Source organism: Streptomyces sp. APSN-46.1, assembly GCF_022815725.1.
Lineage (GTDB): Bacteria > Actinomycetota > Actinomycetes > Streptomycetales > Streptomycetaceae > Streptomyces.
In genome coordinates this window covers 1,307,335-1,365,005 of record NZ_JALGRF010000001.1, presented here as the reverse complement: position 1 = coordinate 1,365,005, position 57,671 = coordinate 1,307,335, and the positions used below count along the sequence as shown (strand labels likewise).

Here is a 57,671-nt window from a genome sequence, read left to right as displayed (position 1 = left end):
GTCAACACCGTCTTCCAGAAGATCGGGATCGTCTCCGGGCCGATCCCGTTCCTGACCGACAGCACGATGCTGCTGATCTCCGCGATGATGGTGACCGTGTGGAAGGGCCTCGGCTACTACATGGTCTTCTACCTCGCGGCCCTCGGAAACGTGCCCGCCTCCCTCTACGAAGCTGCCGCCCTGGACGGCGCCGGCCCCGTCCGCCGCTTCTTCAGCATCACCGTCCCGCAGGTGAAACCGATGATGCTGCTGGTCGGCACCCTCTCCGCCATCTCCGCGCTCCGCGTCTTCACCGAGATCTACATCCTCGGCGGCGAGAGCGGCGGCCCCGGCGGCGGCGCCCGCACGCTGCCCTTCCTCATCCGGCAGGTCGGCCTCGGCTTCTCCGGCGAGACCGGATACGCCTCCGCGATCTCCATCCTGCTGTTCCTGCTGACCCTGGTGTTCAGCCTGCTGGGCCACCGCCTGTCGAAGGGAGACGAGAGTTGAGCACCGTGTCCCGCCGCACCGTGTCCCAGCGCGCTGTGTCCCACCGCGCTGGGGATGGCGGCGCCCGGGCCGACCTCAGGCGCCGTCGGCTCGGCCTGGTCGGCCGGTACGCCACGCTGACCCTGATGCTCGTGGTCATGCTCGGCCCGATCGTCTGGCAGTTCCTGACCTCGATCCGCGGCCGGACGGAGAACGTGTACGACGGGGTGCTGCCCTCGCGGCCCACCCTCGACAACTACGTCCGGGTCGCCGACTCGTTCCCGCTGCTCCAGTACGTCGGCAATACCCTGACGGTGGCGGTCCTCGCCATCGCCTCGAACCTGCTGTTCGCGGCGATGGGCGGATACGCGCTCTCCCGGGCCGCCTGGAAGGGCCGCAAGACCGTCTTCACCGTGCTGGTCGCGACGCTGATGTTCCCCTTCGAGTCCGTGATGATCTCGATGTTCCTGACCGTCCGCGAGATGGGCCTGGTCGACACGCTCATCGGTGTCTGGCTGCCCGGCGCGGTCTCCGTCCTCAACATCATGATCATGAGGGCGGCCTTCCTGGCCGTGCCCGGGGAGATCGAGGAGGCGGCGGTCCTGGACGGGGCCAACGAGTGGACCCGTTTCACCCGGGTGTTCCTCCCGGCCGCCAAGGGCGCCCTGGCCGTCGTCTGCATCACCAGCTTCATGGGCGCCTGGGACGACTTCCTCTGGCCCCTGCTGGTCCTCACCAACAGCGACCACTACACCCTGCAGCTCGGCCTGAAGACGCTGGCCGGCGCCACGACCGTCAACGACCAGCGGCTGATCGCCGCCGGGGCGATGGCCGCGCTCTTCCCGATGATGCTGCTCTTCTTCGCCCTCCAGCGATATTTCTTCAAGGGCGTGGGGGAGGGAGCGGTCAAGACCTGAGCCCCTCCCGAACCGCACGCCTGGCCCGTCATACGACAACCCCTCCCCTGGAGCAGCCGTCATGCATGACGACCGCAGCATCACCGAACACCGCCTCCGCCGCGTCCTGGGCGAACGGATCAAGCCCGCCGTCCACTCCCGCCCGGTCCCCCTGGCCATCGAGCGGTGGGACGCCCCGGGCGAACCCGTCCCGGTCACCGAAGGCCTGGCCGCCCCGTACGGGCCCTGCGCGATCGGCGACATGTGGGGCCCGGCGTGGGGCACCACCTGGTTCAAGGTCACCGGCGCCGTCCCGTCCGACTGGGCCGGCCGCACCGTCGAAGCCGTCCTCGACCTCGGCTTCGACCGGATGATGCCCGGCTTCCAGTGCGAGGGCCTGGTCCATCGCGCCGACGGCGGCGAGATCAAGGCACTCAACCCGTACAACGACTGGGTGCGCGTCGCCGACTCCGCGCGGGGCGGCGAGCGGATCGAGTGGTACGTGGAGGGCGCGGCCAACCCGATCCTGGTGGACCACTCGGCCACGTACGAGGGGGACCGGCGGACCAGCGGCGACCAGCCCCTCTACCGGCTCGCCCGGATGGACCTCACCGTCTTCGAGACCGAGGTCTGGGAACTCGTCCAGGACCTCGAAGTGCTCTACGACCTGATGACGCAGCTCTCGCGGGACGACGCCCGGCGCCACGAGATCCTGCGCGCCATCGACGCGTCGCTCGACGAGGTGGACCTGGACGACGTCGCCGGCACGGCGGCCGTCGCCCGCGCGCGGCTCGCCGGGGTGCTCGCGGCCCCCGCCAACGCCTCCGCGCACCGGATCAGCGCGGTCGGCCACGCCCACATCGACTCCGCCTGGCTGTGGCCGCTGCGGGAGACCGTGCGCAAGGTCTCCCGTACCGCGTCCAACATGGTCGCCCTGATGGACGAGCATCCCGAGTTCCTCTTCGCCATGTCGCAGGCGCAGCAGCTCGACTGGATCAAGACGTACCGGCCCGAGCTCTTCGAGCGGGTCAAGAAGAAGGTCGCGGACGGCCAGTTCGTGCCGGTCGGCGGCATGTGGGTGGAGTCCGACACCAACATGGTCGGCGGCGAGGCCATGGCCCGCCAGTTCCTGTACGGCAAGAAGTTCCTCATGGACGAATTCGGCATCGAACCACGCAACGTGTGGCTGCCCGACTCCTTCGGGTACACCGCGGCGATGCCGCAGATCGTGAAGCTGTCCGGCGCCAAGTGGTTCCTGACCCAGAAGATCTGCTGGTCCCAGGTCAACAAGTTCCCGCACCACACTTTCTGGTGGGAGGGCATCGACGGCACGCGTGTCTTCACCCACTTCCCGCCCGTGGACACCTACAACTCCGACCTCGGAGGCGCCCAGTTGGCGCACGCCGCCCGCAACTACCAGGAGAAGGGCCGGGGATCGCGCTCGCTCGTCCCCTTCGGCTGGGGGGACGGCGGTGGCGGCCCCACGCGCGAGATGCTCGCCCGGGCCAGGCGCCAGCGGGACCTCGAAGGCTCCCCGCGCGTCGAGATCGAGCGGCCCGACGCCTTCTTCGAGAAGGCCCACGCCGAGTACGAGGACGCGCCCGTGTGGGCCGGCGAGCTCTACCTGGAGCTGCACCGCGGCACGTACACCTCCCAGGCCAAGACCAAGCAGGGCAACCGGCGGAGCGAGTCGCTGCTGCGCGAGGCCGAGCTGTGGGCGGCCACGGCCGCGGTGCGGGTACCGGGGTACGGATACCCGTACGAGGACCTGGAGCGGATCTGGAAGACGGTGCTGCTGCACCAGTTCCACGACATCCTGCCCGGCTCCTCCATCGCCTGGGTGCACCGCGAGGCCCGCGCGACGTACGCGAAGGTACGGGAGGAGCTGCGCGGGATCACCCTCGCCGCGCAGCTGGCGCTCGCCGGGGAGGGCAGGGAGGAGCTGGTCTTCAACTGCGCCCCGCACGCCCGGCGCGGCATCCCGGCCGGCGGCGCGGGCCGTCCGGTGGCCGCCGGACAGCCGGTCACCCTGGAGGAGCGGCACGGAGGCGGGCAGACCCTCGCCAACGGGCGGCTGCTGGTGGAGATCGACGGCCGGGGGCTGATCGTCTCGGCGTACGACCTGGAGGCGGGCCGCGAGTCGGTGGCCCCGGGCGGGGCCGCGAACCTGCTGCAGATCCACCCGGACTTCCCGAACATGTGGGACGCCTGGGACATCGACGCGTTCTACCGCAACAAGGTCACCGACCTGGTCGGTCTGGACGCGCTGGAGGTCGTGGAACTCGGCCCGGAGGAGGCGACGGTACGCGTGAGCCGCTCCTTCGGCTCCTCCAGCGTGGTGCAGTCGATCACCCTGCGGGCCGGGGCCAAGACGGTCGACATCGTCACCGAGGTGGACTGGCACGAGACGGAGAAACTGCTCAAGGCGGCCTTCCCGCTGGACGTGAAGGCCGAACGGTCGGCCTCCGAGACCCAGTTCGGGCACGTCTACCGGGCCACGCACACCAACACCTCCTGGGAGGCGGCCAAGTTCGAGATCTGCGCCCACCGGTGGATCCACGCGGAGGAGCCGGGGTGGGGGGTCGCGGTGCTCAACGACTCCACGTACGGCCATGACGTGACGCGGGACGTGCGGGCCGACGGCGGCCAGACCACCACGGTGCGGCTCTCGCTCCTGCGGGCCCCGCGCTACCCGGACCCGGAGACCGACCAGGGCAGCCACACCCTGCGCTACTCGCTCGCGCCGGGCGCGACGATCGCGGACGCGGTGCGCGAGGGCCACGCGCTGAACCTGCCCGAGCGCGTGGTGCCGGGCGCGGGCCCGGTCGCCCCCCTGGTGGCGGTGGACGACGACGCGGTGGTGGTCGAAGCGGTCAAGCTGGCCGAGGACGGCGGCGGCGACGTGATCGTGCGCCTCTACGAATCGCGCGGCGGGCGGGCCGGGGCCACCCTGGCGGCGGGCTTCCCGGTCGCGGAGGCGGTCGAGAGCGACCTGCTGGAACGCCCGCTGGAGGGCTCGGCCGTCGGGGCCCTCACACGGAACGGTGCGATTCCCCTGACCCTGCGCCCCTTCCAGATCGTCACGATCCGCCTCCGCCGGGGCTGACGCCGGCAGCCGCCGGTTCGGTCTCCGGGCACAGCGGGAGACCGAACCGGCGGCGGCATTACGGCACTACGGCACTACGCCCCGCGCCCGCCGCGGGGCGTGAAGTGCGCCACAGCCGCCCGCCGCGCCGCACCGGCCCGGGACCCTGAGTCCGGGGTTCCGGCCCGGGGTTCCAGGTCCGAAGCGCCCCCGATCGCGCCCGGACCGCCCCGCGCCGGGTTATGCACTTAGTTGCAAAACCTCCCGCGCCTCGCTAGAACAGGGGCATCACCCCCGCGCGAGGAGGCGCCCCCCATGTCCCAGAGCCGGTACCCGCACCTGCTGAGCCCCCTGGACCTCGGCTTCACGACCCTGCCGAACCGCGTGATCATGGGCTCGATGCACACCGGCCTGGAAGAGCACGAGGGCGGCTTCGAGCGCCTCGCCGCCTTCTACGCCGAGCGCGCCCGCGGCGGCGCCGGCCTGATCGTCACCGGCGGCATCGCCCCCAACGACGCCGGCCGCCCCTTCGAGGGAGGCTCCCGCCTCACCACCGAGGACGAGGCCGCCGAGCACCGGGTGATCACCGAGGCCGTGCACGCCGAGGGCGGGAGGATCGCGATGCAGATCCTCCACTTCGGCCGCTACGCCTACCACAAGGACCTGGTCGCCCCCAGCGCCCTCCAGGCCCCCATCAGCCCCTTCGTCCCCAACGAGCTCACCGACATCGAGGTCGAGCGCACCGTCGAGGACTTCGTCCGCGCCGCCCGCCTCGCCAAGCTCGCGGGCTACGACGGCGTCGAGATCATGGGCTCCGAGGGCTACCTGATCAACGAGTTCATCGCCGCCGCCACCAACCGGCGCACCGACCGCTGGGGCGGCGCGTACGAGAACCGCGTGCGCTTCCCGCTGGAGATCGTCCGCCGGACCCGCGCGGCCGTCGGCGAGGACTTCATCCTCATCTACCGCCTCTCGATGCTCGACCTGATCCCCGGCGGCTCCACCCTCGACGAGGTCGTCCACCTCGCCAAGGAGATCGAGGCCGCCGGCGCCACCATCATCAACACCGGCATCGGCTGGCACGAGGCCCGCATCCCCACCATCGCCACCTCGGTCCCGCGCGGCGCCTACACCTGGGTCACCAAGCGGCTGATGGGCGCGGTCTCCGTCCCCCTCGTCACCAGCAACCGCATCAACACCCCCGAGATCGCCGAGGAGCTGCTCGCCGACGGCCGCGCCGACCTGGTCTCGCTCGCCCGGCCCTTCCTCGCCGACGCCGACTTCGTCGCCAAGGCCGCCGCCGGCCGCTCCGAGACCATCAACACCTGCATCGGCTGCAACCAGGCCTGCCTCGATCACACCTTCAGCGGCAAGATCACCAGCTGCCTGGTCAACCCGCGCGCCTGCCACGAGACCGAACTCGTGCTCTCGCCCACGCAGTTGAAGAAGCGCGTCGCCGTCGTCGGCGCCGGCCCGGCTGGACTCGCCTGCGCCGTCTCCGCCGCCGAACGCGGCCACGCCGTCACCCTCTTCGAGGCCTCCGGGCACATCGGCGGCCAGCTCGACATCGCCCGCCGCATCCCGGGCAAGGAGGAGTTCGAGGAGACCATCCGCTACTTCGGCACCCAGCTCGCCGCCCACGCCATCGACGTCCGGCTGAACACCCGCGCCGACGTGGAGACCCTCCAGGGCTACGACGAGGTGGTCGTCGCCACCGGCGTCACCCCCCGCACCCCCGACATCGAGGGCGTGGACCACGCCAACGTGGTCACCTACCTCGACGTACTGCGCGACGGCGCCCCCGTCGGCGAGCGCGTGGCCGTCCTCGGCGCCGGCGGCATCGGCTTCGACGTCGCCGAGTTCCTCACCGACAGCGGCGAAGGCGCCTCCCAGGACCCCGAGGTCTACTTCCGCCACTGGGGCGTCGACACCTCGTACACCGGCCCCGGCGGGCTCGCCGCCCCCGAGCGCCCCGTGCCGCCGCGCCAGGTCCACCTGCTCCAGCGCAAGGCCACCAAGGTCGGCGCCGGCCTCGGCACCACCACCGGCTGGATCCACCGCGCGGAGCTCAAGCACCGCGGGGTCGTCTCCGTCGCGGGCGCGGCATACGACCGCATCGACGACGAGGGCCTGTACATCACCGTCGGCGGCGAGCAGCGGCTCGTCCCCGCCGACACCGTCGTCCTCTGCACCGGGCAGGAGCCGCGCCGCGACCTGTACGAGGCACTGCGCGCGGCCGGCGTGGACGCCCACCTGATCGGCGGCGCGGACGTCGCCGCGGAGCTGGATGCCAAGCGCGCCATCCGCCAGGGCACGGAACTGGCCGCAACCCTCTGACCGGTCCGGGGAGTTGTGGCGGCCGGGGCGGGCCGCCACACTTTCCGGGTGACCCTGACACCGGTAGACGCGGACAAGATCCTCAGCGACAACTTCGCCCCTTGGGTACTCGCCCTCGGCCTCACCGTCCAGGAGACGGGCGAGCGGCACGCCGTACTGCGGCTGCCCTGGTCCGACGCGCTGGCCCGGGACGGCGGCGGCCTGTCCGGACAGGCCCTGATGGCCGCCGCGGACACCGCGACCGTCATCGCGATCTCCGCCGCGCGCGGCGCGTACGGCCCGATGACCACCGTTCAGCAGTCCACCAGCTTCCAGCGGCCGGTGATCGCCGCCGACGTGCTGATCGACGTACGGATCACCAAGCTCGGCAAGCGGATGGCCTTCGCCGACATCACGATGACCCCCGACGGCGCGGGGGAGCCGGCGGCCAAGGCCTCCACGGTCTACGCCCTGCTCGGCTGAACGTGACGTCGGCGCACCACATGTAGGGTCCAGAATCCTCTGACCAATGCCGCAGCTGTGACCTCGGATTCTGCGGCGTGTCCATCGTGATTCCTCATTTTGGTGTCCAGGTCGGCTGACCAATCCGGACGGGAAACAGATCCGGAGTGACCTACGCCAGTACTGCGGTCACTGTCATCGAACTTGCATGCCTGCGCGCTATGGCTGGAACTTTCGTCAGAGGTGTCGGCGCATCGCCTGGATACAGGCAGCTCGGGCCGCAATCGAGCGGTCGCGAGGGTAGGCGCTGCCGAGGTTCATGCCGCTGTCTGTGTCGATCGGTGGCTGTTGCCATGCCTCGCTCATGTGAACGCCAGCCTCGGAGCGCGCGGCGGCGACGAGGGCGGCGTACGGTTCGGCGACCGCCGAGGCTTCGATCTGGAGCCAGGCGTGGTGGAAAGCCATGCGGGCGAGAAGGGAGCTGGCATCGTCGGTCAGCTCCCGTCGGGCGTCTGGTGAGGCCGGCCGGCGACGGATGCGGTACGGCATCTCCAGATATTCCTCGACCGCCGTCAGCGCTTCTGCGAACGTCTTGGAGCGGCGTTCACGCCGTGCTGCACGCTGGTTGAGGGCGAAGGTGATGTAGACGCCGACCAGTGCGATGGCGGGGACGATCAGAGCGGTGGTCTGGGCCCACGTCCAGCTGCCCGCCTGCGGCGCGGCCGAGATGATGACGACGGTGCCCACGTGTTACTCCCCGGCAGGCCGTGTGGTGCGTCCTCGATGAGCCATTCGCCCCCGTCGTCTCCGCCGGTGAGGCGCCACCAGTGCTCCATGAACAAGTGGGTCCGGACGATCTCGAACAGGTCGAGGAGGCCCTTCGAGCTGGTCCACCGCCGTTCCTCAGGATCGTACGGCTGCCAGAGGCACAGAGCGTCGTCGGTGTCGTGTCGGTGCTTTGATGCAGCGCCGGGCTTCGCGTAGACCCGCGGGAAGTCCTGAGGGCGCTGCCCGAACGTGGGGTAGCACGGCTCGTCGAAGAAGCGGACGGTCACTGACACAGGAGTCGGTTCGCCGATCACGTCGAGTCCGCTCAACCGATAGGTGAGCCGACCGCTGCCGTACGCATGCCGGAGGACGTCGCCGAAACGATGCCGAGCGTCCCGTTCCAGTGGGGCCCACCAGGCAGGCTGAACCCCGTACCAGATCCCCATCTCTACGGCGCCCAGGCCCGGGTGGGGGTGACTCGCGGGACCACCAGCCCGAGTCCGGATGCTGCACTCCCGGTGAGGATCACGTCCCGACGGAGCCGGGTGGCCTCCTCCTGAGTGGGGTCCGCATCCGGGACGATCTCGGGGAAGACCCGGCTCAGGACGTGCTGGGCGCTCAGCGGTCGGTTCTCGGCCTCGTGCTCTATGGCGAGGTCGACGTATTCCCGGGCTGTGTCGAGTCGTTTGCGGACTTCGCCGATCGGCAGGTTGAGCGGGATGAGGCCGGCGACACCGGCCGGGTCGTCAGTCGGCCCGGATTTGAGCTCTTGGGTCGCGTGGGCGAAGAAGGCTTGGAGTGCCTCGGCCAGCGGCATCGGCGTCGTGATGCACTCCAGCGCGAGCGCTTTGATGTTCCAGGAGCAGAGCGGCTTGCTGTGGGTGCAGTTCCAGTGCTTCAGCAGTCGCACCGTCCGGGCGAACGTGTTCTCTGTTCTGTCGATGGCTTCCAGTACCATCCCGGTATGCGTGATCGGGTCGGCCCGGTCCCACCTGTCGGCGATCTCCATGTTGGGGATGAAGAGGCCCTTGCCGGAAGGGTGCGGGATCGCGGTCATCACGTCGGCTGTGAAGTCCGGTTGGCTGGCGCTCACCGGGTCGCCGAAGCGTACGAGCACGGCTCGTCGTCGACCCGCGACTTCTACGGTGAGCTTGGGGAATTCGTCGGCCAGATCCTCCCGTACCGCGTCCCGCGCGCGCTCCATCAGGGGGAGCGCATCGTCGCCATCGGGTCCGAATCCCTGCGCGTCTTCCGGGCTCAGCTTGGCGCCGAGGTCGACATCGGTCAGGGGGGTGTTGGCGTCCCCGTGGGCGACGCTGCCGTTGAAGTAGATGGTTGATCCGGGGAAGGCGCGTCCAAGTGCGCTGGCGAGAAGCTGTCTTCGGCGTTTTGCCTCGGCGAGCTCGTCGTCGGTGACCTCGATCTGGTGGCGGGCCTCTTCGAGGAGTTGTTTCAGGGACTTCTCTTTCATCAGTACTCCCTTCGTCTCGCCCTGGTTATCCCCAGTTACGCGCTGTCTGCACCTTCATCGGGCATATGACCGTAAGAATCGTCGAGATGATCTGTGACGGATCGCCGTAGGCGGCCCGTACGGCCATCTATGGCGATCACAGGAGTGCCTCTGTTTCAGATGGGTGCGGATGGTTCGCACGCAATCAGTCAGCGACGGTCAGCCTGTGCCACCAGTGACCGCATCCGCCGGAGTGGAAGCGCTCGCTGCGCCGTTCGTCTGCGATCGCGAGTACCGCGATGACCAGACGGAACGCCTTGCGGTGTTCTCCGAGCGGCGTGAGCGAGGATGTCTTCCCCAGTTGCTGGCCGATCCGGCTGCGCGTGATTAGTACTGCGGGTGTATGCGTCGGGCGCAGCCAGGAGCGGCGGATACTCTCCGATCCATCTTCGGCGACGGCGCACGCAGAAACAGCAGAGTCTCGGACTGTTCCTCGGGACCCAGTGTGTCGAACCATTCGATGCCCTGTGCCATCGGGCGCAGCCCTTGGACAACTTCGTTGAGTATGACGTCGCGTTCGGTCATGACTGCCTCCCGTTGCACAGGCGGCGCTCCGCCGTGGTGAGCAGGATTCCGAGCAGTGAGCTTCTTCGATGTGGCCACCGATCGGGTGACGGTCCGTGAAGCGAAACGAGCGAGGCCCCCGGGCTGTTGATCGAGATGTCTGACGTCTCAATTACGTTGATTCAGCGTCTTACGGACTCCCCAACCGGAACGGGCCACTTCCCCCGTTCCGGTTGGGGAGTTCTCGTGTATCAGGCGGCTGATTTCGCCCCGATGGCGCTAACGTCGTGCGCGGCTCCGGTGTCTTTGAGCGGTGACACCGCTCGGCCGGCCCGGGCCTGCTCCTACGTACGTGTTCCGCACCCAGAACCGACGACGCAAGGGGAATCGATTCCATGAGGGTCACAGCAGCACGCCGCACCATGTCACCGCGTCGCTCCGCCGCCCGCACGGCGGCCGTGGCGGCCCTGTCCGCCGCCGCGCTCCTCGGCGGCGGTCTCACGGCCCAGGCCGCCGCACCCGCCCGGACGACGGGCGCGGCCGTGGAGCTCGCGCCGGCCGGTGCGCTCGCCACCCAGTGCTACTACAAGGTCAACGCCAGCGGCGGTCTGCTGATCCGCAGCGGTCCCGGCACCGGCTACTCGGTCGTCGGGTCCTACGCCAACGGCTCCACGATCCTCGCATCGGCGTCCACCACCAACGGTTTCCGCAAGGTGGGCACCAACCGCTGGGTCTCCTCGGCGTACACCGTCCGCATCGTCAACCTTCCCTGCGAGTCCTGACAGGGACCCGCGCCGAGGACACCGTTCCCCAGCCCTTCAACGGGCCGCCGGCCGCCGGAAATCCCTCCGGCGGCCGGCGGCCTGTCCGCTGCTTCCGACCGGCCTCCGAATTCATCACTGAGCTTCTTCAGCGTTGCAGCTCCAGTGTGAGGACGGCCTTGGCGATTGACGTCATGCGGTTGGGACTGCATCGGGACCTGCGGAAGATCCGCCAGGACTTCAGGCGGGCGACGCCGCGTTCGACGGGTGCCCGTGTGGCGGCCAGGGCACGGTTGCGGGTCTTCTCAGTGGGGGTCAGTTCCTGCAGGGGCCTGCGTTTGATGCCCGTGGTCAGCCACGGACCGGCGCCCTGGTAGGCGAGATCGGCCAGGATGGGAACGCCCTGGCGCTCGCAGATGCGGATGATCCGGTGGGTGCGGGCGGCGGTCAGGTCGTGAGTGCGGCCCGGCAGGGCGGGCGAGAGCCACAGCAGCCGGCCGCCGGGATCGGTGACGACCTGCACGTTCACGCCGTGGCGCCGGTGCTTGTGGGAGTAGTCGGCCCGGCCGTCGCCGACCCGGTCGCACTCGGCGAGGGTTCCGTCGAGCAGGACGAAGTCGGGATCATGCTCGCGCAGCGTCCTCAGCAGACCCGGCGCACGCGCGGCGAGCAGGTCGACGACCGCGCTGATGTAGGCATGGGCGGTGGACTCGCTGATCCCGAACCCGGCGGCGATCTTCGCCAAAGTGGTGTGCTCGCGCAGGTACACCAGTGCCACCATCGCGCGCTGGGACGGACGGAGCTTGCAGCGCCGGTCGCCCTCACGGGTGACGATCAGCATGGTGACCCACTCCACGAGTGCGTGCGGCAGGTCGATTGCGGCAGGATGGACGACCAACGAGTCCCCCGAGCAACGTAATTGAGACATCAGACATCTCGATCAACAGCCCGGGGGCCTCGCTCGTTTCGCTTCACGGACCGTCACCCGATCGGTGGCCACATCGAAGAAGCTCAGTGTTGCCATGTAGGCCGGCAAGATGACGAGCCGACGCCTTGGCTGGCGCGCCCGAACGCGATCACGCTTAGGCGCGCACCCGGTCACTTGATCAGATTCTGGAAGATCGCCTCGACGAACGCTGATCGCTCGACTGGATCGACTACTTCCTTGGACCACACCGAGGCGATGTCTTCCCAAACCCGTCCAATGCGAACTCGCGGGCCAAGTCGTTCTGCTACCTTGCGAGCCCACGCATGGTGGTTGACGATCTGGCGTGCGTCGTCGACGGCTTCTAGTAGATCAGCAAATCTGACATCGAGGCGATTGGCAACCTTCTCCCACGCCGGTTCATCAAGGGCGCTGAAGACCTCTTTCTCGGGCGCCTGGGTGCCTGGGAGTAGAATGCAGCCTGCGCTCTTCTCCTGATCTCCATCGAGAATTCCGAGCGACCGATTGGGGAGCTTATCTTTCGATGCCAGCTCCCCGAGTGTTTTCACTGTGGAAGCAGCACCCACCGGTATCACTGCCACTCGGTTCCTGATTTCAGGCATCTCCTGGGAGATCAATGCGTCAGTGAGAGTCTGTGCCTGCTCGTCCTCGCAATATAGCGTGAGCTCTGGATGGTCAACATCATCCATGAGTGACATAGCGAACTCTGGAGTCACTCCATAGATGATGTTTCGCGGCCCCTTGCGCTGAGCCTGAATGTAGACGCGAGCCTCAGTCGGCAGTTGTTCAAGAATGGTGGCCGAGTGGGTGGACAGAATGAATTGAATCTTCCTCTCTTTCGAGATGGCGAACAGTTCTGCCATCAGGCGACGCTGAGCCCTTGACTCCGACCTGCTTGTTTTCGTACTTCGCCATACCGCTCGCAGTGTACGACTTGTTCATGATCCGAGATAGCAGCGCCCGGTCAGACTCGCTAAATGGAGTGATATCCCCAGGGAAATTCAGCTCCTTAGCGATCTTTCCATAGCCGACTAGAGTGTTGATGGGTTGTGTGCGGCTGATGTCGAGAAAGAATACGGGGCGCCGAAATCTGTCAGGCATTCCACGCCATCGCTTGGTGGGCTTCCTCAAGGCTAGGTTGGTGACGGAATTTCCGCGCCTGATCTGGTAGCCCAAGGCAACGCCTTCGACGCTTTCCCATGGCGTATTAGGAAAGAAGTCGTCCGGGTAGAAAGTCAATCCGTCCTCTTGGTTTGCCACATAAGCGGCAGCTGCAACTTTGAGGACAGTGCTCTTTCCAGCCCCGTTTTCGCCAGCAACTGCAACGACTGGGAATCTGAATTCTACGGTCTCACCGTTCCATCCCCGCAGTCCGTCAACATGCACGGCTTCCAGGAATTGCGGCCACCCCTTTGCCGTGTTCCGTGCCGTGTTCCACTCGTGTGTAAGTGGCGAAAGTGTGGGGGTGTTTTGCGTGGAGTGCTCACTCGGTATTCTCCCTCTGCTTCGACTCGCGCAGCGGCCGGAAAGTGCGATGGTTCCCTTGTTCCAGACATCATCTTGCCTGCCGTGGTTCTCGGCGCGGATGATTTTCCGCAGACTGCCGTGGGCCGCGGCGAGGTCGTCAGACCGCGTTTGAGATCTGCGGTGTCCCTTGGCTGGTGGGGTCGCTGGGGCTTGTGTGAGTGGTTCTGGGGGCGGGTATCCGTCGGACTTGACGGATGGTCAGTGGGTGCTGGTGGAGCCGTTGCTACCGCCGGCGCGGGTGGGTCCGAAGGGTGGGCGGCGGGAGAAGCACCCACGTCGGAGGGTCGTGGACGCGATCTTCTACGTGGTGCGGACCGGCTGTGCCTGGCGGCAGTTGCCGAAGGACTTCCCGCCGTGGCCGACGGTGTACTGGTACTTCACGTGGTGGCACGACGACGGCACTGTCGAGCGGATCCACGACGCCCTGCGCGGCCTGGTCCGCGAGGCCGACGGCAGGAATGCCGAGCCGAGCGCCGGGCTGATCGACTCGCAGTCCGTGCGTACGGCCGACACCGTCCCGGTCACTACCAGAGGCTTCGACGCGGGAAAGAAGGTCAAGGGCCGTAAGCGGTTCATCGTCACCGACACCCTCGGTCTGCTCCTGGCCGTGCACGTGGTCGCCGCGAACATCCAGGACCGCGACGGCGCCAAGCACCCGCTGCTGTGGACTCGCCTCGACCATCCGGGAGTTCAGAAGATCTGGGCGGATCAGGGCTTCGCCGGCCGCCTGGTGGAGTGGACCCGCACGATCCTCGGCCGTGAGCTGGAGATCGTGCGCAAGGCCCCGGACCAGCGCGGGTTCCAGGTCCAGCCCAAGCGGTGGGCAGTCGAGCGCGCCTTCTCGTGGATCACCGCCCACCGCCGCCTCGCCCGCGACTACGAGCAGCAGCCCGCCCGCTCCGAGACCATGATCCGCTGGGCAATGATCGGCATCATGGTCCGCCGACTCACCCGAGGCAAACCAGCCAGGCGACCAGGCCCACTACCCCTCTCACGCACCAACCCGTGAGATCTCAGACGCGGTCTCAGAAAAGGTTGCCGTCCGGTCCAAGATTTTTCGGACCTCGCTGTCGGCCGTGCGACCTAGGGGGCGCGCAGACCGAAACTCCCCTTGCCCAGCGGGCAGGGGGAGTTTCGGTGGGCTTGAACCGGATACTGGTGTCAGCAGGAGCCCGTGAAGCCGACGCGGACGAGCTTCCACTGCTGGTTCACGCCGCCCCAGTCCGAGTACTGGACGATGCCGGTCCCGTCGGCGGAGGAGAAGCCCGGTACCTCGACGGCCTTCCCGCTGTTGCGGTTGATCAACCGGACGTATCCGTCCGGTGAGTCCGCCAACCGGAACTGCTGGTTCACGCCACCGTGGTCGCTCCACTGGTTGATGGCGGCGTTGTCGGCCGTCGACCAGCCGGAGACGTCCAGCAGCTTGCCGGAGTGCCTCGCCTTCAACCGGTAGTAGCCGCCTCCGGAGTCCACGAACTGGAACTGCTGGTTGGTCCCGTCGTACCGGGCCCACTGCGTGAGCGCGGCGCCGTCCGCGGAGCTCGCGCCCGCCACGTCCAGTGCCTTGCCGCTGTTGCGGTTGACCATGACGTACCAGGCGTTCGTGTCCACAGGGCCCGGTTGCGCCGCCGGCGCGCACGCGCTCAACTCGAAGCGTTCCACCCGCACTTTGCCGCCGAGGGCCTTGGTGGCGTGGTTGAAGACGGCGAAGCGGTAGCCCATGAAGAACTCCCACGCGCGGCTCATGGTGAAGGCCGGGCCGAGCGGGGTGAAGGTGGTGCCGTCGGTGCTGTAGGAGAACGTCGCCTGGCGGCCCGGCCCCGGGCTGATGTCGGCGGTGGCGCGCAGCCAGACGCGGCTGCCGGAGGCGGGGAGGTCGGCGCGGGCCTGCTCGGTGCCGGTGCTGCTGGTGTTCCAGCTGGCGTCCATGGTCAGGCCGTCGAACATCACCAGCCTGCTGACGCCGTTCTGCCGCGTGACGCCGATCCAGGCGGAGGAGTCGCGCAGCATCGCCAGCCCGGCCCGGTCGCCGTCCGCCATCCCGGAGCAGTCGAGCACGACGGTCGCGGTGGAGGCGGGGCCCTGGATACGGCGGGTGAGGGTGTTACGGGCGTTGTAGAGGTCGTTGGTGACGGTGGCGGTCCTGAGGGTGAGCCCGTTGTCGACGGTGAACGCGGCGGTGTCGGGGTTGTGGTTCCACTCCCAGTACGGCGCCAGCGCCGTCCCCTCGAAGGTGTCGGCGCCGGTCATCGGCGGGAGCGGGTGCGGGGTGACCGGGTAGGGGTATGTCTTGCCCCACGCGCCGTCGACGGTCTGGAGCTCGGGCCAGCCCTCGGCGTTCCAGGTGACCGGGGCCAGGGCGGGGACGCGGCCGCCGGGATAGGCGTCGATGAAGCCCATGTAGTACCAGTCGCCGTTCGGGGTGTCGACCAGCGCACCCTGGTGCGGCACGCCGCCGCCGGGGATCGGGCGGGACAGGTCCCACAGCACCTCCCGCATCTCGTACGGGCCGAAGGGGCCTGAGGTGGACTTCCAGATGTACTGCCCGGCGGTGCCGTCGGCCGGGCGGGTGACGAAGATGTAGTAGTTCCCGTTGATCTTGTAGAAGCGGGAGCCCTCCATCAGGCCGAACTCGGCGGGCTTGGTGAGCACGTGCTCGGACCTGACCTCGGTGCGCATGTCCGGGGAGAGCTGCGCGACGCGGATCTCGTTGGCGCCGTACGCCACGTACGGGGTGCCGTCGTCGTCGAAGAGCAGCCCCGCGTCGTAGTAGATGCTGCCGATCTCGGCGTGCCGGGTCCAGGGGCCCGCCGCATCGGTGGCGCTGTATACGTACGACCGCTGCCAGCCGATCTGGCCCAGCCAGTAGAAGGTCTTGTCGCTGGGGCGGTAGCGCATCGAGGACGCCCAGATGCCCCCGACGTACGCCCGTCCGCCGTTGAGGTCGTACGCGTCGCCGAAGTCGAGGACCGGCACCGAGTGGCCGATGAACTCCCAGTTGACCAGGTCGTAGGAGCGCAGGACGGGCGCGCCCGGCGAGTAGTGCATGGTCGAGCCGGTGTAGTAGTACGCGTCGCCGACGCGGATGACCTCGAGGTCGGCGAAGTCCTGCCAGATCACCGGGTTGGTGAACTGCTCCTGCTGGGCCGTCGTGGCCGCCGCCGCGCGCATCGCGCCTATCGCCGGCAACGTGGCGCCCGCGACCAGGCCGACGGTGGCCGCCATGACCTTCCGGCGGCTGTGGGGGTGTTGGAGCCAGGACATGCGAGATCAGCTTCCTCACGCGTGGGGGACAGAGAGCCGAAGTGTTAGCGTTAACATTTCCGAGGACAGCCGTGCAGGGGGTGATCTGAGTGCCCCTCAGCATGTGCAGGAGCAGCCAGAGTGTTTGTCATTTCTGTCTGCAAGAGGCCACCAAGGGGAAGCGAATGCTCCGCATCGGAACGAGCAAGGGGACCGAGGGCTGACCCAGGCCGGGCGGCGAGATGAAGCCGTCGCGCAAAGGCCCTGGACAGGGTCGGGCACCGGGTTGCCGGCCCGGGCCCGACCCTGTGTTGGTTCAGCTCTTGCCGGTCAGGCGCCAGACCTGGTTCTTCTTGGTGGCCAGGGCACTGGCGGAGTCACAGGTCCACTGGTGGACCAATGCTCCGACGGCGGTGGAGATCCCGCTGACGTCCACGCACTTGCCGCTGTGCACCGCGACGAGCTGGTAGTCGTTGGTGGCGACATGCCGCAGCGTGAACTGCTGGTTCGTGCCGCCGTGGCAGGTCCACTGGTGGACCGCCTCACCGTCGGCGGTGGAGACACCGCGGATGTCGAGGCACTTGCCGCTGTGGCGGTTCACCAGGGAGTAGGTGTCCGCCACCCCTTGCACCGGACGGAAGTCGAACCGCTGTTCCTCACCGGCGCCGCAGGTGTACTGCCGGTACTGAGTGCTGTCGGTTGTGCTCTGGTTGGGGTCGTCCAGGCAGTGCCCGCTGTGCTGGGCGACGGCGGTTGACGAGAAGGTGGACTGGCCGGTGGTGAACTGCCACCAGCTCATATTGAACAGGTACCCGCTGCCACCGGCGAAGCGCAGGTACAGATCGTGGGTCCCGGTCGCACCGGTAACAGGGCACGAGACCGTGCTCCAGGTCTGCCAGCCTCCGGTGCCCGACACCGTGCATGTCCCGACCGTCGGCCCAGTAGCACTGTCCAGGTGCAGCTCAACTCGGCCGCCGCTGGTGTTTGAGGCCACCCTGGCGGTGAACGAGCTGGCACCGGTGCCGAATGCTACGCCCTTGACCTTGATGTAATCGCCGTTTTCGATCCAGCTGGTGTTCATCCCGCCCTCGCTGGAGGGTTCGGTTTCGATGCCGCTGCCCCACGCGATGGTCTCGGCTTCCTGGCGGACATAAGGATCGAGCGTGCCGGCCTGTGGCGCCCCGGCCGTCGTCATATTGATCGTTGGAATGGTGCCGTCGGCGTTGTAGCTGAATTTCTCCACCGCGACCGAGCGGGTGAAGCCGCCGCCGCCCGGGAGGGCGCCGTTGTGATAGAAGAAATACGAGTTGCCCTGAAAGTCCACGATGCCCGCGTGGTTGGTGAAGCTGTTGCCCTGGGCGGGCATGACTGTTCCGCGGTAGGTCCACGGTCCGGTCGGGCTGGGTGCCGTGGAGTAGGCGATGAACTCCGCGCAGCACTTGGCCGCATACACCATGTAGTACAGGCCGTTCCGCTTGTAGACCCATGGTGCTTCTTCGTACAGCGTGGGACGGTCGGGGTTGTCGGTGCGGGACCCGAAGCCCTCGGTGGTGAGCGGAATTCTGACGGGGCTGCCTGCGTAGGACGTCATGTCCGCGTTCAGCTTGACGTACCAAAGGTTCGGGTTGCCCCAGTACAGGTAGGCCTGGCCGTCGTCGTCGATGAAGACGGTCGGGTCGATCTCACTGTTCTCCACCAGCGGGTGGCCGAGGGCGTCCCGGAACGGGCCGGTGGGGCTGTCCGACACCGCCACGCCGATGGCGAATTGGCCGGTCGCCCGGACCGACACCGGCACGTACCAGTAGAACTTGCCGTCCCGTTCGACGGCCTGGCCCGCCCACGCGTTGGCGGCCGCCCAGCTGAAGGTGTTCAGGCTGAGCGGTGAGCCGTGGTCGGTCCAGTTGACCATGTCGGCGGAGGACCACACCCGCCAGTCCTTCATCACGAAGGAGGAGGTGGAGCCGTCCTCGTCGTGCCCGGTGTAGAGGTAGACCCGCCCGTTGTGGACCAGTGGGGCAGGGTCGGCGGTGTAGACGTGCTGCACGATCGGGTTGTCGGCCCTGGCCGCTGTGGGATGCACCGCGGTGGGAAGGACGGCGAACGCCAATGTGAGGATCAGCACCCAGGTTGCCCGGGCGAGGCTCGTACCGGTGGCGGGTGATCTCACTGCGGTCGGGTGAGCCGTTGGCCTGTGGACGGCGGTACTGGCCATGGTGCGGTCCTTCCTGGTGTTGCGGGTCGGGGACTGAGCAGCTGGTCAGATGCGGGGGAGGGACGTTGCTGTGCTCGGGGTGTGGTCAGTGCGAACCGTGCGATGCGGACGGAGCCGCCGAGCGCTGGCGCTCCGTCAGACCGTCTTCGCCTACTCGGATGCCGGGCGGGCGGCCGCCGCCTGCACGGGAGTTGGTGGTGTCGGCCATTGTGCTGCCTTTCGGTCGTCCGGGCCGGTGACCGTGTCCCGCATCGGGGCGGTTGGTCATCTGGATTGGTGCGCTGACCTGCGCGAACGGACTGTTTGTCCGGGGCGGCGGCAAGACGTGACCCCTGCGGGGTGGGGATGCCGGGTCTCCGGCGGGTTGTTAGCGCTAACAACATGAAGTCGAACATCCGGCGTGTTGCAGGAGAAGACCACGGCACATGAGAGGTCGTCAAGTACCGTGCCGCAACCTGCCCGTTACTGAGGCGTCATCAAAATCTCGCCCTGTCAGAGTCGTTGACGGGAACTGACGTGAGCGCTCACACTCCTCGGCGCGGGCCGACAGTTGGCTTGACTCTGTCGGTGATCTTGATAGTCGCAGTCGGGTTGCCGAGGGTTCGCCAGGACCGCGACCGGGGGATCGCCTGCTGGTCCAGGAAGGTCTGGAAGGCGGTCGGTTGTCTCGATGTGGAGGTTTCCTCGGCCACTGTTCGACAGCTGAGTCGTTCGATGTTGACGGCGATAGCCGTGAGTACGTGTTGCAGGTGGGCTTTGGGCTGTCCTCGGTAGCGGGAGCGACGCATGCCGTGTCCGTGAGCGAACTCATTGATGGCGCCCTCCACTCCGGAGCGGATCGCGTAGCGGGCCTTCCCGCGAGCGCGGCGGGTACTCGTCCGGTGCGCACCGGGCGGCCCGAGACGGTGATGGTCCCCGGCCTGCGGGCGGTGCAGGCCGGCGAGTGTCTCGCCGAGCTGGACGTTGCCGCTGACGGCCGCTATGGGGCTAGGCGGGGGCGAGGGGCGTCGGTCGGTATGCCATGCCGTTCGTCAGATGGCTCTGATGGAACGTCGGATCAGGGCGACGGCCTGCTGCGGGGTGAGCCTGGCGTCATGGTGTCCGATGACCAGGGAGTAGGAGATGAGCCGGCGCATGATGGCCGTGCGGCGCAGTTCGGGACTCGGGACGTTAGACGACAAGGTAAGAACCTGTTCCTGAACCGGCAGAGCGACGCCACGCTGCGCCCGATCAGCTGGAAGCAGCTGCGCCACCGCGCGGCCGGGCTGCTCCGGAGTACGGCGTGGATGTCGCCCCGATCGCATGCGCCGGTGAACCGAGCGTCGAACAGCGCCAGTTCGTCGAGATCGCCCGGGCGCTGTCCTCGGCGCCCGGTTCATCATCCTCGACGAGCCGACCGCCAAGCTCGACGCGCGGGGCATCGAGCGGCTCTTCGACAAGCTGCGCGCACTCCAGCGCCAGGGCGTCGCATTCCTGTTCATCTCGCACCACCTGCAGGAGGTATACGACCTCTGCACCACCGTCATCGTCTACCGGGACGCCCGGCACATCGTCACCGCCCCGGTCGCCGAACTCGACCAGCAGGCCCTGGTGGAGGCGATGACCGGCAAGAGCGCCCGGGGTTCCGAACCCGGCCCCTGTGATTGACAGGTCGTCAGAATGCGGACAGAGCCGCCCTGTTGGAGGTCTCCGGGCTCAGCCTGGCTGGTGCCTGTCTGGACTTCGCACTGACCGCCCGGCCCGGCGAGGTCGTCGGCCTGGCGGGAGCGGCCGTCAGCGGCAACGTCCAGCTCGGCGAGACACTCGCCGGCCTGCACCGCCCGCAGGCCGGGGACCATCACCGTCTCGGGCCGCCCGGTGCGCACCGGACGAGTACCCGCCGCGCTCGCGGGAAGGCCCGCTACGCGATCCGCTCCAGAGTGGAGGGCGCCATCAATGAGTTCGCTCACGGACACGGCATGCGTCGCTCCCGCTACCGAGGACAGCCCAAAAGCCCACCTGCAACACGTACTCACGGCTATCGCCGTCAACATCGAACGACTCAGCTGTCGAACAGTGGCCGAGGAAACCTCCACATCGAGACAACCGACCGCCTTCCAGACCTTCCTGGACCAGCAGGCGATCCCCCGGTCGCGGTCCTGGCGAACCCTCGGCAACCCGACTGCGACTATCAAGATCACCGACAGAGTCAAGCCAACTGTCGGCCCGCGCCGAGGAGTGTGAGCGCTCACGTCAGTTCCCGTCAACGACTCTGACAGGGCGAGATTTTGATGACGCCTCAGTAACGGGCAGGTTGCGACGCGGGTACTTGACGGCCTCTCATGTCCCATGGTCTTCTCCTGCAACACGCCGGATGTTCGACTTTCAAGTTGTTAGCGCTAACAACACGCCGGAGACCCGGTGCTCCCCATCCCGCAGGGGTCACGTCTTGCCGCCGCCTCGGACGTGCCGTGCCCGGTCCGCACGCACCGAGAAGGACCGACCCCTGCTCAAGTCGCCCCCAGGAGGGTGCAGATGAATGCTCTCGGTACAGCTCCACGAACCTCGACACGGCGAGGATGGCGGTCACGGATGGCCGCCCTACTCTCGATGGTCTTCGTGGCCGGCTTCCTCGCCATGGTGAACCCGTCGTCGGCCTCGGCGGCTTCGGTCGACACCGGCAAGTGGTACGTCCTGGTCAACCGCAACAGCGGCAAGGTGCTGGACGACTACAACTTCGCCACCGCCAACGGTTCGCCCGTCGTCCAGTGGACCCGGACCGGCAACGAAGCCCAGCAGTGGCGCTTCCTGGACTCCGGCAGCGGCTACTACCGCCTGCAGAACCGTAACTCCGGCAAGGTCCTGGACAACTACAACTGGTCCTCGGCCGACGGCACCGACGTCCTCCAGTGGAGCGACCTCAACGCGACCAACCAGCAGTTCCGCCTCGCGGACTCCGCCGACGGCTACGTCCGCCTCCTGAACCGCCACAGCAACAAGGCCCTCGAGGTCCAGAGCGCCTCCACCGCCGACGGCGGCAAGATCGTCCAGTACGCCGACTGGGGCGGCGCCAACCAGCAGTGGCAGCTCGTCCCCGTCGCCGACACGGGCGCGGGCACCGGCACGTGCGCTCTTCCGTCGACCTACCGGTGGACCTCGTCGGCTCCGCTGGCGCAGCCGGCGAACGGGCAGGTCGCGCTGAAGGACTTCACCACCGTGAAGTACAACGGCAAGCACCTGGTCTACGGGACCACCTCCAACGGAACGTCGTGGGGCTCGACGGGGTTCAGTCCCTTCACGAACTGGTCGGACATGGCGACGGCCACCCAGACCCAGATGAACGACACCGCGGTGGCGCCCGAACTGTTCTACTTCGCGCCCAAGAACATCTGGGTGATGGTGGACCAGTGGGGTCAGTGGCCGTTCTACTACCGCACGTCCAGCGACCCCACCAACCCCAACGGCTGGTCCGCCCGGCAGCCGCTGTTCACCGGCAGCCTCCCCGCCAGCGAAGAAGGCGGCCCGATCGACCCGACCATGATCGCCGACGACCAGAACATGTACCTGTTCTTCGCCGGTGACAACGGCAAGATCTACCGGGCGAGCATGCCGATCGGGAACTTCCCCAGCAGCTTCGGCTCGTCGTACACGACGGTCATGAGCGACACAACGAACCTTCTGTTCGAGGCGCCGGAGGTCTACAAGGTCAAGGGCCAGAACCAGTACCTCATGATCGTTGAGGCGCAGGGTTCGAACCGCTACTTCCGCTCGTTCACCGCCTCCAGCCTGAACGGTCCGTGGACCGTCCAGGCCGGCAGCGAGAGCAGCCCCTTCGCGGGCCAGGCCAACAGTGGTTCCGACTGGGCCCAGGGCGTCAGCCACGGTGATCTGGTCCGCGACAACCCCGACCAGACCATGACCATCGATCCCTGCAACCTGCAGTTCCTCTACCAGGGCCTCCTCAAAGACATACCGCCGAACACCTCGTACGCGAACCTGCCGTACCGGCCGGGCCTGCTCACTCTGCAGCGCTGACCCGCCTGATCCACGGTGATCGCGATGTGGTGCGGTCCGCCGACGCGTAGACGAGCGGTTCACGGCGTGGGCGACTCCACCTGCTGACCGATGGTCCGAGAACGACACCCGTGACGAGAACTACCAGGTCGCCTACGCGACCGGCACGTCGCCGCTCGGACCGTGGACCAAACGCGGTGTCGTGCTCCAGAAGCAACTGGAGCTCGGCATCAAGGGCCCCGGTCACCACTCGGTGGTGCGGGCGCCGGCACCGACACCTGGTACATCGCCTACCACCGGTTCGCCGTGCCAGGTGGCAACGGCACCAACCGTGAGGTCACCGTCGACCGCATGACGTTCAACGTCGACGGCACCATCACCCCGATCGTCCCCACCCTCTGATTCGAGGAGAAGAACCCGTGAAACGAACACTGTCGCGGATCGGCGCGATGCTGGGTGCGATGGTCCTGGTGATCAGCGCCCAGGTCCTGTTCGCCGTGGACCGCGCGTCCGCAGCGGACCCGTTCACCGGCTACCTGATGGTGCACTTCACCGGTGAGAGCACGACCGGTGAGCAGATCTACCTCGCCCACAGCCGCGACGGCCTGCACTGGAACGACCTGAACAACGACGCTCCGGTCCTGCTATCCACCGTGGGCACCGGCGGGGTGCGCGACCCGGCGATCGTCCGCTCGCCCAACAGCGACAAGTTCTGGATCATCGCCACCGACCTGCGCATGGCGAGCGGCACGTCGTGGAGCGACGCGGCCAACCGGGGCAGCACCCAGCTCGTCGTCTGGGAGTCCACGGACCTGGTGAACTGGTCGGCGCCGCGCCTGCTCGACGTGGCCGGCGCGATCTCCGGCGCGGGTGACGCGTGGGCACCGGAGGCGATCTTCGACCCGGCGACCGGTGACTACGTCATCTACTGGGCGACGAACGCTACCCTCGACGGCGTCAAGAAGCACCGCATCTACTACACCCGGACCACCGACTTCCGGACGGTCACCGCGCCGACGCTCTACATCGACCGGGGCGCGGGCCAGGGCATCATCGACACCCAGATCGTGGAGTCGCCCACCAGCGTCGGCGGCTTCCGCTACTACCGCGCCTCCGCCGACGGGCAGATCACCATCGAGGGCAGCAATTCGATCCTCGGCTCGTGGACGCGGATCGGCGACCTGTCCCACATGGGCATCTCCAACGATTGGGCGGACGACGGCAACGTGGTCGAGGGCCCGATGTGGATGCCTATCAACGGCCGCAACGAATGGGGCCTGTGGCTGGACCAGTTCAAAACCGGCCGCGGCTACATGCCGCTGACGTCGACCAACCTCGGCAGCACGAACAACTTCCGCACGGTGTCGGACTACGCGCTGGGCAGCACCCTCAAGCGCCACGGCGGCATCATGAGCCTGACCGCCGCCGAGGAGAGCCGCGTGCTGGCCAAGTGGGGCGTGAGGCCGGTCAACCGCCTGCAGTCGTTCAACTTCCAGGACCGCTACGTGCGCCACGCCAACTTCGACGTGGGCATCGACCCGAACGTCAGCCCGCTGCAGGACTCCCAGTTCCGGATCATGCCCGGCCTGGCCGACTCCTCGGCGGTGTCGTTCGAGTCGGTCAACTACCCCGGCTACTACCTGCGGCACGTCAACTACGACTTCGTGCTCGCCTCCTACGACGGCACCACGCAGTTCCAGGCCGACGCCACGTTCCGCCAAGTCGCCGGGTTGGCGTCCTCGACGTGGAGCTCCTTCCAGTCCTACAACTACCCCGACCGCTACATCCGCCACAACGACTACCAGCTCAAGCTCGACCCGATCACCACCGCGATCGCGCGCAACGACGCCACGTTCCGCCTGACCAGCTGACCAAGCCGAACAGCATTAAAGGGGTGGACGCACAAGCGTCCACCCCTTTAATGCCGTGCAGAGTTCTGGTACCCCACAAGGTCGACAGTGTCGGATTTCCCATTGCGCGGACGGTCCTACCCGTGATGAACGGCGGGGAACTAGCATCCGCGCGTGAACATCTCTTTCTCTGTCGCGTACAACGAGCGGCGTCTGAGACCGAGTCTGAGATCTCACGGGTTGGTGCGTGAGAGGGGTAGTGGGCCTGGTCGCCTGGCTGGTTTGCCTCGGGTGAGTCGGCGGACCATGATGCCGATCATTGCCCAGCGGATCATGGTCTCGGAGCGGGCGGGCTGCTGCTCGTAGTCGCGGGCGAGGCGGCGGTGGGCGGTGATCCACGAGAAGGTGCGCTCGACTGCCCACCGCTTGGGCTGGACCTGGAACCCGCGCTGGTCCGGGGCCTTGCGCACGATCTCCAGCTCACGGCCGAGGATCGTGCGGGTCCACTCCACCAGGCGGCCGGCGAAGCCCTGATCCGCCCAGATCTTCTGAACTCCCGGATGGTCGAGGCGAGTCCACAGCAGCGGGTGCTTGGCGCCGTCGCGGTCCTGGATGTTCGGCTCGCGCTGCCGCTGCTGGTCCTCCACACCACCGGATCCATCGTCCAGATGGGTGTCGTCACGGTGATCTCGGGAGTCACCGCCATCGGCACCGGGCTGTTCGCCGGATACGTGGTGGACCGCGCCGACCGCCGCCGGCTCATGGTCGGGTGCGATCTGGTGCGCGGGGTGCTGCTGGTCGCGGTGCCGTTCGTGTGGCAGGCCGGGCCGCGGATGTGGCTGTTGTACGTACTGACCGCGCTGGTCACCGCTCTCAAGACGGTGTTCGACGTGGCGTACGTGAGCGCGGTGCCGCAGCTGGTCCGCTCCGAGGACCTCACCGCCGCCAACGGGCGGCTGATGAGCACGTTCGCCTTCGGCACCCTGCTGGGGCCGGTGGCGGCCGGGTTCCTCACCACCGGGGTGGGAGCGGACTGGGCGCTGGCCGTGGACGGGGCGACCTTCCTGGTGTCGGCGGCCAGCCTGCGGTGGGTGGACTTCACCCGGCACGCCGCCGAGCGGGTGAAGCCGGCCCCCGGGACGCCGGCGGAAGCGGCCCCGGCCGGGGCCGCCCGGCGTCCGGCCGTGGCCGGAAGGCTGCGGGAGATGTTCGTCGTGGGCTTCCGGTTCCTGTGGTCCCACCCCGTGCTGCGGCCCCTGACCGTGCTGCTCACGCTGCTGACCTTCGTCACCATGGGCGCCACCGACCTGCTGATCTTCCGCGTCCAGAACGACCTGGACCGGGACGCCGCCACCCTCGGCTACGTGATCGCCGTGAGCGGGCTCGGCGCCGTCGTGGCGGCCTTCGCCGCCGGGCCGCTGCGCCGGACCTTCGGCTTCGGGGCGTGCTGGCTGGGCTCGGTCGCGATGATCGGGGTGGCGGTGGCGGGGACCGGCGTCAGCCGCAGCGTGCCGGTGATCGCCGTGCTGGCCGCCGTGTTCATGTTCGGGATGACCCTGGGCGGCGTGTGCTCCATGACCCTGCGCCAGGAGGTGACCCCGGAACCTCTGCTCGGGCGGGTCACCTCCGCCTTCTGGACCGTGCACAACGCCTCGGGGCCGGCGGGCGCGGCCGTCCTCACGGTGCTCGCCGCCCGGTACGGGGTCCCCGCGGCCAGCCTCGCGGGCGGGGCGCTGTGCCTGCTGATCGCGATCGCCGGGCTGCTGACCCCACTTCGCCGGGCCGGTGCCGGGGCCGGGGGTGGCGCCGGGCCGGTACGGGAGACCGTCGCCGGATCCCCGGTCAGCGGCCCGCGGCGACGACTGCGGCCGGGCGGCCGCCGGCGCGCGGGGAGTGAGCCGGTCTGCGATCGTGGGGCCGTGGGGGAGTACACCGAGGAGCCGTGATGTCCGGAGGGTTCGAGGCGGTCGTCGAGATCGACCGCCCCGTCGAGCAGGTCTTCGCGTACCTCGCCGACGGGCGCAACGACCCCGAGTTCAGCCCCCGTGTCCAGGAGATCCGCAAGACCCCGGACGGCCCGACGGCGATCGGCACCGTCTTCCGCAGCACCGTCAAGGACGCCGGGATGAAGACCGGCCGGGAGTTCCGCATCGTCGGATTCGATCCGCCCCACCTGATCCGCTGGACCGAGCAGAGCAAGAACCTCGTCACCGCCGAGGGCGGCTACGATCTCGCCGCCCTGCCGGGGGGCCGCACCCGCGTCCGTCTCTTCAACACCCTCCAAGGGCACGGCCTCGGCAAACTCCTGGTCGGGCTGGCGCTGTCCGCCGCCCGCAAGGACGCCCCCGACTTCGGCCGCCGGATCAAGGCGGCGGTGGAGGCGTCCAGCTGATCAGGCCGTCAGCTGATCAGGCGGGCAGGCGCGGTCAGGCGGTCAGACGGTCAGACGGCGGTCAGATTGCGGGCAGACGCTCAGAACCGTCCGGGAACGGTCGGGAGCGGCAGCGGCTTCGGAGAGGTCGCCGACTCGCGCCGCTCGGCGCCACCCGGCCGCGTCCGGCAGGTCACGTCCTCGGCCGGCAGCTTGCCCGTGGTCAGGTACGCGTTGACCGGGGCGTTCGCGCAGGAGGTGGGGTCGGCGAGGTACACGCCGTGGCCCTCACCGCCCGCCGCCAGCACCATCCGCGAGCCCTTGAGCGCGCGGTGCAGGCCCTGGCCGCTGATCAGCGGGGTCTGCGAGTCCCACTCGTTCTGCACGGTCAGTACGTTCGCCCGCGTCTTCATCGGTGTGGCCGCCTCGACCGGCCGCTGCCAGAAGGCGCACGGCTTGATGTTCGAGGCGAAGTCCCCGTACAGCGGGTACGCGGCCCTGTCCTTGACCGCGTCGCGCCGGTACTGCTCCGGATCGCGCGGCCACGCGCCCGTGTCCCCGCACACCACGCTCCAGAAGACGGCGGTGCCGTTGTCCGAAGCCGGCTCGGAGGACTGGGAGTTGCGCTTCAGAGCCGACGCGGCGGACGGTAAGTCCCCGACGGGCTTGCCGTCGGCGGCGTCCTTGAGCGCCTTGACGACGGGGGCGGCCTGCGCGGGGTAGAAGAACAGCCCCCGCGCGGTCCGGATGTCGTCACCCGTGATCTTCTGTCCGTCGAAGTCGATCGGATCCTTGTCGGCGCGCGCCACCAGCTCCCAGAACGTCTCGGACACCGCCTTCGGGGTGTCGCCGAGCTGGAACTCGCCCGAGCGCTCGGCGGTCCACTCGGTCCACCGCTTGAACGCCGGCTCGGCCTCGGTCGCCCACACCTGGATCATTCCGCGCCAGATCCGCTGCGGATCGACCCCGCTGTCCAGCACGAAGCGGTCGGTCCTGTTCGGGAACATCTGCGTGTACACCGCGCCGAGGTAGGTCCCGTACGAGTAGCCCAGGTACGAGATCTTCCGCTCGCCCAGCGCGCCGCGGATCGCGTCCATGTCGCGCGCCGTGTTGCGGGTGGTGATGTGCGCCAGCACGTCGCCGGCCTTCTCGCGGCACTTGTCCGCGACGGTGCGCGCCCACGCCACGTCCGAGGAGAACGTGGCCTCCTTGTAGGGCCGGTCCATGTTCTGCTCGGCGTCGGTCAGCCCACAGCTGACGGGGCTGCTGGCCCCGACGCCGCGCGGGTCGAAGCCGATGAGGTCGTACTGGTCCCGTACCTCCTTGGGCATCGCCTCGGCCGCCATCAGCGGCAGATCGAGCCCGGACCCGCCGGGGCCGCCCGGGTTGAGCAGCATGACACCGTGCCGCTTGGCCGGGTTCTCGCTCTTCACCCGGGATATCGCGAGGTCGATCGTGCGCCCGCGCGGGCGGCTGTAGTCGAGCGGGACCTCGATGGTCGCGCACTCGTACGAGGCCGGCTGGTCGGGACCGCAACGGTGCCAAGCGGGCTTCCGCGGGCCGTAGTCCGCCGCGGGCGCGGCGGAGGCCTGGGTGGCTGACAGCAAGGGGACGGTGGTGGCGACGAGTCCGGCGGCGGCGAGTAACGGTGCGAATCGCTTCATGCGCACGAAGACCGTTCCTTTCGGGTGAGGGATGGTCGCAGCCCACCCTGTTGCACGCGCCGCGCGTGCGAATCATCCCGAAGGTCTGCCCGCGGTCCTCCGCACGAATGAGCTGATATCCGGACAACTGGCCGACACGCCACCGAACTTGGCGGCTAAACCAAGTGGTCCATTTGCCTAACTGAACGGTTCAGTCTTGACAGTGAACTGATTGGTACAGTTCAGTCGTCGCATGGACATCACCACAGCGGGCGTCACCGCAGCCACCGCCCCGGCCGTCAGCACGCGTTCCACCGCCCGCGTCGTCAGCCCCTTCCACACCTTCGAAGGCGAGGGCTTCCCGGTCCGCCGCCCCTTCCCGCAGGCCGATCTCCCCTTCGTGGACCCCTTCCTGATGGTCGACCAGGTCGGCCCGCACGTGCTCGGCCCCGGCGAGGCCAAGGGCGCTCCGCCCCACCCGCACCGCGGATTCGAGACCATCCAGTACGTCATCGAAGGCGCCATGGAGGACATCGACTCCGAGGGCCACAAGCGCGTCATGAACCCCGGCGAGGTCCAGTGGCTCACCGCCGGCTCCGGTCTCGTCCACCTGGCCCGGCCCACCCCCGAGCTGCTCGCGGACGGCGGCCCTCAGCACCTGCTCCAGATCTGGGTGAACCTGCCGGCCCGCCTCAAGGGCACGCCGCCGCGGGTCCAGTACGGATCGCCCGACGACATCCCCACGGTGACCACCGGCGACGGCGCCGAGCTCACCGTGATCACCGGCTCCACCCACGGCGTGACGGGCCCCTTCGCGACCCACACCCCGGTCCTCGTGGTGCACGCCCGCCTCGCGGCCGGCGGCCGGGCCGAGTTCACCGTCCCGGCCGGGCACAACGCCATGCTGTACGTCCTGTCGGGTGCGGCGGCCACCCCCGACCGCGCGCTCCCGAACGGCCACCTCGCGATCCTGGGCCGGGACGGGGAGCGGTTCAGCGTGGCGGCCCCGGAGGAGGCGGCCGAGGTCCTGGTCCTGGCCGGCGAGCCGATCGGCGAGCCCGTCGCCCGCGGCGGCCCGTTCGTCATGAACACCACCGCCGAGCTCCACCAGGCGCAGCTCGACTACCAGCGGGGCCTGATGGGCCGCATCCAGGTGTGACCTCCCCGCGTTCGGCCGCGACGTACCGAACGGTTCAGTTCATATACTGAGAGACCCCCGTCAGCGCAGCAGATCCGAAGGACACCCCCCATGGACGCCGAGACGATGAACGCCACGGACGAGTACGGCATCCCGATCATTCCGGGGCCCTCCGACTCCGCCCAGCGCAAGCGGCAGGCGATCATCGACGCGGCCCTCGCGGAATTCCTCACCGAGGGCTACTCGGCGGCCTCGATGGACGCCATCACCAGCCGCTCCGGGGTTTCCAAGGCGACGATCTACAAGCACTTCGGCAACAAGGAGCGGCTCTTCCTGGCCGTCATCGGCGGGGTACTGCCCCAGACGTACGCCGGCCTCCAGTGCTGTAGCTCCACCATCGCCCAGGCCCCGGACCTGCGGACGGCGCTGATCAACTTCACCACCGACTGGACCAGGCTGGTGCTGCGCCCCGACATCATGTCGCTGCGCCGCCTGGTCATCGGCGAGATCGACCGCTTCCCGCAGCTCGGCCAGCTCTGGTACCGGGTCACGTACGACATGAACAACGGCCCGCTGACCGAGGCCTTCACCGAGCTCAACGAGCGCGGGACGCTGAACATCCCCGATCCCGCGCTCGCCGTGCAACAGCTCGTCGCGGCCACCCTCGGCGTACTCCAGCTGGTGCACACCTTCTCGACGGAGGCCGAGATCGACGAGGCCGAGCTCTCCCGGGTCGTCACCTCGGGCGTAGACCTCTTCCTCGCCCGGTACGCCGCCCCGCAGCCCTCGTAGCCCGGAGGCCATGGACACCCCTGGTACGCGCAGGGCGAGTCTCAGACGCCCTCGACCGGGAGCGGTTCCGGACCCGGCGCCCCTCCGCTTCACGCCCGCTCGCATCGCGTCCGCGCGGGCTCCTGACGGCATGTTGACGGCGATCGGCCGATTCCATACCCGTCGCTGACGCGCGACGTGCGGGAGTCCGCAGGATCAGAAACGCGTCAGGTTTCCGGAACCGGCCTCAGAAGACCGTCAGGGAACCCGACCCCCTCACCTCGCGGGAATGACCCTGCCCTGCGGGTTGACGATGAAGACGTCCCCCTCGTTGTAGGGGATGGTCCTCAGCTCGATTTGCCGCAACTCCTTGGGGGAGAGACGACCCCTCTTGGCATTGATCATGGTGTGCCACCAGCGGTGTGCGTTCGTTTTCATCAGCACGAGATTTCTCGGGTCGTTGGGGAACCGGGCAGGGAATCTGTGGGCGAATTCCAGGGGGATGATGTGATGCACCTGGTAGTCCGGTCCCGGCTGTCTCCCTATCCCCTGGGTGGCCTTCTTCCATGTCACTCTCGCGTCTTCGCGCAGCCGGTTCTTCATCGCGTCGATGAGTGGCTGACGCTCGCCGATGTGATCCGTGATCAGGGAGCGTTCCACAGGGGTCAGTTGTCCGGTCAGTCGGCCGTTCTGCGAGGCGAGCTTGAATTCCGTCGCTCTCACCTTGGCCCTCTTGGCGACGTCGGCAGCCGGCGCGGCGGCGGCCTGCTTCTTTGCGGGTGCCTTGGTCCTCTTGGGCGGCGGCGCAGCCTTGGGCGTCTTCGGCTTCGCCGGCGCTACGGTCCCCTTGGGCGGGGGAACCGCCTTGAGTGGCGGGGATCCTTTCTGTGGAGCCTTCGCGGCCGCGGTCGGGGGAGCGGCTCCGGGAGCCGGTTCGAAGCCCTCCGCACCTGCCGCGATCTTGGGCTCGACCACCTCCCCGACCTCCTCGGCCACGGGAACGGCGCCGCTCTGGGGATGGGGCTCGGGGGGCGCCGCCGGCTGCGCTCGGGCCGCCTTCTTCTCCAGCGCGGCCTGCTGCTTCTTCGTCAACGCCGACCGCTTCGGCCGCGGCTCGCCCGGACCAGGGAGTTTGCGCACGTTCGGGGCAAGGCTCGGGGCAACTTTCGGGGCTGCCGTCTCCGCGGTGTGTACCGCCGCCGCCTCCAGTTGGGACGCCTTGCCGAGCAGCTTGGTGAGGAAGTCCCGCAGGCGCGTCATCAGCTCGCGGAAAGGCTTGAAGATCCTGCTCAGGCCCTTGAGTGACGCACTGAGCGCGCCTTCGATCAGCGCACCCACCGCTTTCTCCACGGCCGCTATGCCCTTCCCGATCTCGGCCAGGGCCTCCGCCCCTCGGGCGAGGATCGGGGCGACGCGTCCGATCTCCCCCGCGATCTTGGTGACGGCGCTCCCGACCCCCTCGGTGAACAGCGCTACGAGCAGGTTGCCGACGACGGCGCCGACGGCTTCCCCCACGTCGTAGCCGAGCCGTTCCGGGTGCGTGTGGAAGATCGCCTGCCGCGCCCTGGTCGCCATGGAGGTGACAGTGCTGGCCCCGCCGGCCTTTTCGGCCTCCGTGGCCGTGGTCAGGATCTGCCAGGCGGTCTCAGGCGGTTTGGCCGGCTTCCCCTCGTCCTTGTCGGAGATGGCCGCGACGACTTTCCGGGCTCCGGTACGGCCGGCCTCGCCTGCCGTGCGTACCGCCACCGCCTGGAGGTGGCCGAAGAAGAAGAGTTCCTCCGGGTGGTTCTTGATGATGTCGATCAGCGAGTCGAGCAGGGACTTCTTGAAGGCGTCGTACGCCTCGATCAGCCCCGTGACCTCACCGATCAGGTCGCCTTCGCCCTTCAGCGCACCGACCACGAGCTTCTCGGTGAACGCCCGCAGCTGTTCCGCCAGGACCACGAGGCCCAACAGATCGGTGACCGGGCTCACCACGCCGGCGACCGTACCGGCGTAGTACGCCGCGATCATCTTTTCCTGGTTGCCTCGTTTGGCCAGTTCCTTGGCGCCGGCCTGGATGTCGGCTCTGGATTTCGGGTCCTGGACCTGGCGATCCAGCTCCGCGATGAAGCCGATCACGGCGGCCTTCAGCATCTGCTGCTGGAGGCCCGACCCCACGGCCACACCGGCGAGCTCATCGATCAGGAGGTCGCCCCAGAAGCCGAGCGAATCCGGCTTCTGCTTCTCGGGGGCCTGGGCAGCGGTCTGCGCCCCCGCCGGCTGGCGCGCGACCCCGACCGCCGACCCCTCCGTGACCCGCGCCCCGCGGCTGCCGCGAGTCAACCGGGCCGCGCTCTCGGCCGCCGTCCGCTCGGTGCGGTCCGACCCCGCGGGACCGGGTCCGCCACGGGTCTGCTGGACCGTGTGCGTCAGCTCGTGGGCGATCAGGGCGCGGCCCGCGCGGTCGGCGGGGTGGTACTCGCCGGACGCGAAGACGATGTCCTGCCCCACCGTGAAGGCCCTGGCCCGCAGCGCGTTCGCCGACTCCGCCGCCGCGGCGGAGGTGTGGAGCCTTACGCCGGACAGGTCCGCGCCGCCGAGGTGCGACTCCATCTCCGCCCGCAGGGAGGGGTCGAGCGCCTGGCCCTCGGCACGCCGCGCCTCGCGCCGCAGATACGCCCCCACCGCGCGATTCCCCGCTCCGTGCGCCACCAGCCGAGCCGGCCCGGGCGCGGCCTCCAGGGGACGCGTGGCATCCCGCGCCTTCGCCTTCGACTTCGACGGCGCCGGCCTCTCTCGGCGGGCGCCGGTCCGCACGTCCGACTGTCGTACGGCCTCGGCCATGGGTGTACCCCGCTCACTCCGGGGGTCGGAGTCCATGGAATCCATCAGAAGTCGATGTGGAGTCCATGAGGAATGATCATTTTTAGTCTAGGTTGCCCCGGTAGGGGCTGCAATCCGCCTATGCCGTACAGGCGTGCCGCGCGATGGTCCGTTGGCCGCATCCGGCCGACCCGAACCCCGCCCCGCTGTACCAATGGCATAGTCCCGCGCCGCTCGGTTGAGCCAGTGGGCCGTACATGTTTATCTGTGGGGTATCCATGTACTTACGGCGCCGCGCAGCGCCGGGCGGCAACGAGGCCGGTTCGGAGCGCGGCGCCTTCGCCGTGCCCGTCTGCCGCCCACCACCCCGGGCGGCGCCGGGCCGGCGCGCACCACTGCAAGGGGGTCGGCACACCGCCGTGAAGAGGATGTTCGTGGCTCCGGATCCGGGGCGCTTCAGGCTGAGGAACTCGCTGCGTGCCGTGATCGGCGTCGGCCTCGCCGTCGCCACCGCGGAACTCGCCGGGCTTTCCCTGACCGCCTCCATCACCGGGGGACTGGCGGCCCTGCTCGCCTTCTTCACCGTGCTCGACTCCACCGTGCGCCGCCAGGTGGTCACCACGGCGCTGCTGCCGACCGTGGGATTCCCCGTACTGGCCCTCGCCACCGCCCTGCACGGCGTGCCCCTCGCCCGGGACGCCGCCTTCCTCGCCGTCGTCTTCGCAGGCGTCTACGCCCGGCGCTGGGGCCCCCGTGGGCACGCCCTCGGAATCTTCGGCTTCATGATGTTCTTCGTCACCCAGTTCCTGCACGCGGCCCCCGGGCAGCTGCCCGAGTTGTACGCCGCCGCCGGGCTGGCGCTCCTCGCCGTCGGGGCCGTGCGCTTCGTGCTCTGGCCCATCGAGCGGCGCACCCCGCCCCCCGCCGCCCCGCCCGGGCTGCCGGGCACGGGGCTCGCGCGGCCCACCACCCGGCAGGCCTTCCAGGCCACGGCCGCATGCGGCTTCGCCCTCGCCATCGGCCAGGCGCTCTCCGAAGACCGCTGGTACTGGGCCGTCGGCACCGCCTGGTGGATCTTCGTCAACACCGCATCCCGCGGTGAGACCCTCGTACGGGGCTTCCGCCGCGTCCTCGGCACGGTCCTCGGCATCGCCGCCGGGCTGCTGATCGCCGTACCGCTGCACGGCGCACCCGCGCCGACCGCCGCACTCGTCGCCGTCTGCGTCTTCGGGATCTTCTACACCGCGGCCCCCTCGTACTCCTGGATGATGTTCTTCGTCACCGTCATGGCCGGACTGCTCTACGGGCTCCTCGGCGTCCTGCACCCCGGGCTGCTGCTCCTGCGCTTCCAGGAGACCGCGATCGGCGCGCTCGGCGCCGCGCTCGCCGTCGTGATCATCCTCCCGGTGACCACCCATGCCGCCAACGACGCCTGGATCCAGCGCGCGCTGCACTGCGTACGGGCCTCCACCGCCGCCGCCCTGGACCGCCTCGCCGGAGACCCCGAGGCCGATCCGGCCCCGCACGCCGCCGAGCTCGAACTGCTGCTGGGCCGCGTACGGATGGCCCTCGCGCCCCTCGTCCACCCGCTGAGCCCGCTGCGCGCCCGCAAGGCCCGGGCCCGCCAGGTGCTCCGGCTGCTCGACGACTGCGCCCGGGAGGTGCGCGGCCTCGTGGCCGTCGCCGCCGATCCGCAGGCCTCGCACGACGCCCGGCTCGCCGCCGCCTGCTGGCGCGTGGAGGCGGCCGTGGAAGCGCTGACCGCCCCGCGGCGCGGAAACCCGGAGACCGCCGCCCCGTTCGTACCCCCGGCGGCCGAGGCGGAACCGGCCCTCGCGCACCTGCACGGCCTCGAACACGCCCTCGTGGCCCTGGCGGCCCCGCTGCGCACGGACCCGAGAGCTCCGCTGATCCCCGCCGCCTGACCGTCGGCGCCGCTCCAGGGCGGAGAGGAGTCACATGCGTACAGGAACTGCGCCGGATGCTACGCCCCGTCGGCTTTCTGCCGCAGGTCGATCCACGAAGATCACTCGGTGGAGTTGTTCCGGCCGCTCCCGCCCCCCACCGCTGACCTGCGGCCTGTACAACCGGTAATTGTTTATTGCACATTCATCCGGCATGTACAGGGTGGATCTGGCCGGACAGGGGGTAACCGCCCGGAATGGAAATTCTGAAACAGCGTTCCACTACCGCTCAGGTGTGGGAAACGGCCGAGGAGTTCATCCGGCTCTTTCACCGGGAGAATCCGGAGGCCGGTGATCCGCGTGCCCGGCTCGCCGCCGTACGGGCCGAGCTCGCGGAGACCGGCACCTACCGGCACACTCCGGAGGAGCTCGTCCACGGGGCCCGAGTGGCGTGGCGCAACAGCAACCGCTGCATAGGCCGCCTCTACTGGAACTCGCTGCGCGTGCGCGACCGCCGCGGGCTCACCGACTCCGACGAGATCGCCGCCGAGTGCTTCGAGCACCTCCGCGAGGCGACCAACGGCGGCCGGGTCCGCCCCACGATCACCGTCTTCACCCCGGACGCCCCGGACCGCCCCGGCCCGCTGATCTGGAGCGAGCAACTGGTCAGGTACGCCGGCTACGGCGACCACCACTCCGTCACTGTCGGCGACGCCCGCAACGCGCCGCTGACCGAGGCCCTCCTCCGGCTCGGCTGGTCCGGCGGCGCCGGCACCCCGTTCGACCTCCTCCCGCTGGTGGTCCAGGGCGTCGACGACAAGCCCCGGTGGTTCGACACCCCCGCCGACGCCGTCCTGGAGGTGCCGATCGAGCATCCGGACGGCGACCGGTGGAGCGACTGGGGCCTGCGCTGGCACGCCGTTCCGGCCATCTCCAACATGTGTCTGGAGATCGGTGGCGTCCACTACCCGGCCGCCCCCTTCAACGGCTGGTACATGGGAACCGAGATCGGCGCCCGCAACCTCGCCGACGCCGACCGGTACAACCTCCTCCCGGCCGTCGGCCGCCGCCTCGGCCTGGACACCTCCAGCGACCGCTCGTTGTGGAAGGACCGGGCGCTGGTCGAGCTCAACCGGGCGGTGCTGCACTCCTTCGACCGGGCCGGGGTCACCATCGCCGACCACCACACCGAGTCCCGGCGGTTCCTGACCCACTTGGAGCGCGAGGAGCGCAAGGGCCGGGACGTGGGGGCGGACTGGTCCTGGATCGTGCCGCCGATATCCGGCTCGGCCACCCCGGTCTTCCACCGCACCTACGAGGACCGCCAGGCTTCTCCGGCGTACGTGCACCACCCCGGCGCGCAGGAACGGGCCCAGGGGCGGGACTTGGTCTAGACCTTCTGTTGCCGTCGGCTCCGAACGGATCCGGAACGGCTGAGAGGGGCTCCCGTGAACGGCGCCGACAGAATGGACCAAGGCGGCGAACACCGGGCCTACATCGGCTCGTTCACCTCGGGGGGCGGCCGCGGTGTCACCACCGCGGCCGTGGATCCGGCCACCGGGGCGCTGACCCCGCTCCACGTCACCGCCACCCTCGCGGACCCCTCGTACCTCACCCTCGACGCCGACACCGGCGTGCTCTACGCGGTCAGCGAGACGGAGCCGGGCGCCGTCGGCGCCTTCCGGCCCACCCGCGAGGGCCTCACCGCCCACGGCGGCGCCGTCGCCGTCGGCGGCCACGGACCCACCCATCTCAGCGTGACCGGGCGCCGACTGCTCACCGCCAACTACACCTCCGGCAGCGTCAGCAGCCTCCCGCTCGGCGCCGACGGCGGGATCGACGGGCCCGCCTCGGTCCTCACCCACCGGGGATCGGGCCCCGACGCCGACCGGCAGGAGGGGCCGCACGCGCACCAGGTGCTGCCCGACCCCGGCGGCCGCTGGGTGCTCAGCGTGGACCTCGGCACCGATTCGGTACGGGTCTGCGCGCTCGACCCGGCCACCGGGGCGCTCCGGGTCCACGCCAAGACCGCGCTGCGCTCCGGGACCGGGCCCCGGCACCTCGCCTTCCATCCCGGCGGCGCGGTGGTCTACGTACTGCACGAGCTGGAGCCGCAGCTGACCGTCTGCCGCTGGAATCCGCAGAGCGGGCAGCTGGAACCGGTCGCTGAGGTTCCGGTGGCTCCAGCGGCCGCTCAGGAGGCGGTACGGGCCTACCCCTCGGCCATCGTCGTCTCGCCCGACGGCCGTTTCCTCTGGGCCGCCGTCCGCGGCGCCGACGCCATTGCCACGCTCTCGCTCGCCGACGGGGCCGAGAAGCCGCGCCTCACGGGCACCGTCGGGTGCGGCGGGCGGTGGCCGCGCGATCTCGCCACCGACTCCTCGGGGCGCCGGCTCTACGCGGCCAACGAGCGCTCCGGGGACGTCACCTGGTTCGACGTGGACCCGCTGACCGGGCAGCCGCGCCGGGCCGGCTCGGTGCCGGTGCCCGCCGCGAGCTGCGTGGTCCTCGGCTGACGGGCCCGGTTGCCGGGAACGGTCGCCGGGCACTTGCCGGGAACGGTCGCCGGGCTCGGTTGCCGGGAACGCGCGAGGGCCCGCGCCCTGGGGAAATCCCCGGGCACGGGCCCTCGCGGCAGGTCGTGAGCAGGTCAGTGCGCGGCGGCACCCTGGGGGAGCCCGAGGGCCGCGGAGTACTGCGCGACGGCCAGCTTGCCGAGCGCCGGGTAGGCGCCCAGCACCTCGGCGGTGGCGCAGTCGGCCTCCTTGCGCGCGGTGTCCAGCAGCCCCTCGGCGGCCTCCGGGCCGATCAGGTGCGGGGCCAGCGCGAGCTGCGTGGAACCCTCCAGGCGCAGCTGCTCGGCGACCGCGGCCACCGAGCCCTCCTGGTCCAGCGCGGCCGCCTTCACGGGGACCGCGAGGCGGGCGGCCAGCAGCATGCCGGTGACCGCGGCGGCCTGGACGGCCTCCTCGCCGCCGGTGGTGGCGACGATGATGCCGTCGGCGGCCGTGGTCACGGTGAAGAGCCGGGCGCGGTCGGCGCGGGCCAGGCCCGCCTCGGACAGCCGGACGTGCAGGCCCTCGGCGAGCAGCGGGTGCGGGCCGAGTACGTCGGCCAGCTCGGCGGCGGCCGAGGAGTCCATCAGCGCCTGGCGGAAGCGGCGCAGCAGATCGGCGTCCGGACCGGCCAGCAGCGGCACGACCACGGCGTCCGGGCCGGTCGGCGCGGGCACCTCGTGCCCGGCGGCGCGGGCGAACTCCGCGCGCTCGGCACGCTCCCGCGCGACGGCGTTCAGCGTGCCGGACAGCGACGGGAACTCGGAGCCGTCCTCACCTTCGAGGAAGCCGATGCGGGCGTCCAGGCCGGGCAGCTCGGAGCGGCCGATGCTGATGATCTCTTCCGCGAGCCCGCGCGAGGCGGCCGAGGGGGCACCGGGCACGGCGAGCACCAGCGCGGGCGCGCCCTCGGGCGCCACCGCGGGCTCGGGCCGGCGGTGCCGTCCGGTCTGGCGGGGTCGCGGCATTCGTACGGGCAGGCCATTCGCGGGCCCAGTGGGGGAGCTCATGGCGCCGCATGCTACTGGTTTATCGGAACCGGGTGTTCGGGCAGGGCCCACTCGGGCGGCATCTGTCCGTATTTATCCTAGGAATGTCGTACACGGTTCAACTTGATCTTCAACTGGCGGCCGGCAGGCGCCAGTCCACCGGCTGCGCGCCCTGGCGCACCAGCAGGTCATTGGTCCTGCTGAACGGCCGGGAGCCGAAGAACCCGTTGTCGGCGGACATGGGAGAGGGGTGGACGGACTCCACGGCGGGCAACTCGCCCAGCAGCGGCCGCAGATTGCGGGCGTCCCGGCCCCACAGCACCGACACCAGCGGCTTGCCGCGCGCCGCCAGCGCCCGGATCGCCTGCTCGGTGACCGCCTCCCAGCCCTTGCCGCGGTGGCCGCCCGTCTTGCGCGGGGCCGTCGTCAGCGCGCGGTTCAGCAGCAGCACCCCCTGCCGCGTCCACGGGGTCAGGTCCCCGTTCGCCGGACGCGGCACCCCGAGGTCCGCGTACAGCTCGCGGAAGATGTTGTCCAGGCTGGGCGGCCACGGACTGACATCCGGCGCCACCGAGAAGGACAGGCCCATCGCGTGCCCCGGGGTGGGGTACGGGTCCTGCCCGACGATCAGCACCTTTACCTCGTCGAAGGGCTGCTGGAAGGCGCGCAGGACGTTCGCCCCGGCCGGCAGGTACCTTCTCCCCGCCGCGATCTCGGCGCGCAGGAAGTCGCCCATGGCGGCGATCTGTGCCGCCACCGGCTCCAGAGCGCGGGCCCAGCCCGGCTCGACGATCTCGTTCAACGGTCGTGCTGTCACGCCGAGTCACTCTACTGGCTCACACGGGCACGCCCCTTCACCGAAGGGCGGCCGCCCGTACGCACAGCACGTCCGGCAGGTGCTCGGCCAGGAGTTGCCAGCTGTCCCCGTCGTCGTGGCTCGCGTACAGCTCGCCGTTGCGGTTGCCGAAGTAGATCCCCGCCGGGTCCGCGTTGTCCGTGCACAGGGCGTCCCGCAGCACCGTGCCGTAGTGGTCCCCGGCCGGCAGCCCGTGCGCGAGCGGCTCCCAACTGGCGCCCGCGTCCTGAGTGCGGAAGACGCGGCAGCGGTGCTCGGCGGGAACCCGGTCGGAGTCGGCGTTGAGCGGGAAGATGTACGCGGTGTCCGGCCGGTGGGGGTGCGCGGCCACGGCGAAGCCGAAGTCGGAGGGCAGACCGCCGCCGATGTCGGTCCACTCGGCCCCGGCGTCGTCGCTGCGGTAGACGCCCCAGTGGTTCTGGAGGTACAGCCTGTCGGTGTTCCCGGCATCCTGGGCGATCTTGTGCACGCACTGGCCGAACTCGGGATGCGGATCGGGCAGGAACACCGCCGAGACCCCGTGGTTGGACGGCGCCCAGCTCGCCCCGCCGTCCAAGGTCCGGAACACCCCGGCCGTGGAGACCGCCACCGTCACCGCGTCCGGGTCGGCGGGGTCGGTGATCACGGTGTGCAGGCACTCGCCGCCGCCGCCCGGCACCCAGCTCTCGCGGGTCGGGTGCTCCCACAGCGGCCGGATCAGCTCGAAGGACTCACCCCGGTCCGTCGAGCGGAAGAGCGCTGCCGGTTCCGTGCCCGCGTAGACCACGTCCGGGGCCTCGGGCCCGGCCGGGTGCAGTTGCCAGACCCGCTCCAGCGAGGTCCCGGTGTCCTTCGGGAACTTGACGGCCGCCGCCGCGGGCTCCCGCCAGCTCGCGCCCAGGTCGTCGGAGCTGAAGACGGACGGCCCCCAGTGCGTGCTGTCCCCGCCGACCAGCAGCCGGGGCACGGGCCCCCGGCCGTCGATCGCGACGGCGGAGACGGCCTGGGCGTTGAAATGGGGCCCGTCGAACGCCCACGGGCCGCCGCCCTCGCGCCGGCCGATGAAAAGCCCCTTGCGGGTCCCTGCGAGCAGTAGCACGTCGGTCATGACCGACACCTCCGGACGTCGTTGTCCTTCACAGCAGCTTTCCGCCAGTCTGCACCGCCCCACTGACAGCGGCCCGGACCGACAGCGGCCCGTCGGGCGCGACGGGACTCTGAACGGCTGATCGTCATCGACCGGCGGCTGCCCGGAACGGTCGGCTACTTGATCGTAGGAGGCCGGAGGGATTGACTTCAGCCTCTGACGCCGCACGCGAGAGGCACTACGTGGCCACCGAGCACCTGTCCCCGCTCGACCTCGCCTTCTGGCGGATCGAATCCGCCGCCCACCCCATGCACCTCGGCGCCCTCGCCGTCTTCACCGCCTCCGGGCCCGACGCGGCCGCCCGCGCCGCCGAACTGCTCACCGCCCGGTGCGCCGCCCTGCCGGGCCTGCGCCGCCGGATCCGCGACGTGCTGTTCCCGGTCGGCGCGGCGGCCTGGTCGCCCGACCCGCATTTCGATCCCGCACATCACGTCTTCCTCGCCGACGCGGCGGCCGTCGGCTCGCGGGCCTCCGGGCGGGACGCCTCCGCGCCGGACGCCTCCGAGCAGGATGCCTCCGCGCCGGGCGCCGTCGATGCGGACGCCTCCGAACCGGACGTCGCCGACGGGTACGCCGCCGGTGCGGAGGCCCTCGATCCGCGAGCCGCAGATCCGCAGGTGGCCGCCGGGCCGCTGATGGCGCGGCCGCTCGACCGGAGCCGGCCGCCCTGGGAGGCGCATGTGCTGGCCGGACCCGGCCGGGATTCCTTCGCGGTGCTGTTCAAGTTCCACCACGCGCTCGCCGACGGGCTGGGCGCCCTCGCCCTCGCGGCCGGCCTCTTCGACGAGGCGCTGTTCGCCGCGCCCCCCGCCGTACGGGGCCCCGCACGGCCGGCGCCCGATCCGCGCGACCCCGGCCCCCTGCGCCGGCTGCCCGGGATCCTCGCCTCCCGCCTGCAGGACGTGGGCCAGGCCCTGGAGATCGGCGCCGCCGTGGCCCGGGCCGGCCTGCCTCTCGGGGTCCCGCACGCGCTCACCGCCGACGGGACCGGCGTGGGCGTGGGTACCCGTACCGTCGCCGGACTGGCGCTCGACCTCGACGAGGTCAACCTCATCCGCAAGGCCGCGGGCGGCACCGTCAACGACGTGCTGATCGCACTCGTCGCGGGCGCCCTGCGGCGCTGGCTGGCCGACCGGGGCGACCCCGTGCCGCGGGGCCCCGGCCCGCGCGCCCTGATACCGGTCTCCCGCCGCAGACCGGGGGCCGCCCCCGGCGCCGGAAACCGGCTCTCCGGCTACCTGCTGCGGCTCCCCCTCGCCGAGGGCGATCCGCTGCGCCGCCTGGACGCCGTACGGAGCGGCATGGACCGCAACAAGGAGGCCGGCCCCGCCCGCGGCGCCGGGGCCGTCGCCCTGCTCGCCGACCACGTCCACCCGCTCGGACACCGCCTGGGCGGCCCGCTGGTCGCGCAGGCCGCCCGGCTGCTCTACGACATCCTGGTCACCAGCGTTCCGCTGCCCGGCCTGACCTTCACCCTCGGCGGCAGTCCGGTGCGCGAGGTCTACCCGCTCGCCCCGCTGGCCCGCGGCCAGTCCCTGGCCGTCGCGGTCTCCACGTACAAGGGCACGGTCCACTACGGCCTGGTCGCCGACGCGGCCGCCGTCCCGGATCTGGCGGCCCTGGCGGGGGCGCTGCGGGCCGAGCTGGACGCGTTTGTACGAGAGATCTCGTAGTACGAGGAAATTCGTAGTACGGTGACTCTCGTACATAGGCGCCGACCTCCGGCGCGCGACCGGTGACATCTGGAGATCCCCGATGAGTGCTGCCCCCGCCACCCCTGCCGCCCCCGCCACCCCGGCCGGCCCCGACGCCTTCGCCGCCCTGTTCACCCCGTACACCCTGCGTTCGGTGACCATCCCGAACCGGGTCTGGATGGCCCCGATGTGCCAGTACAGCGCCGAGGCCTTCGGCCCCAACGCGGGCGTAGCCCACGAGTGGCACTTCGCGCACTACGCCGCCCGTGCCGTCGGCGGCACCGGGCTGATCATCCAGGAGGCCACCGCCGTCTCCCCGGAGGGCCGGATCTCCCCGTACGACCTCGGCATCTGGAACGACACCCAGGTCGAGGCGCTGCGCCGGATCACCGCCTTCGTCAAGGCGCAGGGTGCCGTCCCCGGCATCCAGATCGGACACGCGGGCCGCAAGGCCTCCACCGACACGACCTGGAAGGGCGGCGGGTGGGTCGGGCCCGAGGCGCACGGCTGGCTGCCGAGCGCGCCGAGCCCGGTGGCGTTCGCCGAGGGCGACCCGGTACCCCACGAGCTGACGGCCGATGAGATCCGGGCGGTCACCGGCCAGTTCGCCGATGCCGCGCGGCGGGCGCTGGCAGCCGGCTACGAGGTGCTGGAGATCCACGGTGCCCACGGCTACCTCATCGGGGAGTTCCTCTCCCCGTACAGCAACAAGCGCACCGACGCGTACGGCGGCTCCTTCGAGAACCGCACCCGCTTCGCCCTCGAAGTCGTCGACGCCGTACGGGCGGTGTGGCCCGAGGAGCTCCCGCTGTTCTTCCGGATCTCCGCCACCGACTGGCTGGGGGAGGCCGGCTGGAGCGCCGACGAGACGGTCCGGCTGGCCGGGCTCCTCCTGGAGCACGGCGTGGACCTGCTCGACACCTCCACCGGCGGCCTCGCACCGGGGGTCAAGATCGCCGTCGGCCCCGGCTACCAGGTGCCGTTCGCGGCCCGCGTCAAGGCCGAGACCGGCCTCCCGGTGGCCGCCGTCGGGCTGATCACCGAGCCGGAGCAGGCCGAGAAGATCCTGGCCAACGGGGAGGCGGACGCGGTCCTGCTGGGCCGTGAGCTGCTCCGCGACCCGTACTGGGCCCGGCGCGCGGCCGCCGAACTGGGCGGAGAGGTCCGCATGCCGATCCCGTACCACCGAGCCTGGTAGACCCGCCGGGCGTTCGCGCCTTCTACGATGCCTCTCGTACGATGGGGTGTCAGGAGGGTCCGGCGGGGGCCCGGCGAACCGAGCGAGTGGAGCAGGGACATGGCGGAACGTGACGCGGCCCGTGCCTGTGTCCATCCCGAGACCTCGGAGATCCGGCTGGAGAACGTGCTGCACGCGCTCTCCGACCCGGTGCGGCTGACCATCGTGAGGGATCTGGCGGCGTCGGAGGCCGAACTGGCGTGCTCGTACTTCGTACTGCCGGTCACCAAGTCCACGACCACGCACCACTTCCGCGTGCTGCGCGAGAGCGGTGTGGTGCGCCAGACGTACCGGGGCACGGCCAAGATGAACAACCTGCGCCGGGCCGACCTGGACGCCCTGTTCCCGGGGCTCCTGGACAGCGTCCTGACGGCGGCCCGGTCGGAGGCGGACCGGCTGGCCGGGTAGCGTCCCCCGGGCTCCGCCCCGGCTCCCGAGACCGCTCAGTCCGTGTCCGCCGCCGTCAGGAGGCCCTGCCAGTCGGGGATCTTCACCGAGCGGCGGCCCAGGGAGTGGCCCAGAGCGGCCTCGGCCGATTCGATGGCCAGCCAGCCCGGCCATTGCACGGGACGCAGGCCCGCCGCCCGCAGGGCGTCCAGCGGGTCCTCCGGCAGCTCGCGGCGCGCCAGCGCGCCCGCGTCCTGGAGCAGCGAGGACGCCGTCTCCTTCGCGTCCGGGCGGTTGGTGCCGATCACCCCGGTCGGGCCGCGTTTGATCCAGCCCGCCACGTACTCTCCGACGGCGGCGCGGCCCTCGCGCACCACCCGGCCCGCCGCGTGCGGCACCGTCGCCTTCGCCGCGTCGAACGGCAGACCGGGCAGCGGCACGCCCTGGTACCCCACCGAGCGCAGCACCAGCTCCGCCGGGATGTCCTCGTGGACGCCGGTTCCCGTCACGCCGCCCCGCTCGTCGGGAGCGGTCCGCTCGAACCGGACCCCGCGCACCCGGCCGTCCGGCCCGCCCAGCACCTCCACCGGGCGCAGGAAGAACCTCAGGGTGATCCGCCGGCCGCCGCCCCCCGCCGGGCTCCCGGCCCAGCCGCGCAGGACCTCCACATTGCGCCGGTTCACCGCAGGCAGCGCCGCGCCCGCGACCGGGTCCGCGTACGCAGGGTCGAGGGCGAGCTCCGCCGCGTCGGCGGCCACGTCCACGCCCGGCAGAGTGCCCAGCTCGCGCAGCTCCTTGGTGGTGAACTTCCCCTGCGAGGGGCCCCTGCGCGCCACCATGGACACGTCGCGCACCCCGCTGGCGCCGAGCGCTCCCAGCGCCGCGTGCGGCATGTCGGTGGGCGCGAGCTCCGGAACGCCCCGCGCCAGCATCCGCGTCACGTCCACCGCGACGTTCCCGGCCCCGATCACCACCGCCGAGCGCACCCCGGCCAGGTCGAAGGCCTCCGCCACCGCGTCCGGGTGCCCGCTGTACCAGGACACGAACGCGGTCGCGGAGTGGACCCCGGCGAGCTCCTCGCCGGGGATGCCGAGCAGCCGGTCCCGTGCGGCCCCGACGCAGTACACCACCGCGTGGTACAGCTCCAGCAGCCGCTCGGTGGGCAGTAGCGGGCCGCCGACCTCGACGTTCCCGAGGAAGCGGATCCGCTCGTCCTCCAGCACCGTGCGCAGGCTGCCCTGCAGCGACTTGATCTTCTCGTGGTCGGGGGCCACGCCGTACCGCACGAGCCCGTACGGCGCCGGCAGCCGGTCCAGTACATCGACCCGCACGCCCGGCACCTCGCGCTGCTGGACCAGTGTCTGCGCCGTGTAGACCCCGCTGGGGCCCGATCCGACGACGGCGATACGAAGCACGGCGGAACTCCTCCCGCAGGGGCTCCCAGCATGACACCGGCTCCCACGGCCGTCAGCCCATCGCGCGCATCCGGTGGATCTCGGCGCTCTGGGTGGCCACGACCTCGTTGGCCATCTCCTCGACCGCCACGTTGTTCCCGCCCCTGAGCGCCTCGCCCGCCATCGTGAGGGCGCCCTCGTGGTGGGCGGTCATCAGCTTCAGGAAGAGCCGGTCGAAGTCTGTCCCCTTGGCCTCGGTGAGTTCTTCGAGCTGCTGTTCCGTGGCCATGCCCGGCATCGCGGCGTGGTCGTGCCCGTCCGCTCCGCCCCCGCCGGGGGCCGGGTAGCGCGTCAGCCACTTCTCCATCGCCCCGATCTCGGGCTGCTGTGCGGCCGCGATGCGATCCGCGAGTCCCCTGACCCCCTCCGCCGACGCCCGGTCCGGCGCGAGCGCGCTCATCACGAGGGCCTGCCGGTGGTGCTCGATCATGCGCCGTACGTAGGCGTGGTCGGCCGCGTTGGGGGTGTCGTCGGGCCGTTCTTCGGCGGCCTGTTCGGGGGAGAGGGTGCGGGCCGGCTCGCCCGGTTTGCCGGGGGCGATCACCGCGGCCTGACCGTCTTTCACCCCGTTCGCCCCGGTTTTCCCGTCGCCGTCCTGGCAGCCGGCGAGCGCGAGCAGGATCCCGGCGGCGGCGGCCGCTTCCACGAATCGGCGAAGTAACCCTTTTGCCATGTCCATGGAAAGGAACATACTGCCGGGGTCCTGGTTCCGGTCCCACCAAGAACGGAACCGTTCGGACTCCCATGGGAGGGCACAGTGACCTCGTTGCACACCAACAGAGTGCGGACCAGGAGTCTGGGAGTGGCCGTCGCGGCGGCCGGACTCCTCACCACGCTTCTGGCCGCGGGACCCGCGGCAGCCACCCCCGACCCGGGCGACTTAATGCCCGGAACCCCCTCCGGGCAGCGTGTCTCCGGGCAGGGCTCCGGCATCGCCGAGGGCCGGGAGATCGCCCCCGGCGAGATCCCCGGCCAGGACGAGATCGTCCACAGCAAGAACATCAAGCCCCTGGCCAACATCCCCAGCGCCAACCCCGACGGCATCAACTCCGACCTGGCCTTCCAGGGCCGGTACGCCTACGCCGGCAGTTACGACGGCTTCACGATCTACGACATCGGCAACCCGAATGCGCCGAAGACCGTGAGCCGGGTGCTCTGCCCCGGCGGCCAGAACGACATCTCCGTCTCCGGTGACCTGCTCTTCGTCTCCACCGACTCCTCCCGCAGCGACGACTCCTGCAACAGCGTCTCGCAGCCCGCGACGGAGAAGTCCTCGTGGGAGGGCATCAAGATCTTCGACATCAAGGACAAGAAGAACCCCAAGTACATCAAGTCCGTCGAGACCGCCTGCGGCTCCCACACCCACACGCTGGTGCCGGGCGGCCGCGACATCTACCTCTATGTCTCCTCGTACTCCCCGAACGAGGCGTTCCCCGACTGCAAGCCGCCGCACGACGGCATTTCGGTGATCAAGGTTCCGAAGAAGGCCCCGACACAGGCCGCGGTCGTCGCCTTCCCGATCCTCTTCCCCGACGGCGGCAACCCCGGCGGGCCCGCCAACCCCGGCGTCTCCAAGACCACCGGATGCCACGACATCACCGTGCTGCCGTCCAAGAACCTGGCCGCCGGCGCCTGCATGGGCGACGGCATCCTCTTCGACATCAGCGCGCCCGAGCAGCCGAAGGTCATCGACCGGGTGCAGGACAACGTGAACTTCGCGTTCTGGCACTCGGCGACCTTCAACGAGCGGGCGAACAAGGTGGTGTTCACCGACGAGCTCGGCGGCGGCAGCGGCGCCACCTGCGACGAGGCCACCGGTCCGAACCGGGGCGCCGACGGGATCTACGACATCACCGGCCGCGGCGACCAGCGCGAGCTCGTCTTCCGCAGCTACTTCAAGATCCCGCGCCACCAGGCCGACACCGAGAACTGCGTGGCCCACAACGGCTCGCTGATCCCGGTCGGCGACGGCCGCGACATCATGGTCCAGGCCTGGTACCAGGGCGGCATCTCGGTCTGGGACTTCACCGACTCCGACCGGCCCGAGGAGATCGGCTACTTCGAGCGCGGCCCGCTGACCACCGACAAGCTCGGGCTCGGCGGCTCCTGGTCGGCGTACTACTACAACGGGCACATCTACTCGAACGACATCGCCAAGGGCCTCGACGTGCTGAGGCTCGACGACTGGCGCACCGAGAGCGCCAAGTGGGTGTGGATGGACCGGCTCAACGTACAGAGCCAGCCCGCATATCACTGACGCGGTGAGGGAAACGTTCCGCCGGGCGGTCCGCCGTCCGGCGGGACACCCAGATCCCAGTCCAGCCCGTAGCGCTGGAACAGCTCGGCCCGCAGCCGGGCCGCCGGCATCGGCGCGCCCGGCAGCAGGACCGCCACCACCGCGCCCATCAGCAGTGCGCGCAGCAGCGGGTAGTCGGTGTCCGGATCCGCCGAGCCGTAGCGCACCACCGTGTCCCGCAGCAGCTCCGCGAGGCGCTGCTGTTCGGCGCACCGCACGAAGCCCTCGGCCTGGAGAATGCCCGCCATGTGGGTCCGCATCAGCCGCGGCTGGTCCCGGGCCAGCCCGAGGATCGCGTCGATGGCGCGGGCGAGCCGCTCGCGGCCGTCGTCGCTGCGGGGCTCCCGCTCCAGGGCCGCTTCGAGGGTGAGGTGCATCAGCCGGTGCACGGCGGACTGCAGCAGATGCCGCTTGCCCGGAAAGTAGTACGAAACCAGCCCGCGGGCCGCGCCCGCGCGGTCGGCGATGTCCCCGAGCGTCGTCGCCTCGTAGCCGCGCTCGGCCACGAGTTCGACCGTCGCCTGGAGCAGTCGCTCCCTGGAACGTCTGCGCAATTCTTCATTGACCGATGCGCTGCGCGGGGACATGCTTACTCCTGCGTTGACTGGCTCCGAGCCAATATACTCAGCGCAGGGGTCGCCTGCTGTGGGCGACGCGGGGGATCGTCCACAGCAGGCACACCGGTCACCGTGTCGCGTCACCGTGTCGCGGTCACGGAACGTCGAGGTCCGGCGGCGAAGGCTCGTAGACGTGCGGATCGTCGGCCTCCCACGTGATCAGCGCGGAGTCCTCGCCGAGGACGATCTCATCGGGGTCCGGAACCTCCGCCCGGCGCAGGAACTCGATCACGTCGGCGTCGCTGTGGGCCACGCCGAGGGCCGCCTCCCGTCCGGCCGCGCGAAACGTGACCTGGCGGCCGCCCGAGGCGGAGATCCGGTGTACGACGATCGGCGTGCGATGCATGCCTTCAGCGTCTGTCCGCGCCGGTCGGGACGCATCCGGGGCGGTCGGGCCGCCCGCGGCCCGGCGGGCGGCCGGGAGCCGGACCGAGACCAGGGCCAGGACCAAGGCCGCGCCCAGCAGCCAGCCCCCGACCACGTCCGAGGGCCAGTGGACACCCAGGTACACCCGGGTGAATCCGACCCCCAGCACCGAGATCAGCGCCACCGCCCAGGCCGTCAGCCCGAGCCGTCTCCCGGCCGTCCCGGGTCCGGTGCGGGGGAGCAGCCACAGCAACAGCCCGCACACCACCGCCGCCGTCATGGCGTGGCCGGACGGGTAGGCCGCGTAATCCGCCGAGTCCACCGGGTCCGGCCACACGGGGCGCTCACGGCCCAGCAGCGCCTTCAGCCCCTGCTGCACCACCGAGGCCACGACGATGGCCGTCAGCGCGACCAGCAGCGCCCGCCGGCGTTCTCCCCGCCGCCACAGCCAGAAGCAGGCCAGGGCGGCGAGGGCGCGCATGGTCCAGGGGTCCCAGACCCAGTCGGTCAGAACCCGCATCAGACGAGTGACCCCGGGGTGAGTGACGGCGTACGGGTGCAGACCCCGCGCGAGTTCCTCGTCGTACGACATGAGAGGCCGCCAGCGGGCCGCCACCAGGCCCGTCAGAACCGCCGCGAGCAGCAGAGCGCCGACTCCGGTCCACCGCGCGCGATCACTCCGCATGGGGCGATCCTCGCACCGGCGGGCGCCAAGCGGTCTCCAGACGGTCTCCCCGAGACCGCTCAGGCCTCAGGCCAGGGCGCTCAGACCCGGTACGAAGGCCACCGCCAGCGGTATCGCCGGCACCAGCGTGGCCAGCGCCGTCAGCCGCAGCCGACGTCCCGCGGACAGCCGGGGCGCGGCCGACAGCAGCCGGCGCACCCGCTGCGGCAGATGCGCCTGCGGCGTCGGGCAGGGCCCGAAGACCCCCCGGTCCTCGTTGAGTCCGACCAGCGCCAGCGCGATGGTCAGCCGGCCGTACCGGCGCGAGGCCACGTCGTCGGCGGCCAGCTCGACGAGCCGGTGCATCTCCGCCTCGAACGCCGCGAACACCGGCACCTGCGGGAACCCGCCGGCCAGCGCCCGCGAGCAGTGCAGCAGCCAGTCGTGCCGCGCCGCCACATGCCCCTGCTCGTGCGCCAGTACGGCATCCAGCTGGCTGCCCTTGAGCCGCTCCAGCGCCGCTGTGGTGACCACCAGCTGCGGTGTCGCGCCGGGCTGCCACCACGCGTCGGGCCGCGGCCCCTCCAGTACGACGAGCCGCGCGCCCCGGGGATCCTCCCCGGGCAGCAGCGGGGCGCGGACCAGCAGTTCGGCCCCCTGGGCACGCCGTCGGGCCCGGGCCCGGACCACCTCGCGGGTCAGCATGGCCCCGGTCCACAGGCCGCCGCCCGCCAGTGCGAGCGCGGTGACCGTGGCCCAGGCGCCGCCCTCCGCACCCAGGCCGTAGGCGTGGACCACCCCGTGCGGGGCGGCGGCGAAGAGCGGGCCCCGCACCGCGACCCAGGCCGCCGCGGCGCTCAGCAGCATCGACAGCGCGAAGCACAGGAGCACCGCGCCCACCACGCACTGCCATGCCCACAGCGCGACCACGGGTTCACGCTCGGGCCACTCGGCCCGGGCCAGCAGGCGGGGGGCGAGCACCGCGGTCAGTGCGCCGAGCATCAGGAGAACGGCGGGGACCATCATGTCCGCCAGCCTATGAGCGGGGGACTACCCGGGGGTATCGCCCGGGGTGTTTGGTGACGCAGCACACGTTTGCCGGGGCGGGTCGCCAACGGCCTTACGGCTTCGCGGCTTCACATCGTCAGCAGCATCGCCAACATGCCCGTCCCCATGGCCAGTCGGCAGGCCCGGATCACCTCCGCGGGGTCGCCGTGGACACCTTGTCCGTCCCGGCCGCCCGCCGTTGCCAGCCGGGCCCCGCCCAGCAGCACGTATCCGGCGTAGTAGACGAGGAGCGTGCCGGTGACGAGCGGCAGCCCGGCTCCGTGTCCGCCGTGCCCCTCGTGCCCGGAGCCGGAGCCGGAGCCGAGGGCCATGTAGACCATCGCCAGCGACCCCACCACATGGTGCGCGTGGTGCGCCCCGTCCCGCAGCAGCCACACGGCGTGCAGGGCGGCACCGCAGAAGACCGCCCCGAGCACGGGCGCCCGCCAGCCGTCGCCGATCCCGAGCGGGGCCGCCATCACGGCCATGCCGAACCCCATCAGGGCCTCCCCGCCGGCCGCGCCCCCCGATCTGCGCACCCGCCCGAGGCAGTACGCCCCGCTGACCGCGCACAGCAGTACGAGCAGCCAGGAGGAGACGGAGGCGGACAGGGACATCGCGGGTCCGTGCACGGCGGAACCTTTCGGTGCGTCGGCGTCACCGGAAGAGATGCCCCTGCGCGAGGGCCCGCACGCCGACCCGGGTTAGGCTCTCCGTGCCGTACCGGGCATGTCATATGCCACTCATACGCCACCGCGTAGAACGGAGCCCCGATGTCGACCGCCAACACCACCGCCCTGAGCTTCCGCAGTGCCGTGGACGCGGATGTGCCGGAGCTGGTCACGCTCGTGGAATCGGCGTACCGGGGCGACGCCAGCCGAGCCGGGTGGACCACGGAGGCGGACTACCTGGACGGGCAGCGCACCGACGCGGACGGGGTCCGCGCGGTCATCGGCAACCCGGACGGCGTCCTGCTCGTCGTCGAGCGCGCGGGCGAACTCGTCGCGTGCTGCCAGCTCGAACACCGCGGGGACCACGCCTACTTCGGCATGTTCGCGGTCCGCCCGGGCCTCCAGGGCGGCGGCCTCGGCAAGGAGATCCTGGCCGAGGCCGAGCGACGCGTCCGCGCGACGTGGAACGCCAAGGAGATGCGGATGACGGTGGTGAACGTACGGGAGGAGCTCATCGCCTACTACGTGCGCCGCGGCTACCGGCGCACCGGCGAGCTGAGCCCCTTCCCGTACGGCGACCAGCGCTTCGGCATCCCGCTCCGCGCGGACCTGGCCTTCGAGCTGCTGGTCAAGCCGCTCTAACCGCTCGTCCGTTTGCCTCAGGCCGTGAAGCGGCCCGTGCGGCGGATCTCCGGGAAGTCGGTGGCCGCACCGTCCAGTTCGAGCGCCCGAGCCAGCCGCAGCTGCTCCAGGGTGTTCACCGTCCAGCCGGTCACCCGCAGCCCGGCCGCGTGCGCCGCCTCCACGGTCTCCAGCGTGAGCCGCCGGATGTTCAGGGCGACCGTTTCGGCACGCGCGGACCGTGCCCGGTCCACGACCTCCGACGCGTCGCCGCCGCTCTGGTCCACGTACAGGGCGGTCCGTACGCCCGGCACCAGGCGGGCCGTCTCGGCGAGCACCGCCTCGTGGACGGAGGCCACCTCCACCCGCGTGGTCAGATCGCGGCGCAGCAGCAGCTCCGCGAGCACGGAGGCGGCGGCCTGATCCCGGACCGACACCTGGAGCGGGGCCCGGACGGCGTCCAGGGCCTCCTCGAAGACCGGCACGTGCTCGCCGAGCCCGGCGTCCAGCTCGCGCAGCTCGGCCAGGGTCAGATCGGCGACGGCGCCCACGCCGTCGGTGGTCCGGTCCACCTCGGGGTCGTGCAGGACGACGAGGGCGCCGTCCTTGCTGAGCTGCAGATCCAGCGCGATGACGTCCATGCCGGAGCGTTCCGCGCGGACGAACGACCGGAGGGTGTTCTCCGGTTCGACACCCATGACCCCGCGGTGACCGATGGTGAGGAAAGTCAAGGTTCTCTCGCTTCCGTCGACGGCGGCTCCCCGCGCGGTCGCGGTGTCCCGACCGGCCGCGCGCGGTGAGGACGCATGCTAGTGCGCCGCGGATGCGATGAGACCGCCCGTGCAGCGACCCGGAAGGGCGTACGGCCCTTTCCCGCCAGGGCTTCCCGGGGGCGGACCCGGAGCCGCGTCCGCACCGCGTCGCCCGTCCGTGGGCGCGTCCCCACCGACTTGACGTCGACTGGGCGGAGTCATCCATTCCATGGCAAACGACGGGAAGACTTTCGGCGGAGTGGGGGGTGCCACAGGATAATTTCCCGAGTTTCCTCTTGAGTAGGAGAGCCTCACATGCATACGCTGTCTTAACGTGAGGTTCTCCTGTGGAGGAAGTGACATGACGGAAACTCTTGTGCCGGGTTCCAGCGGTGCCGTGATAACCGCCGGTGCGCGGGTGGTCGACCACCCGGCGTGGCCCGAGCTCAAGGCCGCCGTGGAGGAGATCCGCCCCTGGCAGGCCAAGGACGGGTCGATCGACTTCGAGGCGGCGGGCGCTCCCGCCCGTGCCGAGGTCGAGGCCGCCGTGGAGCGGGCCATCGGCGCCGTCGAGAGGCTCTCCCCGCTGCTGCCGCACGCGACCGCCTACCACGCGGCCCTCGTCGCCGACCTGCGCAAATGGGCCGCGGACGGCTTCCGCGTGCCGGACTTCCTCGACTCCCTGCTGGCCTTCCACCCGGCCGCCGAGCGCGCCGACGGGCTCCAGCACCTCGTGGTCTTCCCGATGTACACGCAGAACGGCAACCCGGACCGCAACCTTGAGGCCGTCGTGCTGAAGATGGTGTGGCCCGAGTGGCTCTCCGAGCTGGAGCGGACCCGGTACGACAACCCGCTCTTCCTCGGCATCACCTTCGAGGACTTCACCCCGGGCTACGACACCCACTCCGCCGTGCTCTTCCCGGAGACCATCGCCGTCCGTGAGGCCCCCGAGCGCTTCACCTGGGGCGGCATCTTCTGCGACCGCGAGGCCGCCCGCTACCGCAAGGTCACCGCGGCCGCCGTCGACATCCTGGGCATCGAGCTGCCCGAGGACATCGCCAAGATGGTCGAGGACCAGGAGCGCTGCGAGAAGGCCTTCGTCCTGTGGGACATGGTCCACGACCGCACCCACAGCCACGGCGACCTGCCGTTCGACCCCTTCATGATCAAGCAGCGCCAGCCGTTCTGGATGTACGGCCTGGAGGAGCTGCGCTGTGACCTCACCGCCTTCAAGGAGGCCGTGAAGCTGGAGTCCGAGGGCAACGAGCACGGCCGTGACGTGCAGTACGCGGTCCTCTTCGACCGGATGTTCCGCTTCCCGGTGTCCGGCGACCGCAACCGGAACTACGACGGCCTCGGCGGCCAGCTGCTCTTCGCGTACCTCCACAAGCACGACGTCGTGCGCTGGACGGACAACACGCTGAAGATCGACTGGATGCGCGCCCCGCAGGTCACGAACCAGCTGTGCGCGGAGATCGAGGACCTCTACCGGGCCGGCATCGACCGCCCGAAGCTGGTCCACTGGTTCAAGGCGTACGAGCTGGTCTCCACCTACCTCGCCCCGCACCCGGGCTCCCGATGGGCCAAGGGCCCCGACGCCCTCGACCTGACGCAGCCGCCGCGGAAGCTCGTGGACGACGTGCTTCCGGACGAGTTTCCGCTGAGCATGTTCTATGAGGCCCTCGCCAAGAAGCTCAAGGGCGTGATCGCCTCCACGAAGGGCATCACTGCTGTGAACGCGGAACACGTCCAGACGACCGACCAGGCAGAGCGAGCCGCCGCGTGAGCTCTCGCCCACAGGAGGCTGCACAGATGAACGGCTCGGGAAACGGCAACGGGAAGCTTCAGGGCGCGGTGGTGGCGGTAGCCGGGGCCGGTGGGCCGGCCGGCCACGCCGCCCTGCTCCGCCTCGCGGAGGCGGGTGCCACCGTGGTGGCCGCCGACGCCGACCCGACGCGTCTGGCCGAGGCCGTGGACGCGGCCCGCTACGCCCACGGCGGTGCCAGTGTCATCGGTGACACCGTGGACCTGCTCGACCTGGAGGCCACCAAGGCGTGGGCCGAGCGGACCGAGAAGGAGTTCGGGCACGTCGACGGGCTCGTCCACCTCGTGGGCGGCTGGCGCGGCAGCACCACCTTCACCGACACGGACCTCGCGGACTGGACCTTCCTGGAGAAGCTCCTGATCCGCACCGTCCAGCACACGTCGCTCGCCTTCCACGACGCCCTGCTGCGCAGCGACCGCGGCCGCTACGTCCTGATCAGCCAGTCCGGCGCGCACAAGCCGGTCGCCAACAACGCCGCGTACAACGCCGGCAAGGCGGCCGCCGAGGCGTGGACGCTCGCGCTCGCCGACTCCTTCCGCAAGGCGGGGGGCGAGGAGGGCCCGGGTGCCGCGGCTGCGATCCTGGTCATCAAGGCACTGGTGCACGACGCGATGCGAGCGGAGCGCCCCAATGCGAAGTTCGCGGGCTTCACCGACGTCAAGGAGCTGGCCGAGGCCATCGCCGGCGTCTGGGAGCGGCCCGCCACCGATGTGAACGGACAGCGTCTGTGGCTCACTCCGCAACCGTGAGAACCGATGCGCACCGCCACCACGACCCGGCGGTGCGTGGTTTCGCGAGCGACAACTACGCGGGGGTGCATCCGGAGATCCTGGAAGCCGTCGCGCTGGCCAACGGCGGCCATCAGGTCTCCTACGGCGACGACGAGTACACCGAGTACCTGCAGAAGATCTTCCGCAGTCACTTCGGTCCGTACGCGCAGGTGTACCCGGTCTTCAACGGCACCGGTGCGAACGTGACGGCCCTCCAGGCCCTCACCGACCGCTGGGGCGCGGTGATCTGTGCCGAGACGGCGCACATCAACGTCGACGAGGGCGGCGCGCCCGAGCGGATGGCGGGCCTCAAGCTGCTCACCGTGCCCACGCCGGACGGCAAGCTCACCCCTGAGCTCATCGACCGGCAGGCCTGGGGCTGGGAGGACGAGCACCGGGCGATGCCGCAGGTCGTCTCGATCACCCAGAACACCGAGCTCGGCACCGTGTACACGGTTGACGAGGTCAAGGCCATCGTCGAGCACGCGCACGGCAAGGGCATGAAGGTCCACCTCGACGGTGCCCGGATAGCCAACGCCGCGGCCTCGCTCGACGTGCCGATGCGCGCGTTCACGAACACGGCCGGTGTCGACGTGCTGTCGTACGGCGGCACCAAGAACGGCATGATGTTCGGCGAGGCCGTGGTGGTGCTCAACCCGGACGCGGTCCGGCAGATGAAGCACATCCGCAAGATGTCGATGCAGCTCGCGTCGAAGATGCGCTTCGTGTCGGTGCAGCTGGAGGCGCTGCTCGCCAAGGACCTGTGGCTGCGCAACGCCCGGCACGCGAACGAGATGGCGCAGCGGCTGGCCGCGGGTGTGCGCGAGACCGACGGCGTGGAGATCCTCTACCCGGTGCAGGCGAACGCGGTGTTCGCGCGGCTTCCGCACGAGGTGTCGCGGCGGCTGCAGCAGCGTTACCGCTTCTACTTCTGGGACGAGATGGCCGGTGACGTCCGCTGGATGTGCAGCTACGACACCAGCGAAGAGGACGTGGACGGCTTCCTCCAGGCCCTGAAGGAAGAGCTGTCCCGCTGACTCAGCCGCTGACTCAATAATTCGATAGTCATGCGTTTGATTGCATAGGTATGCTCCTGGATCGTGGAATTGATCCAGGAGCAACCTGACCTTGCCGCCTATCTGGCGGCCGATGAAGCGGTCGACCACGACCACCCCCTCGTACGCGAGACCGCCGACGCCCTGTGGGCCGCCACCGGCGCCGACCCGTACGCCTACGCCCGCGTCGCCTTCGAGTACGTCCGCGACACCGTCCCGCACTCCGCCGACTCGGGGGACACGCGGGTGTCCTGGCGCGCCTCCGACGTCCTGGCCACGCGCAACGGCATCTGCTACGCCAAGTCGCACGCCCTCGTCGCCCTGCTGCGCTCCCGGGGCATCCCGGCGGCGCTCTGCTACCAGCGCCTGACCGACGACGACGGCTCCCATCCCGCCGTCCACGGTCTGGTCGCCCTCCGGCTCCCCGGCGGCGAACGGTGGGCCCGGGTGGACCCGCGCGGCAACAAGCCCGGAGTGGACGCCCAGTTCACCCTGGACCGCGAGCAACTCGCCTTCCCCGTACGGCCTGAGCTCGGTGAGATCGACTACCCCGAGCTGTACGCCGCCCCGCACCCGGCGGCCCTCAAGGCGCTCCGGGAGTCCCCGGACCGACCGCGGCTGTGGCGGAATCTGCCGACGGCACTGTGATCCCGGCGACCGGTGCGGGCTCCCGGCCGGGGCGACTGGTTCCTCGCCCCCGGGGCCCGCGGGTCCGGCTTCCCGCCACGACGGCGAGCGCGACGACGATCAGCAGCGCCGCGACGGCGAACGTGACCCGCATACCGGTGGCCACGGCCTCCGAAGGCGCCGTCGCGACATCGGTCGTCTCCGAGGCGAGCGCGAACACGGCGCCCATGACGGAGGTGCCGGTGATGAGCCCGAGGTTGCGCGACAGGTTGAGCATGCCGGAAGTGACTCCCCGCCGGTCCGGCCGGACATCCGCCATCACCCCGGTGTTGTTGGCCGTCTGGAACACCGCGTAACCGGCGGTGATGACGACGATGGGAGCCACGTAGCCGGGGATGCACGGGCTCGCCGCCGTCACGGACAGCGCGGCCGAACCGGCCGCTATCGCCATGAGCCCGAGGACGGTCGTCCGGGGTGCGCCGAAACGGTCCGTCAGGCGACCTGCCGGCACCCCGGTCAGCGCCACGACCAGCGGACCGACCGACAGGACGAGCCCGACGAGAGCCTCACCGAGCCCGAGCGCACGCGAGAGGTAGAACGGCCCGACCACCAGCGTCGCCATCATCACCGTCGAGACGAGCGTGCTCGTGGCGAGGCTCGAACTCAGCGCCGGATCACGGAGCATCGTCAAGCGGATCAACGGTGACGCCGATCGCGCCTCGGCCCGTACGAAGAGGCCGACACCGGCGGCGGCGGTCACCAGCAGGGCGATGTTGAGCGCACCGAAGCGGCCGTGCCCCAGCGTCATGGCGAGGGCGTAGGCCCCGAGCGTCAGGGCGAGCAGCAGGGTGCCCACGCGGTCGAAGCCGGCCCGGTCGGCCGTGGACGC

At 70.2% G+C, this 57,671-nt stretch carries 48 protein-coding genes and 4 pseudogenes (2 of these 52 only partly in view); 27 read left to right on the top strand and 25 right to left on the bottom strand.

From position 1 onward, the window contains the following. The 5 genes from MTF65_RS06105 to MTF65_RS06085 form a co-directional block, all read left to right on the top strand. On the top strand, window positions 1-489 hold the 3' portion of the coding sequence (locus MTF65_RS06105) for a carbohydrate ABC transporter permease (protein ID WP_374207165.1). Its footprint begins 420 nt before the window's first position; 489 of the gene's 909 nt are visible here — the last part of the coding sequence; the start codon falls outside the window, past its left edge; the stop codon is at window positions 487-489. A 5-nt stretch (window positions 490-494) separates the two neighbouring features. Further along, window positions 495-1,385, top strand: a complete 891-nt coding sequence (locus MTF65_RS06100) for a carbohydrate ABC transporter permease (RefSeq protein WP_243627348.1) — start codon at window positions 495-497, stop codon at window positions 1,383-1,385. A 61-nt stretch (window positions 1,386-1,446) separates the two neighbouring features. Further along, window positions 1,447-4,470: a glycoside hydrolase family 38 C-terminal domain-containing protein gene (locus MTF65_RS06095; RefSeq protein WP_243627143.1), complete on the top strand. Its 3,024-nt coding sequence runs from the start codon at window positions 1,447-1,449 to the stop codon at window positions 4,468-4,470. A gap of 294 nt (window positions 4,471-4,764) precedes the next feature. After that, entirely contained in the window at window positions 4,765-6,786 is a 2,022-nt protein-coding gene (locus MTF65_RS06090) for an FAD-dependent oxidoreductase (protein WP_243627142.1), read from the top strand. Window positions 6,787-6,834: 48 nt separating this feature from the next. After that, entirely contained in the window at window positions 6,835-7,248 is a 414-nt protein-coding gene (locus MTF65_RS06085; RefSeq protein ID WP_243627141.1) for a PaaI family thioesterase, read from the top strand. 216 nt (window positions 7,249-7,464) lie between these two features. Here the strand turns inward: MTF65_RS06085 and MTF65_RS06080 are convergent, their stop codons facing one another. The 3 genes and pseudogenes from MTF65_RS06080 to MTF65_RS06070 form a co-directional block, all read right to left on the bottom strand. Further along, window positions 7,465-7,974 carry a hypothetical protein gene (locus MTF65_RS06080; RefSeq protein WP_243627140.1) on the bottom strand — a complete coding sequence of 170 codons (510 nt, stop codon included), beginning with the start codon at window positions 7,972-7,974 and terminating at the stop codon, window positions 7,465-7,467. A 469-nt stretch (window positions 7,975-8,443) separates the two neighbouring features. Next, entirely contained in the window at window positions 8,444-9,466 is a 1,023-nt protein-coding gene (locus MTF65_RS06075; RefSeq protein WP_243627139.1) for a hypothetical protein, read from the bottom strand. A gap of 184 nt (window positions 9,467-9,650) precedes the next feature. Next, a pseudogene (locus MTF65_RS06070) lies at window positions 9,651-9,979 on the bottom strand (DUF5958 family protein). 425 nt (window positions 9,980-10,404) lie between these two features. On the opposite strand from MTF65_RS06070, the gene MTF65_RS06065 reads away from it, so the two are divergent. Continuing rightward, a complete protein-coding gene (locus MTF65_RS06065) occupies window positions 10,405-10,791 on the top strand; it encodes an SH3 domain-containing protein (RefSeq protein WP_243627138.1) in 387 nt (128 codons plus the stop codon). Window positions 10,792-10,918: 127 nt separating this feature from the next. Here MTF65_RS06065 and MTF65_RS06060 read toward each other — a convergent pair whose 3' ends face one another. From MTF65_RS06060 to MTF65_RS30675, 3 genes are all read right to left on the bottom strand, one after another. Further along, window positions 10,919-11,668, bottom strand: a complete 750-nt coding sequence (locus MTF65_RS06060; protein ID WP_243627137.1) for a transposase — start codon at window positions 11,666-11,668, stop codon at window positions 10,919-10,921. Between the two features lie 200 nt (window positions 11,669-11,868). Then, window positions 11,869-12,579 carry a hypothetical protein gene (locus tag MTF65_RS06055; RefSeq protein WP_243627136.1) on the bottom strand — a complete coding sequence of 237 codons (711 nt, stop codon included), beginning with the start codon at window positions 12,577-12,579 and terminating at the stop codon, window positions 11,869-11,871. Continuing rightward, window positions 12,503-13,102, bottom strand: a complete 600-nt coding sequence (locus MTF65_RS30675) for an AAA family ATPase (protein ID WP_374207164.1) — start codon at window positions 13,100-13,102, stop codon at window positions 12,503-12,505. The genes MTF65_RS06055 and MTF65_RS30675 overlap by 77 nt, the downstream gene beginning before the upstream one ends. A 295-nt stretch (window positions 13,103-13,397) precedes the next feature. On the opposite strand from MTF65_RS30675, the gene MTF65_RS06050 reads away from it, so the two are divergent. Continuing rightward, window positions 13,398-14,252 (top strand): IS5 family transposase, encoded by an 855-nt coding sequence (locus MTF65_RS06050; RefSeq protein ID WP_243627135.1) that lies wholly within the window; start codon window positions 13,398-13,400, stop codon window positions 14,250-14,252. A gap of 152 nt (window positions 14,253-14,404) precedes the next feature. Here MTF65_RS06050 and MTF65_RS06045 read toward each other — a convergent pair whose 3' ends face one another. The 5 genes and pseudogenes from MTF65_RS06045 to MTF65_RS06025 form a co-directional block, all read right to left on the bottom strand. Further along, window positions 14,405-14,854: an RICIN domain-containing protein gene (locus MTF65_RS06045; RefSeq protein ID WP_308407119.1), complete on the bottom strand. Its 450-nt coding sequence runs from the start codon at window positions 14,852-14,854 to the stop codon at window positions 14,405-14,407. Window positions 14,855-14,878: 24 nt separating this feature from the next. Beyond that, a pseudogene (locus MTF65_RS06040) lies at window positions 14,879-16,507 on the bottom strand (glycoside hydrolase 43 family protein); the annotation flags it as partial. A 295-nt stretch (window positions 16,508-16,802) separates the two neighbouring features. After that, entirely contained in the window at window positions 16,803-18,653 is a 1,851-nt protein-coding gene (locus tag MTF65_RS06035) for a family 43 glycosylhydrolase (RefSeq protein ID WP_243627134.1), read from the bottom strand. Window positions 18,654-19,222: 569 nt separating this feature from the next. Continuing rightward, window positions 19,223-19,525, bottom strand: a complete 303-nt coding sequence (locus tag MTF65_RS06030; protein ID WP_243627133.1) for a transposase — start codon at window positions 19,523-19,525, stop codon at window positions 19,223-19,225. A 204-nt stretch (window positions 19,526-19,729) separates the two neighbouring features. After that, on the bottom strand, window positions 19,730-19,879 hold the full coding sequence (locus MTF65_RS06025) for a hypothetical protein (protein ID WP_243627132.1): 150 nt from the start codon (window positions 19,877-19,879) through the stop codon (window positions 19,730-19,732). Between the two features lie 9 nt (window positions 19,880-19,888). Here MTF65_RS06025 and MTF65_RS30670 point away from each other — a divergent pair. The 4 genes and pseudogenes from MTF65_RS30670 to MTF65_RS06005 form a co-directional block, all read left to right on the top strand. After that, a pseudogene (locus MTF65_RS30670) lies at window positions 19,889-20,588 on the top strand (sugar ABC transporter ATP-binding protein); the annotation flags it as partial. 681 nt (window positions 20,589-21,269) lie between these two features. After that, window positions 21,270-22,712: a non-reducing end alpha-L-arabinofuranosidase family hydrolase gene (locus MTF65_RS06015; RefSeq protein WP_374207163.1), complete on the top strand. Its 1,443-nt coding sequence runs from the start codon at window positions 21,270-21,272 to the stop codon at window positions 22,710-22,712. A gap of 91 nt (window positions 22,713-22,803) precedes the next feature. After that, window positions 22,804-23,093, top strand: a pseudogene (locus MTF65_RS06010) (family 43 glycosylhydrolase); the annotation flags it as partial. A gap of 17 nt (window positions 23,094-23,110) precedes the next feature. Beyond that, window positions 23,111-24,562: a glycoside hydrolase family 43 protein gene (locus MTF65_RS06005; protein WP_243627130.1), complete on the top strand. Its 1,452-nt coding sequence runs from the start codon at window positions 23,111-23,113 to the stop codon at window positions 24,560-24,562. Window positions 24,563-24,774: 212 nt separating this feature from the next. On the opposite strand, the gene MTF65_RS30450 is transcribed toward MTF65_RS06005, so the two are convergent. Next, window positions 24,775-25,188, bottom strand: coding sequence for a transposase (locus MTF65_RS30450; RefSeq protein WP_243627129.1), 414 nt, complete (start codon window positions 25,186-25,188; stop codon window positions 24,775-24,777). 21 nt (window positions 25,189-25,209) lie between these two features. On the opposite strand from MTF65_RS30450, the gene MTF65_RS05995 reads away from it, so the two are divergent. Both MTF65_RS05995 and MTF65_RS05990 read left to right on the top strand, forming a co-directional pair. Next, complete coding sequence (locus tag MTF65_RS05995) at window positions 25,210-26,487, top strand: MFS transporter (RefSeq protein WP_243627128.1); 1,278 nt, start codon at window positions 25,210-25,212, stop codon at window positions 26,485-26,487. Next, complete coding sequence (locus MTF65_RS05990; RefSeq protein ID WP_243627127.1) at window positions 26,487-26,933, top strand: SRPBCC family protein; 447 nt, start codon at window positions 26,487-26,489, stop codon at window positions 26,931-26,933. Before MTF65_RS05995 ends, MTF65_RS05990 begins: the two co-directional genes overlap by 1 nt. Window positions 26,934-27,013: 80 nt before the next feature. Here the strand turns inward: MTF65_RS05990 and MTF65_RS05985 are convergent, their stop codons facing one another. Then, on the bottom strand, window positions 27,014-28,576 hold the full coding sequence (locus tag MTF65_RS05985; RefSeq protein WP_243627126.1) for an alpha/beta hydrolase: 1,563 nt from the start codon (window positions 28,574-28,576) through the stop codon (window positions 27,014-27,016). 232 nt (window positions 28,577-28,808) lie between these two features. On the opposite strand from MTF65_RS05985, the gene MTF65_RS05980 reads away from it, so the two are divergent. Together MTF65_RS05980 and MTF65_RS05975 are read left to right on the top strand one after the other, a co-directional pair. Continuing rightward, the gene (locus MTF65_RS05980) at window positions 28,809-29,714 is read left to right on the top strand and encodes a pirin family protein (RefSeq protein ID WP_243627125.1); all 906 of its coding nucleotides are present in this window, start codon (window positions 28,809-28,811) and stop codon (window positions 29,712-29,714) included. Between the two features lie 90 nt (window positions 29,715-29,804). After that, window positions 29,805-30,485, top strand: a complete 681-nt coding sequence (locus MTF65_RS05975) for a TetR/AcrR family transcriptional regulator (protein WP_243627124.1) — start codon at window positions 29,805-29,807, stop codon at window positions 30,483-30,485. Window positions 30,486-30,740: 255 nt separating this feature from the next. Here the strand turns inward: MTF65_RS05975 and MTF65_RS05970 are convergent, their stop codons facing one another. Beyond that, window positions 30,741-33,326, bottom strand: a complete 2,586-nt coding sequence (locus MTF65_RS05970; protein ID WP_243627123.1) for a DUF4157 domain-containing protein — start codon at window positions 33,324-33,326, stop codon at window positions 30,741-30,743. Between the two features lie 371 nt (window positions 33,327-33,697). Here MTF65_RS05970 and MTF65_RS05965 point away from each other — a divergent pair, with 371 nt between their 5' ends. The 3 genes from MTF65_RS05965 (at window position 33,698) to MTF65_RS05955 (ending at window position 37,689) form a co-directional block, all read left to right on the top strand. Further along, window positions 33,698-35,194: an FUSC family protein gene (locus tag MTF65_RS05965; RefSeq protein WP_243627345.1), complete on the top strand. Its 1,497-nt coding sequence runs from the start codon at window positions 33,698-33,700 to the stop codon at window positions 35,192-35,194. A 236-nt stretch (window positions 35,195-35,430) separates the two neighbouring features. Then, entirely contained in the window at window positions 35,431-36,567 is a 1,137-nt protein-coding gene (locus tag MTF65_RS05960; RefSeq protein ID WP_243627122.1) for a nitric oxide synthase oxygenase, read from the top strand. A gap of 72 nt (window positions 36,568-36,639) precedes the next feature. Then, window positions 36,640-37,689, top strand: a complete 1,050-nt coding sequence (locus MTF65_RS05955; protein WP_243627344.1) for a lactonase family protein — start codon at window positions 36,640-36,642, stop codon at window positions 37,687-37,689. Between the two features lie 134 nt (window positions 37,690-37,823). On the opposite strand, the gene MTF65_RS05950 is transcribed toward MTF65_RS05955, so the two are convergent. The 3 genes from MTF65_RS05950 to MTF65_RS05940 form a co-directional block, all read right to left on the bottom strand. After that, window positions 37,824-38,738, bottom strand: a complete 915-nt coding sequence (locus tag MTF65_RS05950; RefSeq protein WP_243627121.1) for a hypothetical protein — start codon at window positions 38,736-38,738, stop codon at window positions 37,824-37,826. A gap of 109 nt (window positions 38,739-38,847) precedes the next feature. Beyond that, the gene (locus MTF65_RS05945) at window positions 38,848-39,534 is read right to left on the bottom strand and encodes a uracil-DNA glycosylase (RefSeq protein ID WP_243627120.1); all 687 of its coding nucleotides are present in this window, start codon (window positions 39,532-39,534) and stop codon (window positions 38,848-38,850) included. 37 nt (window positions 39,535-39,571) lie between these two features. Then, window positions 39,572-40,660 carry an exo-alpha-sialidase gene (locus MTF65_RS05940; protein ID WP_243627119.1) on the bottom strand — a complete coding sequence of 363 codons (1,089 nt, stop codon included), beginning with the start codon at window positions 40,658-40,660 and terminating at the stop codon, window positions 39,572-39,574. A gap of 221 nt (window positions 40,661-40,881) precedes the next feature. Between MTF65_RS05940 and MTF65_RS05935 the strand changes: the two genes are divergently transcribed. The 3 genes from MTF65_RS05935 (at window position 40,882) to MTF65_RS05925 (ending at window position 44,038) form a co-directional block, all read left to right on the top strand. After that, the gene (locus MTF65_RS05935; protein WP_243627343.1) at window positions 40,882-42,372 is read left to right on the top strand and encodes a wax ester/triacylglycerol synthase domain-containing protein; all 1,491 of its coding nucleotides are present in this window, start codon (window positions 40,882-40,884) and stop codon (window positions 42,370-42,372) included. An 82-nt stretch (window positions 42,373-42,454) separates the two neighbouring features. Next, complete coding sequence (locus tag MTF65_RS05930) at window positions 42,455-43,591, top strand: NADH:flavin oxidoreductase/NADH oxidase (RefSeq protein WP_243627118.1); 1,137 nt, start codon at window positions 42,455-42,457, stop codon at window positions 43,589-43,591. A gap of 99 nt (window positions 43,592-43,690) precedes the next feature. Continuing rightward, entirely contained in the window at window positions 43,691-44,038 is a 348-nt protein-coding gene (locus tag MTF65_RS05925; protein WP_243627117.1) for a helix-turn-helix transcriptional regulator, read from the top strand. A 35-nt stretch (window positions 44,039-44,073) separates the two neighbouring features. On the opposite strand, the gene MTF65_RS05920 is transcribed toward MTF65_RS05925, so the two are convergent. Both MTF65_RS05920 and MTF65_RS05915 read right to left on the bottom strand, forming a co-directional pair. Continuing rightward, window positions 44,074-45,432, bottom strand: coding sequence for an FAD-dependent oxidoreductase (locus tag MTF65_RS05920; RefSeq protein ID WP_243627116.1), 1,359 nt, complete (start codon window positions 45,430-45,432; stop codon window positions 44,074-44,076). Window positions 45,433-45,484: 52 nt separating this feature from the next. Beyond that, window positions 45,485-46,150 (bottom strand): DUF305 domain-containing protein, encoded by a 666-nt coding sequence (locus tag MTF65_RS05915; protein WP_243627115.1) that lies wholly within the window; start codon window positions 46,148-46,150, stop codon window positions 45,485-45,487. Between the two features lie 78 nt (window positions 46,151-46,228). Between MTF65_RS05915 and MTF65_RS05910 the strand changes: the two genes are divergently transcribed. After that, window positions 46,229-47,728, top strand: a complete 1,500-nt coding sequence (locus tag MTF65_RS05910) for an LVIVD repeat-containing protein (RefSeq protein WP_243627114.1) — start codon at window positions 46,229-46,231, stop codon at window positions 47,726-47,728. Here MTF65_RS05910 and MTF65_RS05905 read toward each other — a convergent pair. The 4 genes from MTF65_RS05905 to MTF65_RS05890 form a co-directional block, all read right to left on the bottom strand. After that, window positions 47,722-48,354 carry a TetR/AcrR family transcriptional regulator gene (locus MTF65_RS05905; protein WP_243627113.1) on the bottom strand — a complete coding sequence of 211 codons (633 nt, stop codon included), beginning with the start codon at window positions 48,352-48,354 and terminating at the stop codon, window positions 47,722-47,724. The genes MTF65_RS05910 and MTF65_RS05905 overlap by 7 nt on opposite strands. Window positions 48,355-48,478: 124 nt before the next feature. After that, window positions 48,479-49,435 (bottom strand): phosphatase PAP2 family protein, encoded by a 957-nt coding sequence (locus MTF65_RS30665; protein WP_374207162.1) that lies wholly within the window; start codon window positions 49,433-49,435, stop codon window positions 48,479-48,481. Window positions 49,436-49,501: 66 nt separating this feature from the next. Beyond that, complete coding sequence (locus tag MTF65_RS05895; RefSeq protein ID WP_243627112.1) at window positions 49,502-50,440, bottom strand: M56 family metallopeptidase; 939 nt, start codon at window positions 50,438-50,440, stop codon at window positions 49,502-49,504. A gap of 110 nt (window positions 50,441-50,550) precedes the next feature. Next, window positions 50,551-51,093 carry a DUF5134 domain-containing protein gene (locus MTF65_RS05890; RefSeq protein ID WP_374207161.1) on the bottom strand — a complete coding sequence of 181 codons (543 nt, stop codon included), beginning with the start codon at window positions 51,091-51,093 and terminating at the stop codon, window positions 50,551-50,553. A gap of 141 nt (window positions 51,094-51,234) precedes the next feature. On the opposite strand from MTF65_RS05890, the gene MTF65_RS05885 reads away from it, so the two are divergent. Then, complete coding sequence (locus tag MTF65_RS05885) at window positions 51,235-51,774, top strand: GNAT family N-acetyltransferase (protein WP_243627111.1); 540 nt, start codon at window positions 51,235-51,237, stop codon at window positions 51,772-51,774. 17 nt (window positions 51,775-51,791) lie between these two features. Here MTF65_RS05885 and MTF65_RS05880 read toward each other — a convergent pair whose 3' ends face one another. Further along, on the bottom strand, window positions 51,792-52,484 hold the full coding sequence (locus MTF65_RS05880) for a glycerophosphodiester phosphodiesterase family protein (RefSeq protein WP_243627110.1): 693 nt from the start codon (window positions 52,482-52,484) through the stop codon (window positions 51,792-51,794). A gap of 382 nt (window positions 52,485-52,866) precedes the next feature. Here MTF65_RS05880 and MTF65_RS05875 point away from each other — a divergent pair, with 382 nt between their 5' ends. The 4 genes from MTF65_RS05875 to MTF65_RS05860 all read left to right on the top strand — a co-directional run bounded on the left by MTF65_RS05875 (window position 52,867) and on the right by MTF65_RS05860 (window position 56,803). Next, window positions 52,867-54,291, top strand: a complete 1,425-nt coding sequence (locus MTF65_RS05875; protein WP_243627109.1) for a DUF6421 family protein — start codon at window positions 52,867-52,869, stop codon at window positions 54,289-54,291. A gap of 26 nt (window positions 54,292-54,317) precedes the next feature. Continuing rightward, window positions 54,318-55,079: an SDR family NAD(P)-dependent oxidoreductase gene (locus MTF65_RS05870; RefSeq protein WP_243627108.1), complete on the top strand. Its 762-nt coding sequence runs from the start codon at window positions 54,318-54,320 to the stop codon at window positions 55,077-55,079. Then, window positions 55,076-56,137 carry a low specificity L-threonine aldolase gene (locus MTF65_RS05865; protein ID WP_243627107.1) on the top strand — a complete coding sequence of 354 codons (1,062 nt, stop codon included), beginning with the start codon at window positions 55,076-55,078 and terminating at the stop codon, window positions 56,135-56,137. The genes MTF65_RS05870 and MTF65_RS05865 overlap by 4 nt, the downstream gene beginning before the upstream one ends. Before the next feature lie 63 nt (window positions 56,138-56,200). Next, on the top strand, window positions 56,201-56,803 hold the full coding sequence (locus MTF65_RS05860) for a transglutaminase family protein (RefSeq protein WP_243627106.1): 603 nt from the start codon (window positions 56,201-56,203) through the stop codon (window positions 56,801-56,803). Here MTF65_RS05860 and MTF65_RS05855 read toward each other — a convergent pair. Then, a protein-coding gene (locus tag MTF65_RS05855; RefSeq protein WP_243627105.1) for an MFS transporter crosses the window boundary here: on the bottom strand, window positions 56,739-57,671 show its 3' portion. It continues 612 nt past the right edge of the window; the window shows 933 of its 1,545 coding nt (coding positions 613-1,545); its start codon lies off the right edge, out of view; its stop codon occupies window positions 56,739-56,741. The two genes, MTF65_RS05860 and MTF65_RS05855, sit on opposite strands and share 65 nt — an antisense overlap.

Coding starts and splice junctions, on each gene's coding strand:
- MTF65_RS05965 (WP_243627345.1), top strand. CDS start 33,698: ATGTTCGTGGCTCCGGATCCGGGGCGCTTCAGGCTGAGGAACTCGCTG.
- MTF65_RS06095 (WP_243627143.1), top strand. CDS start 1,447: ATGCATGACGACCGCAGCATCACCGAACACCGCCTCCGCCGCGTCCTG.
- MTF65_RS05895 (WP_243627112.1), bottom strand. CDS start 50,440: ATGATGGTCCCCGCCGTTCTCCTGATGCTCGGCGCACTGACCGCGGTG.
- MTF65_RS06015 (WP_374207163.1), top strand. CDS start 21,270: ATGGCCGCCCTACTCTCGATGGTCTTCGTGGCCGGCTTCCTCGCCATG.
- MTF65_RS05960 (WP_243627122.1), top strand. CDS start 35,431: ATGGAAATTCTGAAACAGCGTTCCACTACCGCTCAGGTGTGGGAAACG.
- MTF65_RS05875 (WP_243627109.1), top strand. CDS start 52,867: ATGACGGAAACTCTTGTGCCGGGTTCCAGCGGTGCCGTGATAACCGCC.
- MTF65_RS05885 (WP_243627111.1), top strand. CDS start 51,235: ATGTCGACCGCCAACACCACCGCCCTGAGCTTCCGCAGTGCCGTGGAC.
- MTF65_RS06090 (WP_243627142.1), top strand. CDS start 4,765: ATGTCCCAGAGCCGGTACCCGCACCTGCTGAGCCCCCTGGACCTCGGC.
- MTF65_RS06055 (WP_243627136.1), bottom strand. CDS start 12,579: ATGGCAGAACTGTTCGCCATCTCGAAAGAGAGGAAGATTCAATTCATT.
- MTF65_RS05970 (WP_243627123.1), bottom strand. CDS start 33,326: ATGGACTCCGACCCCCGGAGTGAGCGGGGTACACCCATGGCCGAGGCC.
- MTF65_RS06075 (WP_243627139.1), bottom strand. CDS start 9,466: ATGAAAGAGAAGTCCCTGAAACAACTCCTCGAAGAGGCCCGCCACCAG.
- MTF65_RS05915 (WP_243627115.1), bottom strand. CDS start 46,150: ATGGACATGGCAAAAGGGTTACTTCGCCGATTCGTGGAAGCGGCCGCC.
- MTF65_RS05990 (WP_243627127.1), top strand. CDS start 26,487: ATGTCCGGAGGGTTCGAGGCGGTCGTCGAGATCGACCGCCCCGTCGAG.
- MTF65_RS05925 (WP_243627117.1), top strand. CDS start 43,691: ATGGCGGAACGTGACGCGGCCCGTGCCTGTGTCCATCCCGAGACCTCG.
- MTF65_RS05870 (WP_243627108.1), top strand. CDS start 54,318: ATGAACGGCTCGGGAAACGGCAACGGGAAGCTTCAGGGCGCGGTGGTG.
- MTF65_RS30665 (WP_374207162.1), bottom strand. CDS start 49,435: ATGCGGAGTGATCGCGCGCGGTGGACCGGAGTCGGCGCTCTGCTGCTC.
- MTF65_RS05985 (WP_243627126.1), bottom strand. CDS start 28,576: ATGAAGCGATTCGCACCGTTACTCGCCGCCGCCGGACTCGTCGCCACC.
- MTF65_RS05980 (WP_243627125.1), top strand. CDS start 28,809: ATGGACATCACCACAGCGGGCGTCACCGCAGCCACCGCCCCGGCCGTC.
- MTF65_RS06065 (WP_243627138.1), top strand. CDS start 10,405: ATGAGGGTCACAGCAGCACGCCGCACCATGTCACCGCGTCGCTCCGCC.
- MTF65_RS05930 (WP_243627118.1), top strand. CDS start 42,455: ATGAGTGCTGCCCCCGCCACCCCTGCCGCCCCCGCCACCCCGGCCGGC.
- MTF65_RS05950 (WP_243627121.1), bottom strand. CDS start 38,738: ATGAGCTCCCCCACTGGGCCCGCGAATGGCCTGCCCGTACGAATGCCG.
- MTF65_RS05905 (WP_243627113.1), bottom strand. CDS start 48,354: ATGTCCCCGCGCAGCGCATCGGTCAATGAAGAATTGCGCAGACGTTCC.
- MTF65_RS05975 (WP_243627124.1), top strand. CDS start 29,805: ATGGACGCCGAGACGATGAACGCCACGGACGAGTACGGCATCCCGATC.
- MTF65_RS05940 (WP_243627119.1), bottom strand. CDS start 40,660: ATGACCGACGTGCTACTGCTCGCAGGGACCCGCAAGGGGCTTTTCATC.
- MTF65_RS05955 (WP_243627344.1), top strand. CDS start 36,640: ATGGACCAAGGCGGCGAACACCGGGCCTACATCGGCTCGTTCACCTCG.
- MTF65_RS05995 (WP_243627128.1), top strand. CDS start 25,210: ATGGGTGTCGTCACGGTGATCTCGGGAGTCACCGCCATCGGCACCGGG.